This is a genomic window from Micromonospora sp. C95, from assembly GCF_018070465.1.
Lineage (GTDB): Bacteria > Actinomycetota > Actinomycetes > Mycobacteriales > Micromonosporaceae > Micromonospora.
Window position 1 is genome coordinate 230687 of record NZ_JAGPXT010000005.1, and the last position, 56817, is coordinate 287503.

The 56817-nt window shown below is 70.8% G+C and carries 51 protein-coding genes, 3 tRNA genes, 1 other RNA gene and 1 pseudogene (2 of these 56 only partly in view); 28 read left to right on the plus strand and 28 right to left on the minus strand.

The window, feature by feature from the left end; all coding sequences use genetic code 11:
• Positions 1-114, plus strand: the 3' portion of a protein-coding gene (locus KBX00_RS08880; RefSeq protein WP_210825145.1) for a transglycosylase domain-containing protein. The gene continues 2346 nt to the left of window position 1, outside the view; only the last 114 of its 2460 coding nucleotides appear in the window; the start codon falls outside the window, past its left edge; the stop codon is at positions 112-114.
• Positions 115-225: 111 nt separating this feature from the next.
• On the opposite strand, the gene KBX00_RS08885 is transcribed toward KBX00_RS08880, so the two are convergent.
• Entirely contained in the window at positions 226-681 is a 456-nt protein-coding gene (locus tag KBX00_RS08885) for a GatB/YqeY domain-containing protein (RefSeq protein ID WP_210825147.1), read from the minus strand.
• A gap of 25 nt (positions 682-706) precedes the next feature.
• Here KBX00_RS08885 and KBX00_RS08890 point away from each other — a divergent pair, with 25 nt between their 5' ends.
• Positions 707-1600: a metallophosphoesterase gene (locus KBX00_RS08890; RefSeq protein ID WP_210825148.1), complete on the plus strand. Its 894-nt coding sequence runs from the start codon at positions 707-709 to the stop codon at positions 1598-1600.
• A gap of 66 nt (positions 1601-1666) precedes the next feature.
• A tRNA-Pro gene (locus tag KBX00_RS08895) sits at positions 1667-1743 on the plus strand.
• Between the two features lie 150 nt (positions 1744-1893).
• Here the strand turns inward: KBX00_RS08895 and KBX00_RS08900 are convergent.
• Positions 1894-3312: a pentapeptide repeat-containing protein gene (locus KBX00_RS08900; protein WP_210825150.1), complete on the minus strand. Its 1419-nt coding sequence runs from the start codon at positions 3310-3312 to the stop codon at positions 1894-1896.
• A 315-nt stretch (positions 3313-3627) separates the two neighbouring features.
• On the opposite strand from KBX00_RS08900, the gene KBX00_RS08905 reads away from it, so the two are divergent.
• Positions 3628-7392, plus strand: coding sequence for a S8 family serine peptidase (locus KBX00_RS08905; RefSeq protein ID WP_307868298.1), 3765 nt, complete (start codon positions 3628-3630; stop codon positions 7390-7392).
• 180 nt (positions 7393-7572) lie between these two features.
• Positions 7573-7899, plus strand: coding sequence for a hypothetical protein (locus KBX00_RS08910; protein WP_210825152.1), 327 nt, complete (start codon positions 7573-7575; stop codon positions 7897-7899).
• A 56-nt stretch (positions 7900-7955) separates the two neighbouring features.
• Here the strand turns inward: KBX00_RS08910 and KBX00_RS08915 are convergent, their stop codons facing one another.
• Positions 7956-8420 (minus strand): hypothetical protein, encoded by a 465-nt coding sequence (locus KBX00_RS08915; RefSeq protein WP_210825154.1) that lies wholly within the window; start codon positions 8418-8420, stop codon positions 7956-7958.
• A 219-nt stretch (positions 8421-8639) separates the two neighbouring features.
• Entirely contained in the window at positions 8640-9419 is a 780-nt protein-coding gene (locus KBX00_RS08920) for a phosphodiesterase (protein WP_210825156.1), read from the minus strand.
• Between the two features lie 189 nt (positions 9420-9608).
• Here KBX00_RS08920 and KBX00_RS08925 point away from each other — a divergent pair, with 189 nt between their 5' ends.
• Positions 9609-11027, plus strand: coding sequence for a diguanylate cyclase (locus KBX00_RS08925; protein WP_210825158.1), 1419 nt, complete (start codon positions 9609-9611; stop codon positions 11025-11027).
• Between the two features lie 140 nt (positions 11028-11167).
• On the opposite strand, the gene KBX00_RS08930 is transcribed toward KBX00_RS08925, so the two are convergent.
• Both KBX00_RS08930 and KBX00_RS08935 read right to left on the minus strand, forming a co-directional pair.
• Positions 11168-12229 carry an aspartate-semialdehyde dehydrogenase gene (locus tag KBX00_RS08930; protein WP_210825160.1) on the minus strand — a complete coding sequence of 354 codons (1062 nt, stop codon included), beginning with the start codon at positions 12227-12229 and terminating at the stop codon, positions 11168-11170.
• A 5-nt stretch (positions 12230-12234) separates the two neighbouring features.
• Positions 12235-13500: an aspartate kinase gene (locus KBX00_RS08935; RefSeq protein ID WP_210825162.1), complete on the minus strand. Its 1266-nt coding sequence runs from the start codon at positions 13498-13500 to the stop codon at positions 12235-12237.
• A 251-nt stretch (positions 13501-13751) separates the two neighbouring features.
• Between KBX00_RS08935 and KBX00_RS08940 the strand changes: the two genes are divergently transcribed.
• The 3 genes from KBX00_RS08940 to leuA all read left to right on the plus strand — a co-directional run bounded on the left by KBX00_RS08940 (position 13752) and on the right by leuA (position 17196).
• Complete coding sequence (locus KBX00_RS08940) at positions 13752-14567, plus strand: hypothetical protein (RefSeq protein ID WP_307868303.1); 816 nt, start codon at positions 13752-13754, stop codon at positions 14565-14567.
• A gap of 85 nt (positions 14568-14652) precedes the next feature.
• A complete protein-coding gene (locus tag KBX00_RS08945) occupies positions 14653-15201 on the plus strand; it encodes a nitroreductase family protein (RefSeq protein ID WP_210825165.1) in 549 nt (182 codons plus the stop codon).
• Between the two features lie 237 nt (positions 15202-15438).
• The gene (gene leuA, locus KBX00_RS08950; RefSeq protein WP_210825167.1) at positions 15439-17196 is read left to right on the plus strand and encodes a 2-isopropylmalate synthase; all 1758 of its coding nucleotides are present in this window, start codon (positions 15439-15441) and stop codon (positions 17194-17196) included.
• A 40-nt stretch (positions 17197-17236) separates the two neighbouring features.
• On the opposite strand, the gene KBX00_RS08955 is transcribed toward leuA, so the two are convergent.
• The gene (locus KBX00_RS08955) at positions 17237-18712 is read right to left on the minus strand and encodes an MFS transporter (protein WP_210825169.1); all 1476 of its coding nucleotides are present in this window, start codon (positions 18710-18712) and stop codon (positions 17237-17239) included.
• Positions 18713-18820: 108 nt separating this feature from the next.
• On the opposite strand from KBX00_RS08955, the gene KBX00_RS08960 reads away from it, so the two are divergent.
• The gene (locus KBX00_RS08960; RefSeq protein ID WP_210825171.1) at positions 18821-19480 is read left to right on the plus strand and encodes an HNH endonuclease family protein; all 660 of its coding nucleotides are present in this window, start codon (positions 18821-18823) and stop codon (positions 19478-19480) included.
• Positions 19462-19908 carry a hypothetical protein gene (locus KBX00_RS08965; RefSeq protein ID WP_210825173.1) on the plus strand — a complete coding sequence of 149 codons (447 nt, stop codon included), beginning with the start codon at positions 19462-19464 and terminating at the stop codon, positions 19906-19908. Before KBX00_RS08960 ends, KBX00_RS08965 begins: the two co-directional genes overlap by 19 nt.
• Positions 19909-19991: 83 nt before the next feature.
• On the opposite strand, the gene KBX00_RS08970 is transcribed toward KBX00_RS08965, so the two are convergent.
• From KBX00_RS08970 to ffs, 9 genes are all read right to left on the minus strand, one after another.
• The gene (locus tag KBX00_RS08970; protein ID WP_210825175.1) at positions 19992-21110 is read right to left on the minus strand and encodes an ABC transporter ATP-binding protein; all 1119 of its coding nucleotides are present in this window, start codon (positions 21108-21110) and stop codon (positions 19992-19994) included.
• Positions 21107-22222, minus strand: a complete 1116-nt coding sequence (locus KBX00_RS08975) for an ABC transporter ATP-binding protein (protein ID WP_210825177.1) — start codon at positions 22220-22222, stop codon at positions 21107-21109. The genes KBX00_RS08970 and KBX00_RS08975 overlap by 4 nt, the downstream gene beginning before the upstream one ends.
• Before the next feature lie 63 nt (positions 22223-22285).
• Entirely contained in the window at positions 22286-23248 is a 963-nt protein-coding gene (locus KBX00_RS08980) for an ABC transporter permease (RefSeq protein ID WP_210825179.1), read from the minus strand.
• Complete coding sequence (locus tag KBX00_RS08985) at positions 23245-24249, minus strand: ABC transporter permease (RefSeq protein ID WP_210825181.1); 1005 nt, start codon at positions 24247-24249, stop codon at positions 23245-23247. The genes KBX00_RS08980 and KBX00_RS08985 overlap by 4 nt, the downstream gene beginning before the upstream one ends.
• Positions 24250-24326: 77 nt before the next feature.
• A complete protein-coding gene (locus KBX00_RS08990; protein ID WP_210825183.1) occupies positions 24327-25988 on the minus strand; it encodes an ABC transporter substrate-binding protein in 1662 nt (553 codons plus the stop codon).
• A gap of 268 nt (positions 25989-26256) precedes the next feature.
• A complete protein-coding gene (recR, locus tag KBX00_RS08995) occupies positions 26257-26850 on the minus strand; it encodes a recombination mediator RecR (protein ID WP_164450030.1) in 594 nt (197 codons plus the stop codon).
• 8 nt (positions 26851-26858) lie between these two features.
• A complete protein-coding gene (locus KBX00_RS09000) occupies positions 26859-27167 on the minus strand; it encodes a YbaB/EbfC family nucleoid-associated protein (RefSeq protein ID WP_301547631.1) in 309 nt (102 codons plus the stop codon).
• 180 nt (positions 27168-27347) lie between these two features.
• Positions 27348-30416, minus strand: a complete 3069-nt coding sequence (locus KBX00_RS09005) for a DNA polymerase III subunit gamma and tau (protein ID WP_210825187.1) — start codon at positions 30414-30416, stop codon at positions 27348-27350.
• A 237-nt stretch (positions 30417-30653) separates the two neighbouring features.
• Positions 30654-30743: signal recognition particle sRNA small type (ffs, locus tag KBX00_RS09010), an RNA gene on the minus strand.
• An 81-nt stretch (positions 30744-30824) separates the two neighbouring features.
• Here ffs and KBX00_RS09015 point away from each other — a divergent pair.
• The 4 genes from KBX00_RS09015 to KBX00_RS09030 all read left to right on the plus strand — a co-directional run bounded on the left by KBX00_RS09015 (position 30825) and on the right by KBX00_RS09030 (position 33928).
• Positions 30825-30909, plus strand: a tRNA-Ser gene (locus KBX00_RS09015).
• A gap of 233 nt (positions 30910-31142) precedes the next feature.
• Positions 31143-32276 carry a hypothetical protein gene (locus KBX00_RS09020; RefSeq protein WP_210825189.1) on the plus strand — a complete coding sequence of 378 codons (1134 nt, stop codon included), beginning with the start codon at positions 31143-31145 and terminating at the stop codon, positions 32274-32276.
• 219 nt (positions 32277-32495) lie between these two features.
• A complete protein-coding gene (locus KBX00_RS09025) occupies positions 32496-32861 on the plus strand; it encodes a PadR family transcriptional regulator (RefSeq protein ID WP_210825191.1) in 366 nt (121 codons plus the stop codon).
• Complete coding sequence (locus tag KBX00_RS09030; RefSeq protein WP_210825193.1) at positions 32858-33928, plus strand: hypothetical protein; 1071 nt, start codon at positions 32858-32860, stop codon at positions 33926-33928. Before KBX00_RS09025 ends, KBX00_RS09030 begins: the two co-directional genes overlap by 4 nt.
• 151 nt (positions 33929-34079) lie before the next feature.
• Here the strand turns inward: KBX00_RS09030 and KBX00_RS09035 are convergent, their stop codons facing one another.
• Both KBX00_RS09035 and KBX00_RS29175 read right to left on the minus strand, forming a co-directional pair.
• Complete coding sequence (locus KBX00_RS09035) at positions 34080-34322, minus strand: flavin reductase (protein WP_210825195.1); 243 nt, start codon at positions 34320-34322, stop codon at positions 34080-34082.
• On the minus strand, positions 34319-34609 hold the full coding sequence (locus KBX00_RS29175; protein WP_307868312.1) for a hypothetical protein: 291 nt from the start codon (positions 34607-34609) through the stop codon (positions 34319-34321). Before KBX00_RS29175 ends, KBX00_RS09035 begins: the two co-directional genes overlap by 4 nt.
• A 619-nt stretch (positions 34610-35228) precedes the next feature.
• Here KBX00_RS29175 and KBX00_RS09045 point away from each other — a divergent pair.
• The 4 genes from KBX00_RS09045 to KBX00_RS09060 are packed head-to-tail and all read left to right on the plus strand — an operon-like array spanning position 35229 to position 37364.
• The gene (locus tag KBX00_RS09045; RefSeq protein ID WP_210825197.1) at positions 35229-35996 is read left to right on the plus strand and encodes a helix-turn-helix transcriptional regulator; all 768 of its coding nucleotides are present in this window, start codon (positions 35229-35231) and stop codon (positions 35994-35996) included.
• Complete coding sequence (locus tag KBX00_RS09050) at positions 35987-36193, plus strand: DUF397 domain-containing protein (RefSeq protein WP_210825199.1); 207 nt, start codon at positions 35987-35989, stop codon at positions 36191-36193. Before KBX00_RS09045 ends, KBX00_RS09050 begins: the two co-directional genes overlap by 10 nt.
• A 43-nt stretch (positions 36194-36236) precedes the next feature.
• Complete coding sequence (locus KBX00_RS09055) at positions 36237-36794, plus strand: hypothetical protein (protein ID WP_210825201.1); 558 nt, start codon at positions 36237-36239, stop codon at positions 36792-36794.
• 39 nt (positions 36795-36833) lie between these two features.
• Positions 36834-37364, plus strand: a complete 531-nt coding sequence (locus KBX00_RS09060; protein WP_210825203.1) for a hypothetical protein — start codon at positions 36834-36836, stop codon at positions 37362-37364.
• Between the two features lie 10 nt (positions 37365-37374).
• On the opposite strand, the gene KBX00_RS09065 is transcribed toward KBX00_RS09060, so the two are convergent.
• The 4 genes from KBX00_RS09065 to KBX00_RS09080 form a co-directional block, all read right to left on the minus strand.
• Entirely contained in the window at positions 37375-39009 is a 1635-nt protein-coding gene (locus tag KBX00_RS09065; RefSeq protein WP_307868318.1) for an FG-GAP-like repeat-containing protein, read from the minus strand.
• A 78-nt stretch (positions 39010-39087) separates the two neighbouring features.
• Positions 39088-40722, minus strand: a complete 1635-nt coding sequence (locus KBX00_RS09070) for an FG-GAP-like repeat-containing protein (protein ID WP_307868320.1) — start codon at positions 40720-40722, stop codon at positions 39088-39090.
• Positions 40723-40773: 51 nt separating this feature from the next.
• Complete coding sequence (locus KBX00_RS09075; protein ID WP_210825209.1) at positions 40774-42417, minus strand: FG-GAP and VCBS repeat-containing protein; 1644 nt, start codon at positions 42415-42417, stop codon at positions 40774-40776.
• Positions 42418-42599: 182 nt separating this feature from the next.
• Positions 42600-42686 (minus strand) — tRNA-Ser (locus KBX00_RS09080).
• A 75-nt stretch (positions 42687-42761) separates the two neighbouring features.
• Between KBX00_RS09080 and deoD the strand changes: the two genes are divergently transcribed.
• From deoD to KBX00_RS09095, 3 genes are all read left to right on the plus strand, one after another.
• Complete coding sequence (deoD, locus tag KBX00_RS09085; protein ID WP_164450015.1) at positions 42762-43469, plus strand: purine-nucleoside phosphorylase; 708 nt, start codon at positions 42762-42764, stop codon at positions 43467-43469.
• A 122-nt stretch (positions 43470-43591) separates the two neighbouring features.
• Entirely contained in the window at positions 43592-44230 is a 639-nt protein-coding gene (locus tag KBX00_RS09090) for a TetR/AcrR family transcriptional regulator (protein WP_210825211.1), read from the plus strand.
• Entirely contained in the window at positions 44227-44679 is a 453-nt protein-coding gene (locus tag KBX00_RS09095; protein WP_210825213.1) for a thioesterase family protein, read from the plus strand. Before KBX00_RS09090 ends, KBX00_RS09095 begins: the two co-directional genes overlap by 4 nt.
• A 12-nt stretch (positions 44680-44691) precedes the next feature.
• Here the strand turns inward: KBX00_RS09095 and KBX00_RS09100 are convergent, their stop codons facing one another.
• From KBX00_RS09100 to KBX00_RS09115, 4 genes are all read right to left on the minus strand, one after another.
• Positions 44692-45204 carry a nucleoside deaminase gene (locus KBX00_RS09100; RefSeq protein ID WP_210825285.1) on the minus strand — a complete coding sequence of 171 codons (513 nt, stop codon included), beginning with the start codon at positions 45202-45204 and terminating at the stop codon, positions 44692-44694.
• Between the two features lie 145 nt (positions 45205-45349).
• The gene (locus KBX00_RS09105; RefSeq protein ID WP_210825215.1) at positions 45350-45880 is read right to left on the minus strand and encodes a tRNA adenosine deaminase-associated protein; all 531 of its coding nucleotides are present in this window, start codon (positions 45878-45880) and stop codon (positions 45350-45352) included.
• A gap of 131 nt (positions 45881-46011) precedes the next feature.
• Entirely contained in the window at positions 46012-46179 is a 168-nt protein-coding gene (locus KBX00_RS09110) for a hypothetical protein (RefSeq protein ID WP_170863604.1), read from the minus strand.
• Positions 46180-46267: 88 nt separating this feature from the next.
• Positions 46268-46648 carry a hypothetical protein gene (locus KBX00_RS09115; RefSeq protein ID WP_307868333.1) on the minus strand — a complete coding sequence of 127 codons (381 nt, stop codon included), beginning with the start codon at positions 46646-46648 and terminating at the stop codon, positions 46268-46270.
• Between the two features lie 146 nt (positions 46649-46794).
• Here KBX00_RS09115 and KBX00_RS09120 point away from each other — a divergent pair, with 146 nt between their 5' ends.
• The 3 genes from KBX00_RS09120 to KBX00_RS09130 all read left to right on the plus strand — a co-directional run bounded on the left by KBX00_RS09120 (position 46795) and on the right by KBX00_RS09130 (position 51661).
• The gene (locus KBX00_RS09120) at positions 46795-47436 is read left to right on the plus strand and encodes a M23 family metallopeptidase (RefSeq protein ID WP_374225272.1); all 642 of its coding nucleotides are present in this window, start codon (positions 46795-46797) and stop codon (positions 47434-47436) included.
• Between the two features lie 167 nt (positions 47437-47603).
• Positions 47604-50516, plus strand: coding sequence for a glycosyl hydrolase (locus tag KBX00_RS09125; RefSeq protein WP_210825219.1), 2913 nt, complete (start codon positions 47604-47606; stop codon positions 50514-50516).
• A gap of 74 nt (positions 50517-50590) precedes the next feature.
• Entirely contained in the window at positions 50591-51661 is a 1071-nt protein-coding gene (locus KBX00_RS09130) for a PHP domain-containing protein (protein WP_210825221.1), read from the plus strand.
• On the opposite strand, the pseudogene KBX00_RS09135 reads toward KBX00_RS09130, so the two are convergent.
• Positions 51550-52695, minus strand: a pseudogene (locus tag KBX00_RS09135) (DMT family transporter); the annotation flags it as partial. The gene KBX00_RS09130 and the pseudogene KBX00_RS09135 overlap by 112 nt on opposite strands.
• Before the next feature lie 183 nt (positions 52696-52878).
• Between KBX00_RS09135 and KBX00_RS09140 the strand changes: the two are divergent.
• Together KBX00_RS09140 and KBX00_RS09145 are read left to right on the plus strand one after the other, a co-directional pair.
• A complete protein-coding gene (locus KBX00_RS09140; protein WP_210825225.1) occupies positions 52879-53049 on the plus strand; it encodes a hypothetical protein in 171 nt (56 codons plus the stop codon).
• Between the two features lie 49 nt (positions 53050-53098).
• Positions 53099-54769, plus strand: coding sequence for a DUF885 domain-containing protein (locus tag KBX00_RS09145; protein ID WP_210825227.1), 1671 nt, complete (start codon positions 53099-53101; stop codon positions 54767-54769).
• A 55-nt stretch (positions 54770-54824) separates the two neighbouring features.
• Here KBX00_RS09145 and KBX00_RS09150 read toward each other — a convergent pair whose 3' ends face one another.
• A complete protein-coding gene (locus KBX00_RS09150; RefSeq protein ID WP_210825230.1) occupies positions 54825-56021 on the minus strand; it encodes a DUF3068 domain-containing protein in 1197 nt (398 codons plus the stop codon).
• Between the two features lie 109 nt (positions 56022-56130).
• On the opposite strand from KBX00_RS09150, the gene KBX00_RS09155 reads away from it, so the two are divergent.
• On the plus strand, positions 56131-56817 hold the 5' portion of the coding sequence (locus tag KBX00_RS09155; protein WP_210825232.1) for an acyltransferase. 513 nt of this gene lie beyond the right edge of the window; 687 of the gene's 1200 nt are visible here — the first part of the coding sequence; its start codon is at positions 56131-56133; the stop codon falls past the right edge of the window.

Genomic DNA, 56817 nt, shown 5'->3' on the forward strand with positions numbered 1-56817 from the left:
AGCGCCGGCAAACCCAAGAACAACAGCGGCGGCGGTAGCGACAGCCCGGGCAACGGCTCGCCCTCCGGTCCGCCCAGCAACCCCGGTCGTCCGCCGGACCGGCCCGGCGGCTGACCGGCCAGCAACGCCTGAACGGGCGGGCACCCCTCGCGGGGTGCCCGCCCGTTCATATGGTTTCCCGTGTGCCGCCGCCAGAGGGCGGGCCGGATTTCCGGCTGGGAGAACTCAGAGGCCCAGCTGTCGGCGTACCTCGGCGGCCACCCGGCCGCCCTCGGCCTGGCCGGCCACCGCAGCCTGGGCCGCCTTCATCGCCGGACCCATCTGGGCCTTGCCGGTGAAGCCGCCGGCCGCGAGCGCCCGCGTGACAAGTGCGGCCAGCTCGGCGTCGGAGAGCTGCTTCGGCAGGTAACGGTCCAACACCTCACCCTCGGCGCTCTCCCTGGCGGCCTGCTCGGCGCGGCCCGCGTCGCCGAAGGCGGTGGCGGCCTCCCGGCGCTTCTTGGCCTCCTTGGTCAGCACGGCCACCACCTCGTCGTCGCTGAGCTCCCGCTTGGTCTTGCCGGAGACCTCGGCGGTCCCCACGGCGGCCAGGGCCATCCGCAGGGTGGAGGTGGTCAGCTCGTCGCGGGCCTTCAGGGCGGCGCGCATGTCGGCGGTGAGGCGGTCCTTCAACGTGCTCATGGACGGTCAAACTACCCTGATCGGCATGCGAAAGCGCACACTATTCCGGCTCGCGACCGCTACCGTCGCGACGGGTGCCGCCGCCCTGGCGTACGCCTCCCTCGTCGAGCGCAACATGTTCACCCTCCGCCGCTTCGACGTGCCGGTGCTGCCGACCGGCACCGAGCCGCTGCGCGTGCTGCACCTGTCGGACCTGCACATGACCCCCAACCAGGTACGCAAGCAGCAGTGGGTCGCCTCGCTGGCCGCTGTGGACCCCGACCTGGTGGTGGTGACCGGGGACAACATGGCGCACCCGGGCGCGGTGCCGGGCGTGCTGCGGGCCCTGCAACCCCTGCTCGACTACCCGGGGGCGTTCGTGTTCGGCTCGAACGACTACACCGGGCCGGTCTGGAAGAACCCGTTCAACTACTTCCTGCCCGATCGGGAGTACACCGAAGGCGTCGAGCTGCCCTCCGAGGAACTGCGTGACGTGCTCGTCGGGGCCGGCTGGGTCGACCTGAACAACCGGCGGGCCACGGTCAAGGCCGGCGGCCGGGCGATCGACATGGCCGGCGTGGACGACCCCCACGTCGAGCGGGACGATTACGCCTCGGTCGCCGGGCCGACCTCCCCCACCGCCGACCTCTCCATCGCGCTCACCCACTCACCCGAGCCGGCCCTGCTCGACGAGATGGCCGCCGACGGCTTCGGGCTGCTGCTCGCCGGGCACACCCACGGCGGCCAGGTCTGTGTACCGGGCTTCGGCGCGCTGGTCACCAACTGCGGGTTGCCCCGGTCGATGGCGAAGGGCCTGCACCGCTGGCCCGGATCGGACTCCTGGCTGCACGTCTCCGCCGGGCTCGGCACCCACCCGACCGCCCCCGTCCGGTTCGCCTGCCCGCCGGAGGCCAGCCTGCTCACGCTGATCCCGCGCTGACCGTCCGCACCCGGGGTACCGAGTTTGAGCCCGGGGGCGGGTGGGCTACTATTTGTCGGCACGCCTCGGGGTGTGGCGCAGCTTGGTAGCGCGCTTCGTTCGGGACGAAGAGGTCGTCGGTTCGAATCCGGCCACCCCGACCAGAGGAAACGCCAGGTCAGGGCCAGTATTCCAGAACGGGATACTGGCCCTGATCTGCTTCTTCCTGGAGACGGTCGTGGAGTGTGGCCGCGCACATGTGCCGCCGGCCCGCCCTTCTCGGCGCTTGCCGCCGGCCGGGTGTCGACCCGGCGCTACGCGGCGTCACTCCCGGTGTCGACATCCCCGGCGGGCCGGCTGTGGTCATCGGGGGCGGGCGCACCGTCATCGACGCGAACGGCCGGACGCAATCCGCCCTTCGTATCCGTGCCGTAGCGGAGGACCCAACCGGGTGGGAGCTGGGCGGCAGGCGTAGCCCAGACCGCCAGGTCGAGGCCACGGTCGAACTGCGCCCTGCGCAGGTACGCGTCTGCGTGGAACTCGGCCCCACGCAGGTCCGCGTCCCCGTGGAACAGCGCGCCGGTCAGGACGGCGTCCCCGTGGAACAGCGCCTCGCGCAGGTCAGCGTTGCCGTGGAACTGCGCCTCGCGCAGGTCCGCGGTCGCGTCCTCGTGGAACCGCACCCCGGCCAGGTCTGCGTTCCCGTGAAACCGCACCCAGCGCAGGTACGCGTTCCTGTGGAACTGCGCCTCGCCCAGGTACGCGTTCGAGTGGAACTGCGCCCCGCTCAGGTACGCGTTCCAGTGGAACTGCGCCCTGTGCAGGTACGTGTCCCCGTGGAACTGCGCCTCGCCCAGATACACGTTCCGGTGAAACAGTGCCCCGTGCAGGTTGGCGTTTCCGTGGAACTGCGTCTCGCGCAGGTCCGCCTCCCCGTGGAACTGCGCGCCGTTCAGGTCCGCCTCACCATGGAACTGTGCAGCGTTCAGGTCCGCCTCACCGTGAAACCGCGTTCCGGCCAGGTCAAGCCGCTCGACGTGACAAGACGAAAGGCTGAAGTTGGTGAGGGTGGCGCCCACCAGGTCGAGGTTCATCCGCTCGCCCGCGGCGCCCCGCCAGTACGTGACCGGCTCGGCACCATCTGAACTGGCAGACATGCGCAAATGGGTGGCGATCAGCCGCTGGGCGGTCAACCGCACCTGTAGCTCCTCGCGCCGCTGCTGCTCCGTCTCCGGCACTTCGGCATCCGGCGTCGCGTCCTGTGGCGAAGCCTTCCCTTTTGCCCGCAGGACCTCCACCGGCGGCAGGTACGGCATCCGCAGATACGCGCAGAACACCTCCACTACCGTCTGACGCAGCTTCGGGTTGTCCTGCCCCAATCGCTCCAGGGCGTACATCCCGGCTAGCCGGACGGCAGCCTTGTCGCTGCCCAACTGCTCGGCGGCGGCCACGTACAACGCCGTGATCCGCTGCTCTCGCGCGTCCTCTTCCGCGAAGCGCTGGGAACGCTCGATGTACTGCTGGCTGCGCTCCGAGATCGACTGACGGCGCAACGCGACAAGGAGAGTCGCTCCCGCGCCAAGGCCGGCGGCCACCGTTAGTGCCGTCCGGATCGCCTCCAGGCGAAGCTTCGCGCCTGCCTCTGGGCTCATCCCGCCCTGGCGGCTCGCCCACGTCTCCAGCAGCCAGAGGGCGACCAGGCCGCCGCCGAGCACCACTCCCAGGACCAGCACTGCCGAGAGGCGCCAGGGAAGTCGACGCAGCTCGGTATCAGGCTGCTGGGGTCGAGGCTTCCGCCGCGCAACCAAGGATCGCACGCCGTCATTGTCCCGAACGCCGTCCAGCCGCCACCGCGCCACTTGGTCTCGGCTGGCCGAGGAGCGCGCGTTCCATCTCAACGCCGACCGCCCTCCGGCAGTCGAGGGCTGAGGCCGGCGCGGCCCGAGCCAGGCGTGGGTCGCACCAACCGTGCAACGGCACGGCACCCTTGCCGAAACAAAAGATCGACACGCTAGCAGCGCTTCCTGTTGACCAACCTGAGGAACGCTGTGCTGTTCACACATTTTTCCGGGCGCCGTCTGCTGGCGCTGCTCACCACTACCGTGGTGCTCGCCGCGCTGCCCGCCCCGGCCTCGGCCGCGCCCGCCGACCCGCCGTACTCCTCCGTGACGTCGGCCGGGCAGCCTGCTACCGCATCCACCACGTTCACCGTCACTCTGATCACGGGTGAGAAGGTCACCGCGACCCGGACCGCCGACGGGGGGCTTAGCCCCGAGGTGCGGGATGCCGCCGGGCGGTTGACCGGATACACCTCGCACAGCAAAGAAGGGGACACCTACGTCTACCCGCATGGGGCGCTGGCGTACGTGTCCGCCGGGCTGCTCGACGAGGAACTGTTCAACATCACCGAGTTGCTGGCGGACGGCTACGACGACGCGCACCGTGACCGGCTCCCGCTGATCGTCACCTACACCGACGGCGCGGCGGCTTCGCGACGGATGGCGACGCCCGAGGGTGCCCGCACCGTCCGGGCGCTGGACAGCATCCGGGGCGCCGCGCTGGACGTGGACCGCTCGGGCGAATTCTGGTCCTCGATCACCGCGGGCGAGGCAGCGGCCGTCCGTTCCACTGGCGAGGGTGTGGCCGCCCGTGGCACGGACGGGCAGCTTGCGCTCGGCGGCGGTATCGCCAAGGTGTGGCTGGACGGCAAGGTCGAGGCCGCGCTCGCCGACAGCACCGCGCAGATCGGCGCCCCAGAGGTGTGGGAGTCCGGGAACACCGGCGAGGGTGTCGACGTCGCCGTCCTGGACACCGGCATCGACGCCGACCACCCCGACTTTGCCGGGCAATTGGCCGCCACCGAGTCCTTCGTTCCCGGTGAGACGGTGAAGGACGTCTACGGACACGGCACGCATGTCGCCTCCACCATCGCCGGCACCGGAGCCGCCTCGGACGGCCGGGAGAAGGGTGTCGCCCCGGGCGTACGGCTGCACGTCGGCAAGGTCCTCGCCGACAACAACTTCGGTCAGGAGTCATGGATCATCAGCGGCATGGAGTGGGCGGTCCGTGACCAGCAGGCCAAGATCGTCAACATGAGCCTCGGCGGTGATCCCACCGACGGCACCGACCCGATGAGCGTGGCCGTCAACGAGCTCAGTGAAGAGACCGGCGCCCTGTTCGTGATCTCGGCCGGGAACAGCGGGCCGTGGTCCTACACGGTCGGCTCTCCGGGCGTCGCCGACGCCGCGCTGACCGTCGGCGCCGTGGACGGCGACGACCTGCTCGCCTACTTCTCCAGCCAGGGTCCGCGCCTCGGTGACCGGGCCATCAAGCCCGACCTCACCGCACCCGGCGTCGGCATCCTGGCCGCCCGCTCGCAGTACTCCCAGGGCGAGGGGTTGTATCGGTTCGGGGACGGAACTTCGATGGCCGCCCCGCACGTCGCGGGCGCTGCCGCGCTGCTGGCCGCCCAGCATCCCGACTTCACCGGGCAGCAGCTCAAGGAAGCCTTGGTCAGCACCGCCAAGTCGACCCCTGAGATCAGCCCGTTCCAGGGCGGCAACGGCCGGGTGGACATCGCCGCGACCACGGCCGCGACTCTGTTCGCCACCGTCGGCGCCGACTTCGGCTATCCGCAGTGGCCGACGGCGCCCGAAGGCACCGTAGGGCGAGACGTCCGCTTCACCAACATCGCCGACAGCGCCCTCACCCTCGACCTCGCCACGGCGCTCGACGGCGGTCCCGCGGATCTCGTCGTCCCGTCGGTCCGGCAGGTCACCGTTCCGGCGCACGGCAGTGCCACGGTGACCCTGACCACGAACTTCGACCAGGTGCCGGCCGACCGTCTGACCTCGGGCTTCCTGACCGCGACCGACGCCGCCGGGAAGGTCCGCGCCCGCACCTCGATCGCCGTCGGCAAGGAGGGGGCGCGCCACAAGCTGACCTTGCAGGCCAAGGACCGTAGCGGCCGGCCGATCCGCGGCGACCTGGTCGTCCTGGACAAGGACGGCACCGCGCTGCCGGCGTATCAGATCGACGAGAGCGGCACCCTGGATCTGCGGCTGCCCTCGGGCACGTATTCGGCATGGCTGACCACCGACGTGGAGGGCGTCAACGGGCCGTACTCGCGGGGATTCGCGCTGCTCCCGATACCCGAGATCACCCTCGACCGGGACCGCACGGTCGTCTTCGACGCCACCAGAGCCCGCCGCACCACCGTGACCGCTCCACAGCCCTCCACCCTGGACGGTTCCCGCTTCGAACTGTTCCGCGAACTCGGAGGTAACCCCTGGGTCTCCGCGTGGTACGCGGGCCCCGAGTACGACAGCGTCTGGATCCTGCCCAGCGATCGCAAGGTGACGACGGGTGCCTTCGCTGTCGGCGCCCGCTGGCGCATGACCCAGCCCGCGCTGACGGTCTCGGCCGGCCACCGCGCCTACGAAGACCTGAGGGTGCAGCGCGCCGAGACGCCCCTGCCGCGCGGAAAGCACCGCCTCGACACGGTGTTCGCCGGCGTCGGCGACAGCGCCGGGTACGCCTCGGTCAACGCCCGGGGCAAGGCCGTCGTCGTACGCCGCAGCGACACCGTGTCACTTGAGGAGCAGGCCGCCGCAGCCGCGTCCGCCGGAGCCCGCCTCCTGCTCGTGGTCAACGACGGCACCGGGCGGCTCGACCCGTGGCCCAGCTTCTGGTGGGACCCGCGTGACGCACCGCCGGTGACCGTCGCCACCCTCACCCGGGACGAGGGCGAGCAGTTGATCGCTCGCATCGGGGACGAACGGCGGGTGCGACTCGACGTCACCTCCCAGCCGGAGACCGAGTACATCTACGACCTGGTCCAGGACTACGCGGGCGCCGTGCCGACCGACCTCACCCACCGGGTCACCCGGCGCGACCTGGCCCGGGTCGACATGTCCTTCCGCAACTGGCGCCCGGCCCGGGCGCTCGAAACGCGCGCCGACCTGACCCCGTCGGGAACGTCGAGCACGCTCGACTTCGTCGAGGTTCCGGCGCGTGGCGAGCGCACCGACTGGGTCACCGCCGGGGAGCCGTGGACCACCGAGGTCACCATCCCCGGCGAACAGGGCCAGCGGACCGCCCCCACCGCCTACCGGGCCGGCAAGGTGCACGAGGAACGCTGGTTCGGCCCCGTGCAACGGCCCCGCCTGCTGGACCACACAAGTGTCTTCCGCGAGGACGGCGGCTTCTCCGCCTTCATCCCCGGCTGGGGCGACTCAGGCACCGCCCATCGGGGCGACACCTACGACAACTACGCCGCCGACAACGTCATCCGCTTCTACCAGGGCGATACGCTCCTCGGCGAGACCGACCGCTACCAGCGCATGCTGTCCGTCGGACTGTCGAACCCACAGCCGCTGCCGTACCGCCTGGTGTCGGAGAACAAGCGCGACGCCTGGGCCGGGCCGTATTCCACCGCCACCCGGACCGAATGGGGCTTCACCTCCGGCGCGGTCAGCCCGGGCAGCGTGTGGAACCCCTCGCTGCTCCAGCTCGACTACACCGTCGACACCGACGTCGACGGAAAGGCGAGACGCAACGCCCACCTCACCGTCACCGCACTGCATCTGCCCACGGCACCCGAGCCGGCCCCCATCCGCACGGTGACGCTCGACGTCTCCTACGACGACGGCGCCACCTGGCACGACGCCAAGCTCCACCGCCACGGCGACGCCTGGCGCGTCCGCCTCGACGCCCCGCGCAGCGCAGGGTTCGTCACCCTGCGCGCCACCGCCCGCGACGCGCAGGGCAACAGCATCGATCAGCGCATAACCCGGGCGTTCGGCTTGCGGTGATGCTCGGGGTGGGGCCCGTGGACGGGCCCCACCCCGAGTCCAACCGGCGCAACTGCCCGGGCGGCGACCATCCGTCAGGCGAAGCCGATCAGCACGCCGGCTGAAGCATCGAGTCCGGCGAGTGCCCGAGACCGTGACATGGTCAGGTTTGGCCGTTGGGCCGGGCGGGGATGCCCGATCATGCGCATCGAGCTAGACCAGCCGGACGCCCGCGAACTGTTCTGGGAAGGACTGCGGGACGTGGCCTACGCAGCCGCACGCCACCAGGATCAAGCTCTCTTCCAGGCAATTGTCAAGATCGGCAGGGCGGGTATGGCGCAGGGCATCGAGGTGGTGTCGTCCAACGGGCTGTTCCTGCAATGTCCGATCTGTGCTGCTCTGCCAGGTCAGCACTGCATCAACGTGCCGAGTCACCCACTCGGAGATCGCGCGTGTCATCCCGAGCGGGTCGAACTGGCCGCGAAGGCGCTGAGCGGAGAGGCCCCTCTTCCCCCTCCGCTGCGCTGACGGCTCTGATCGAGATGCTCGCCTGTTCGGACGGCAGGCGCTGGAGCTCACCCACCTCAGCCAACCCGGTGGCGGTGCTCCCTGCGTAGCCGCGCGGCCTGCACGGCGGCAACGCCGAGGAGAACCAACAGCACCGGGCCGCCGACGAGGACGACGAGACCAGCGCCGATGTTCGCACCGATCGCCCCGGCTGTCATGATCCGCCAGCCGACACCGAGCAACACGCCGGCCAGCATCAGCGGTACGAGCGCCAACCACCAGCGGGGCTCAAGCTTGCGGCTGACGGTGGCGCGGATCAGCAGGACCAGCGACACCACCATGAGCGCACCGGCCACGGCCACCAACACCCGATCGCCGACCGCGCCCAGACTGACCGGCTCCACCGCATAGTCGAGCGGCTCTCCCTCGGCGGCGAGTTGCCGCGCCGCCCCGCCGGTCAGGTCGCCGACAAGCCACGCGGTCACCACGGGTGTACTCAGCAGCAGCGCCACCACCAGCACCGCAACACGACGCCTCAACATGACAGCCCTCTGTCCCGCTGGGGGTGTCGAGTCGGACGGCCCGGACGACACCAGCAACCTGAGCGAACCACGATAGTGATTCGCGTCGTTCGTCGTCGCCCCGGGCCACCTCCTGGTCACACGGTGCTCCGGATCACGCTTTCGGCACACGCTGCGGACCATCCGGCAGCGATGTCGGCCCCACCCCTGCGGGTTTCGGCCCGTCGCCGGGGGGACCGGTCAGAAGCCGCAGGTCATCCCGGCGGTGTGGCTCACCTGGACGGTGTGCGTGACGCAGCCCGCCCGGTTCGCCAGGTGCAGCAGCAGCGCGGTCGGCTCGGCGACCCACCCGACCCGCTCGTCGTCGCTCATGGTCAGCGTCGTCTGCCGCCAGGTGCTCGGGGCGACCGACAACACCGTGCCCGCGAAGGTCGCGGTCACCGAGCGGTGCAGGTGGCCGGCGGCGACGCGTACCACGTGCGGGTGTCGGAGCAGCACCTCGGCGAACTCGGCACCGTCGGCGAGCCGGATCGAGTCGGCGACCGGGATGCCGACCTCGACCGGTGGATGGTGCAGGCAGACCACGGCCGGCACGTCGGGGCGCGCGGCCAGCGCGCCGTCCAGCCAGGTGAGCTGCTCGTCGCCGAGCCGCCCGCCGTCCGAGCCGGGGACCAGGGAGTCGAGCACCACCACTGTCGCCCCGGGATGATCGACCTGGTAGTGCGCGGAGAAGCCGCCGCCGAGCCAGGGCGTGCCGCCGAAGGCGTCGAGCAGCGACTCCCGGTCGTCGTGGTTGCCGGTGACCAGGTGCACCGGCAACGGAAACCGCCCGAGCACCTCGCGCAGCACGGCGTACTCGTCGGGACGGCCGTGATCGGCCAGATCGCCGGTGATGACCACGCAGTCGGGCCGGGGGTTCAGCGCCAGCACCCGGCCGAGCGCCCGGTGCAGGCCGGCGGCCGGCTCGGCACCGAGGACGCCGGTGGTCAGGTGCGGATCGCTGAGATGAGCGATGAGCATCGGGCCTCCCACTCGACCGGAGATCCCCACGCTATCGCCGCCACGCCCCGCGCGTGGCCCCACACGCCTTGTCCACATCCTGTGGATAGCACATGTGTACGACCACAGTCGGCTCGCAGCTCCGCGTGAGTACGCTTGATCCGCGACCCGGCGCCACCGGGATCGGATCCGACCTGGGACGACGTGCGAGTGGATCACCAGAAAGTCATCCGTGACGTCACGGTCCGCCTGCCCATGGCGTCGACCGTCGCCGAGGTCTGCGAGGCGACCGTCGAGACCCTCGCCCGGCACACCCCCGCCACGATCGCCGTCCTGCTGCACGTGCACGGCCGGCTGCGCTGCGTCGCCGCCACCGGATCCTGGCAGGTCTTCGCCACCGTCGCGCCGGACGCCGGAATCGTCGGCCGGGTCTACACCGCTGGACGCTCCGCCGTCGTTCCGGATGTCGCCGCCGACGCCGCGCACATCCCGGTACGCCCCGACGTCACCGCCGAGGTGTGCGTACCGGTGCTGAACCCGGCGGGCCGGACCATCGGCGTACTCGACCTGCAGTGGACCGGGGCGGCCGACCTCGCCTCGTGGCGGGTGGTCGCCGAACAGGTCGCCGCCCGCCTCGGCGCCCGGATCTCGACGCTCGGCGGACCGGCGGAGAGCCGCAGTGAGAAGCTGCTTCGGCACGTCTCCGCGATGACCGCCGCCACCACCGAGTGGGAGCTGATGACGGCCGCGATCGCCGCGGCCCGGGACGTGTCGACCCTCGCCGCTGCCGTGCTGCTGCTCGGTGGCCGGGGCGGCCCGCGACTCGGTGCTCCGACGGTCGCGCCGGGCGAGCTGGAGACCCGGATGCGCACCGAGCTGGCCGAGCTGGACGCGCCGGCGATCGGGCGCGTCATCGACCGGGCCCACCGCTACGGAGCCGGCTACACGCTCGGCGAGGCCGGCCATCCACCGACCGACGAGCATCAGCCGCTGGTCCGGGCGGGCGTCAGCACCCTGGTGGCGGTGCCGTTCGGGCCGCCGGAGCGCGGCGGGGTGCTGCTTGTCGCCGACGAGCGGCTACTGCGGCCGGACCCGACCACGGTCAACCTGTTGGAGCTGCTGGCCGGGCAGGCATGGGGCCTGCTCGACCGGCTACGCACCCTGGACCGGCTGCGGGAGCAGGCCAGCTCCGACCCGCTGACCGGGCTGCGGCACACCGGCCCGTTCGGGCAGCGGATCGCCACCGTGACCCCGGGCCGCACCGCACTGCTGGCGATCGACGTGGACGGCTTCAAGACCGTCAACGACACGTACGGCCACCAGGCGGGTGACCGGGTGCTGATCGGACTCGCCCGGGCCCTGGAGGACGCGCTGCGCCAGGGCGACGAGTTGTACCGGATCGGCGGGGACGAGTTCGTCGCGGTGATCGAGGTGAGTCGCCCCGAGGAGGCGGTACGCGTCGCCGAACGGCTCACCGAGGCGGCCCGCCGGGTAGGCCGCACGATCAGCGTCGGCGTGGCCCTCCCCCGCCCCGGCGAGCCACCCGAACTCGCCCTGCGCCGCGCCGACCAGGCCCTCTACGCAGTCAAACGACAAGGCCGCGACGGCGTCCACCTCTCCGCCGCCTAACCCCACCCCCGCCTCGCCTCATCCCGCCTCGCCTCGCCTCGCCTCGCCTCGCTGATCATGAAGTTATTGCCATGGAGAGCGCTCCCAGGCGACAACAACTTCATGATCAATGGACCCGGGCAGGGGGGCGGGTGGGGGTGTCAGGGGTGGGGTAGGTCTTTGGCGAGGAGTTCGGCGATCTGGGCGGTGTTGAGGGCGGCGCCTTTGCGGAGGTTGTCGCCGGTGACGAAGAAGTCCAGGGCGCGTGGGTCGTCGACGGCGCGGCGGATCCGGCCGACCCAGGAAGGGTCGGTACCCACCGCGTCGATCGGCATCGGGAACTCGCCGGCCGCAGGGTCGTCGACCACGATCACCCCGGGCGCGTTGCGCAGCACGCTCCGGGCGCCCTCGGCGTCGATCTCCGTGGCGAAAACGGCGTGCACCGCGACCGAGTGGCCGGTCACCACGGGAACCCGCACGCAGGTGGCGGAGACCTTGAGGTCACGCAGCCCGAGGATCTTGCGCGACTCGTTGCGCAGCTTCATCTCCTCGGACGACCAGCCACCGTCGGCCAGCGAGCCCGCCCAGGGGACCACGTTGAGCGCCAGCGGCGCGGGGAACGGGCCGAGTTCGTCGCCGACCGCCTGCCGCACGTCGCCGGTCCGCGAGCCGAGCAGCCGGTCACCGGCCACCTTCGCCAGCTGGTCGTGCAGCGCGTCCGCGCCGACCTGACCGGCGCCGGAGACCGCCTGGTACGAGGCGAGCACCAGCTCCCGCAGGCCGTACTCGCGGTGCAGCGGAGCGACCGCCACGATCATCGCGAGCGTCGTGCAGTTGGCGTTGGCGACGATCCCCCGGGGCCGGTTGCGCAACTGCTCCGGGTTGATCTCGGGCACCACCAGCGGCACGTCGGGATCCATCCGGAAGGCGCCCGAGTTGTCCACCACCACCGCCCCACGGCTGACCGCGATGGGTGCCCAGTGGGCGGCCACCTCGTCCGGCACGTCGAACATCGCCACGTCGACGCCGTCGAGCGCCTTCTCGGTGAGAGCCTGGACGGTCAGCTCCTCGCCCCGGCAGCGGACCTTGCGCCCGGCGGAGCGTTCGGAGGCCAACAGCCGGATCTCGCCCCAGACGTTGCGCCGCCCGGTGAGCAGCTCGCACATCACCGTGCCGACGGCACCCGTCGCCCCGACCACGGCCAGGGTGGGCAGCCTGGCCACCCGGGCTACCGCCCCGTCCCCGCGTACACCACGGCTTCGGTGTCGCCGCCGAGGTCGAAGGCCTCGTGGATGGCCCGGACCGCCGCGTCGAGGTCGGTGTCCCGGCAGACCACCGAGACGCGGATCTCCGAGGTGGAGATCATCTCTATGTTCACTCCGGCCTGGCCCAGCGCGGCGAAGAAGCCGGCGGCCACCCCGGGGTGCGACCGCATACCGGCGCCGATCAGGGAGACCTTGCCGACGTGGTCGTCGTAGAGCAGGCCCTTGAAGTTCAGAATCTCCTGGATCTTGCTCAGGGCGGCCATCGCGGTCGGACCGTCGGTCTTCGGCAGGGTGAAGGAGATGTCCGTACGACCCGTGCCCTCGGTGGAGACGTTCTGCACGATCATGTCGATGTTGATCTCAGCGCTTGCGACGGTGTCGAAGATCTGCGCGGCGGCGCCGGGCTCGTCGGGCACTCCGACGATAGTGATCTTGGCCTCGCTTCGGTCGTGGGCGACCCCGGTGATCAGTGCCTGCTCCACAGAGAGCTCCTCCATCGATCCGGTGACCATCGTGCCGGTGTTTGTCGAGTATGACGAACGGACGTGGATCGGCAGCCCGGCCCGCCGGGCGTACTCCACGCTACGCAGGTGCAACACCTTGGCGCCGCAGGCGGCCAGCTCAAGCATCTCCTCGTAGGTGATCTGCCTGATGTGCCGGGCGTTGGGCACGATCCGCGGATCGGCGGTGAACACCCCGTCCACGTCGGTGTAGATCTCGCAGACGTCCGCGCGCAGCGCTGCGGCCAGCGCCACGGCGGTGGTGTCGGACCCGCCTCGCCCGAGGGTGGTGACGTCTTTGGTGTCCTGCGAGACTCCTTGGAAGCCGGCGACGATGACCACCGATCCCTCGTCCAGTGCGCCCTTCAGGCGCCCCGGGGTGACGTCGATGATCCGCGCCCGGCCGTGCACCGACGTGGTGATCACGCCGGCCTGGGAACCGGTGAACGAACGGGCTTCGTACCCCAGGTTGTGGATCGCCATGGCGAGCAGCGCCATGGAGATCCGCTCGCCGGCGGTGAGGAGCATGTCCAGCTCCCGCCCGGGCGGCAACGGGCTCACCTGGTTGGCCAGGTCGAGCAGTTCGTCGGTGGTGTCGCCCATCGCGGAGACCACCACGACCACGTCGTCGCCGGCCTTGCGGGCAGCGACGATGCGCTCGGCCACCCGCTTGATCCGCTCGGCGTTGGCGACGGAGGACCCGCCGTACTTCTGCACCACGAGTGCCACGACGGTGCACTCCCTCCCGGTTGCCCTGAGCGTGCCGACGCCGCCGGCACCAAGCTGAGCGTGCCGACGCCGCCGGCACCGGGGCCGGCGGCGCGGGTCGGACGATCTCAGGGTATCGGGCGTCTCTGACCGCCAGGTCAGGTGATCCCACGATCCGGCCTGCCGGCCCGACGGCAGTGGCCTGCGACACGCTGGAAACGCCGGCCGTTGCGGGGCTGTGCCGAGCCCGGCCGAGCACCCAGAATGACCGGGTGCCCGCCGCCCATCATCCGCACCGCCACCTGATCGCCGCGCTCGCGCTCGCCGTGCCCGCACTCCTCGCCGCCTGCTCGCCCGACCCGCCCACCGACCCCGCACCGCCCCCGACCGTCCCACCCCGCCCGGCCGGCCCGGATGCGGCCCGGGACGAGTTGGCCGCCCTCGCGGCCGCCGCCCAGGACCGGCACCTGGTCGCCCGGTACACGTTGCGGGTGGACGGGACCGCTGACCGTCTGATCGTCTTCACCAGCGCCAACGACGGCAGCTGGCGGGTGGACGTGCCGGGCGGGGCGCTCGGCGGCACCGCCGACATCGCGCTGGCCGCCATCGCGGAGGGGTTGTTCCAGTGCGGGCTGCCCTCGGCCGCCCGACCGGAGCCGGCAAGTTGCGTACGCCTCGGTGAGCCCGACGACACGCTGCCGCGCCGGCTGGATCCCCGGGTGCAGCACCCGTTCACCGACTGGCTCGACGTGCTGACCGACCGGCGCGCCCCGTTGTCGGTGTCGCCGGCCATGGCACTTCCCGATGCGACTGGTAACTGCTATTCGGTGGAGACCACCGCGGCCTCGATCAATCCGCCGCTGGACGTCGGCATCTACTGTTTCGACGCCGACGGCACACCGACCGCGGTACGGGCGGCGTTCGGCACGCTGACGCTGGCCGGTCCACCCGAACCGGCCCCCGGCACGGTCCAACTGCCCGGTCCGGTGGTCGAGGGTGAACCGCTGGGCATGGCCGCGCCGGTGGCTCCGACCACACCCGCCGGCCCGGAGCCAACCGGTACCGACGGGCACGCGGGAACGCCCTGACGAGCCGACCCGTTACGGGTGTCCTTGCCCACATTTACCCCTATGGGTTGACGAGCCCAAATCGCCCATACGGGACACTCTGCCCATGACCGATCTCACTCCGCTGCTCGCCTTCCGCTGGAGTCCCCGCTCCTTCGACCCGGTCGCGGAGTTGACCTCGGCCGAGGTGATGACCCTGCTGGAGGCGGCGCGGTGGGCGCCGTCGGTCGGCAACCGGCAACCCTGGCGGTTCGCCGTCGGGCACCGCGAGGACGAGACCTTCAAGCGGATCCTCGTCAACCTGCCGCCGGGCGAACAGCGGTGGGCCGGGCGGGCCAGCCTCCTGCTGCTCGCCGCGCAGCACGCCACCGACAACCCGTTCGCGGGGTACGACCTGGGGCAGGCCGTGGCCCACCTGACCGTGCAGGCCACCGCGCTCGGGCTGCACGTCCGCCAGGTGACCGACCTCGACCGGCGCGGCCTGGTCGCCGACCTCGACCTGCCCGCCGACGCGGAACCGTACGTCGTGGCGGCGATCGGGCAACTCGGCGACCCGTTCAGCCTGCCGGCCGACCTGTTGGTCCACGAGACCTCGCTACGCCATCGCCGACCCCTTGCCGATCTGATGCTGACCTGCTCGGCCACCGCGCGTTGAGGATCGTGCCGCGAGCCTCGTCCCAAATCCCGGACGACCCTTCCCAGAGCTGACGTCCACCACGTAGTGTCACCCTGTCATGTGGCAGGCGCACCTTCTCCTTGGTCGCCGCGACGAGGCCTGACGGCCGGCACCTCGTCGCGGAGTTGAACCGCGCCGCCAGCATTTCCCGGATGTTCCTCGGCCTCGCCGCCGACCTCCACCGCTGATGTCACATGACCACGGGAGAATTCCGCCATGGCTCACCCAGCCGGCACCACCGACATCGATTCCGATCCGTTCGCCCGGCAGCGTCCGAGCCGGATGCCGTACGCCCGGTACCAGCCGTACCGGCAGCAGTTCCGGATCGACCTGCCGGACCGGACCTGGCCGACCCGGCACGTGGAGACCGCGCCACGCTGGTGTGCGGTCGACCTGCGGGACGGCAACCAGGCGCTGATCGACCCGATGTCGCCGGAGCGCAAACGCCGGATGTTCCAGCTCCTGGTGCAGATGGGCTACAAGGAGATCGAGGTCGGCTTCCCGTCGGCCAGCCAGACCGACTACGACTTCGTCCGACAGCTGATCGAGCAGGATCTGATCCCCGAGGACGTCACCATCCAGGTGCTGACCCAGTGCCGGGAGCACCTGATCGACCGCACCTTCTCCTCGCTGCGCGGGGCCCGCCGGGCGATCGTGCACTTCTACAACTCGACCTCCACGCTGCAACGCCGGGTGGTGTTCGGGCTGGACCGGGACGGCATCACCGACATCGCGACAAGCGGTGCCCGGCTCTGCCAGAAGTACGCCGAGATCCACACCCCGGACACCGAGATCTTCTACGAGTACTCGCCCGAGTCCTACACCGGCACGGAGCTGGAGTACGCGCTGGAGGTCTGCGCGAAGGTGATCGAGGTGATCGACCCCACCCCGGACCGCAAGCTGATCGTCAACCTGCCGGCCACCGTCGAGATGGCCACCCCGAACGTGTACGCCGACTCGATCGAGTGGATGCACCGGCACCTGCCGCGGCGCGACAGCCTGGTGCTCAGCCTGCACCCGCACAACGACCGGGGCACCGGGGTGGCCGCCGCCGAGCTGGGCCTGCTGGCCGGTGCCGACCGGATCGAGGGCTGCCTGTTCGGCAACGGCGAGCGCACCGGCAACGTCGACCTGGTGACCCTGGGGCTGAACCTGTTCTCCCAGGGCATCGACCCGATGATCGACTTCTCCGACATCGACGAGATCAAGCGGGCCGTCGAGTACTGCAACCAGCTGCCCGTGCACGAACGCCACCCGTACGCCGGCGACCTGGTCTACACCGCCTTCTCCGGCTCCCACCAGGACGCCATCAACAAGGGGTTCACCGCGCTGGAGGCCGACGCGGCGGCGGCCGGGGTGCCGGTCGACGAGTTCACCTGGGCGGTGCCGTACCTGCCGATCGACCCGAAGGATCTGGGCCGCAGCTACGAGGCGGTGATCCGGGTCAACTCGCAGTCCGGCAAGGGCGGCGTCGCGTACATCATGAAGACCGAGCATCAGCTCGACCTGCCCCGGCGGCTCCAGATCGAGTTCTCCGGCGTGGTGCAGCAGGTGACCGACCACGACGGCGGTGAGGTCGACCCGGCCACCATGTGGCAGATCTTCGCCGGGCAGTACCTGCTCGACCACCAGCGCGACCCCGCGGTGGCGCTGTCCGAGTACACGATCGGCACCGCCGACGGAAAGGTCGAGATCACCGCCCAGGTCCAGACCGGGGGGCAGGAGCGCTCGATCACCGCGATCGGCAACGGCCCGATCGACGCGTACGTAAACGCGCTGGGCACCGCCGGGGTGAGCGTACGGGTGCTCGACTACCACGAGCACGCGCTCTCCTCCGGCGGGGACGCGCAGGCCGCCGCGTACGTCGAGTGCGAGGTGCAGGGGCAAACGGTGTGGGGTGTCGGCATGGACGCCAACATCGTCACCGCCTCCATCAAGGCGGTCACCAGCGCCGTCAACCGCGCCCGGGCCTGAGCGACCGTCACGCAGGGCCCGCACCGGTGCGGGCCCTGCGTCATTTCGGCGGTGTGGAGACCGGCATCGAGTGACAGGGCTGGGCCGGCGGCGGGCGGCGGGCCGGCCGGTGGACCAGCACGGCGGCGATAAGGGCCCCGGCCAGCAGCAGACCGGCGCACCAGAGCAGCGCGCCACGGTACGCGGCGGTGAGTTCGGCAGGCTGTTCGTACCCGGTGCCGGTGAGCCCGACCAGCAGCGGCAGGGCCGCCACCGCGAGCAGCCCACCGACCCGCGAGGCGGCGTTGTTGAAGCCGCTGGCCACTCCCGCGAAGCGGTCGTCGACCGCGGCCAGCACCGAGGCGGTGAGCGGTGCCACGACCAGGGTCAGCCCGACTCCGAAGATCGCCACCCCTGGCAGCACCTGCCCCCAGTACGACGCCCCCGGTTCGATCTCGCGCAGCATGAGCAGCCCGACGGCGGCCAGCACCGGCCCGACGGTCAGCGGCAACCGGGGCCCGATCCTCGTCGACAACGCACCGGTCAGCGGCGAGCCGACCAGCAGCAGCAGCGTCATCGGCAGCAACGCGAGGCCGGTGAGCAGGGCCGAAAAGCCGATCACGTTCTGCAGGTACACGGCGATGAAGAAGGTGAACCCGCCGAGAGCGGCGTAGACCAGCACCGTGAAGAAATTCAGCACCGAGAACAACCGGCTGCCGAACAGGCCGGTGGGCAGCATCGCGGCCTCCCCCCGGCGTCGCTCCAGGAAGACGAACACCACCGCGGCCACCACCCCGGCCAGGGCCGCCACCACCACCGCCGGTGAGCCCAGACCCCGGTCGGGGGCGTCGACCAGGGCGTACGTGACACCGGCCAGGGCGAGTGCGCCGAGCAGGGCACCGGCCACGTCGAACTGGCGGGTTCCCCGCTTCCGGGAGGCGTTCTCGTCCCGGCTCTCCGGAACCCAGCGCAGCGTCGCCAGCACGACCAGCACCGCCAGCGGCACGTTCAGGAAGAAGATCCACCGCCAGGAGAGGGCGTCGATCAGCCAGCCACCGATGAACGGCCCGAGCGCGGTGGAGACGCCGGAGAGCCCCGACCACGCTCCGATCGTCTTCGCCCGGTCGTCGGGATGGAAGCTGGCCTGCAGCAACGCCAGCGAGCCCGGGGTGAGCAGGGCACCACCCGCGCCCTGGAGAAACCGCGCGGCGACCAGCCAGTCGGTACGCATCGCCAGCCCGCAGAGTATGGAGGCGGCGGTGAACCAGACCACGCCGATCAGGAACACCCGCCGGCGCCCGAACCGGTCGCCCAGCGCTCCACCGAGCAGTACGAACGCGGCCAGCGTCAACAGGTAGCCGTTGATGGTCCACTGGAGACCGGCCACCGACGCGCCGAGATCGGCACCGAGGTGCGGCAGCGCCACGTTGACCACGGTGCTGTCCAGGAAGACCATGCCGGAGGCCAGCACGGCGGCGGCCAGGGTGCCCCGACCGGCACTGCTGCGCAGGCGGAGAGCGGACGTGAGTTCGGGCATGGTTACCAATCTGCCGTGCACCATCCGCCAGACACCACGAAACGCCGAAACCCTGGCCGGGTACTGTGCGGGATCGCCGGAAGCCCGCAAGCTGGAAAGGTGTCGTCTGTGCGTACCAGATCAGGATCGCGCGCCCCGGGGGCGCTCGCGCTCGTCGCGGCGCTGACCCTCGGCGCGGCCGGCTGCGTCCCGCTTGAGGAGGAACCGGTCACCCCGCCGAGCGGCGGTGGCAACATCAACCAGATGCTCGCGGAGCTGACCGTCGCGGAGGCGGGCTCGATGCGCGGGTACAGCCGCAATCGCTTCCCGCACTGGCGCAAGACCGGCCAGAACTGCGACGTCCGCGACACCGTGCTGGAGCGCGACGGCAAATCCATCGAGCACTCCGGCTGCAACGTGGTCGGTGGGCGGTGGGAGAGCGTCTACGACGGCCGCACCTTCACCGATCCCTCCGACGTGGACGTCGACCACATGGTTCCGCTGGCCAACGCCTGGCGCTCCGGGGCCGACGAGTGGGACGACTCGAAGCGCGGCGACTTCGCCAACGACCTCGACCGACCGCAGCTCTTCGCGGTTTCCGCCTCCTCCAACCGGGCAAAGGGTGACCAGGACCCATCCCAGTGGAAGCCGTCAAACCGGTCATACTGGTGTCAATATGCCGGGGACTGGGTGGCGGTGAAGCACCACTGGCGGCTGACGGTGACAAACGCCGAGCAGGCCGAGCTGGCCGACATGTTGGAGGGCTGCACATGGGAGAGCAAGCCGTAACCGGCGCCGACGGGGCGCCGGCACCCGAGCGTACGCCGGACCCGGGCGGCGAGGACGCGGCGGCGGCCACCGGCAGCCCCGGCCCGGCCACGGCCGGCATGACCGCGGACGGTGCCGCCGCGGGTGAGGTGGAGGTGCCGGGCGCCGGGATGACCGCCGACGCCGGCGGTGCCACCGGCCCGCAGAGCCGCACCGCCGACATCGTGCCGGGACCGGGCGGCGTGATGACCGACGAGGTCGGCGTGGTGACCGGCGAGTTGACCCTGCGCACCGACTTCGCCGACGGGCGGGTCAGCCTGCGCGTGCAGTACAAGGACGCCGACGAGTGGTATGCGGTCACCGGCGGCAGCGCACCGCTGCCCGACGCCGCCGGCCTGGACGCGGTGCACGACATCGCCGTCGGCCTGCTGCACCGCCCCGAAGGCTGATCCAGCGGCTTCGTGAACCGCGCGGTGCAGGAAGGGGCCCTTCCTGTACCGCAGGCGTCAGGAGGGGCCCCTGCCTCGACGAGTTACACGAAGGACCCGGGCTCGGTGGGGGCGGAGACGACCGAAGGCTCCTCGCCCTCGCCCGGCGGTCGGGTGATCTCCACGCTTACCTTGTGCGGACGCAGCTCCCCGCTGGCGATCTGCTCGGCCCAGTGACAGGCGACCCGACTGCCGCCGATCTCCCGCAGTTGCGGTCGCTCGTCGGCGCAGCGGGTCGGCTGCGCCCACGGGCACCGGGTGTGGAAGCGGCAGCCCGACGGCGGGTTGGCCGGTGACGGCAGATCGCCGTGGATGAGGATCCGCTCCCGGCGGTCCTCGACGTCCGGATCGGGCACCGGCACCGCCGACATCAGCGCCCGGGTGTACGGGTGCAGTGGTTCGGTGTAGAGCCGGTCGCTCGGCGCCTCCTCGACCAACGCGCCCAGATACATCACCCCGACGGTGTCGGAGATGTGCCGGACCACCGCCAGGTCGTGCGCGATCACCAGGTAGGTCAGGCCGAGGTTGTCCTGGAGCTCGTCCAGGAGGTTCACCACCTGAGCCTGGATCGACACGTCGAGGGCGGAGACCGGCTCGTCGGCGACGATGAGTTCCGGCCCCAGCACCAGCGCCCGGGCGATGCCGATGCGTTGCCGCTGGCCGCCGGAGAACTCGTGCGGATAGCGGGAGAGCGCCCAGCGCGGCAGCCCGACCTGGTCCAGCGTCTCGGCGATGATCTTGCGACGGCCGTTCCGGTCACCACCGATGCCGTGCGCCTGTAGCCCCTCGGTGAGGATGGACTCGACGTTCTGCCGGGGATCGAGGCTGGACATCGGGTCCTGGAAGATCATCTGCATCCGGCGACGCATCGCGCGCAGCTTGTTCGGGGCCAGCGTGGTCAGCTCGACCCCGTCGAAGGCGACCTGGCCAGCGGTCGGCGGGGTGAGCTGGAGCAGCGCCCGCCCGAGCGTCGACTTTCCGCAGCCCGACTCGCCGACCAGACCGTACGTCCTGCCCCGCGCAATGCTCAGGTCCACGCCGTCGACCGCCTTGACGTGGCCCACCGTACGGTCGAACAGCACCCCTCGCTTGATCGGGAAGTGCACCTTCAGATCCCGTACCTCGACGAGGACGTCTCCGCTTCGCTCGCTGCGCTCGCTCATGGCGTCTCCTCCTCGCTGGGGGCGGCGGCCAGGCCCGGCACGGCCGGTGGTTCGTCCGGCACCGCCTGTGCCGGCACCGAACCCGGGGTCGCCGGTCCCGGTACCGCCGTCCGAACCTCGTCGCCGGGCGTCAGGCCCGGCAGCGGGGCCGGGTTGACGCACCGGTAGCTGCGACCGTCGTGGGTCAGCACCAGCTCCGGCGGCTCGCCGATGCAGGCGTCCACCCGGCGGTCACAGCGCGGGGCGAAGGCGCAGCCATCCGGCCAGGGCAGCAGGTCACGCACCGAACCCGGAATCGGGTTCAGCCGTTCGCCACGCCCTGCGTCCAGGCGCGGCACCGAACCGAGCAGCCCCACGGTGTACGGGTGCCGAGGCTGACGGAACAGCGGACGCCGCCGCGCGGTCTCCACCACCCGACCGCCGTAGAGCACGTTGATGGTGTCGCACATTCCGGCCACCACGCCCAGGTCGTGGGTGATCATCACCAGCGCGGTGCCGGAGTCCTGGACCAGGTCCTTCAGCAGTTCCAGGATCTGCGCCTGGATGGTGACGTCCAGGGCGGTCGTCGGCTCGTCGGCGATGAGCAGCCGGGGCTGGCAGGCCACCGCCATGGCGATCAGGGCGCGCTGGCGCATCCCACCGGAGAGCTGGTGGGGGTACTCCTTCAGCCGCCGTTTCGGATCGGGGATGCCGACCCGGTCCAGCAGCTGCGCCGCCTCCTTCGCCGCCGCTTCCCCCCTCATCCCACGGTGCCGGGTCAGCACCTCGGTGACCTGGAGACCGATCGGCACGACCGGGTTCAGCGACGACAACGGATCTTGGAAGATCATCGCGACGTCCCGGCCCCGGATGTCCCGCCTCGACCGGTCGTCGATCTGGAGCAGGTCGGTGCCGTCGAAGACGGCCTTGCCGGACACCTGGAGGCCGGGCTGCTTGGGCAGCAGGCCCATGATCGCCAGTGAGGTGACCGACTTGCCGCAACCGGACTCGCCGACCAGGCCGACCACCTCACCCGCGTTCACGGAGAAGGAGACGCCGTCCACGGCCCGTACGGTCCGCTGACCGCGCCGGGCGAAGGTCACCGAAAGATCTTCGACATCAAGCAGTGCCATGCCGCACCGCCCTTTCGTTCACAGCCACGGAGGTCACGTGCACGCTTCTCATGCTCGGCACGCCTACTTCCGCAGCTTCGGGTCGAGGGCCTCACGCATCGACTCACCGAGCAGGGTGAAACCCAGCGCGGTGATGATGATGGCGACCGCCGGGTAGATGGCCAGCTCGGGCCGGATGCCCAGGTACTGCTGCGCGTCGGCGAGCATGACGCCCCACTCGGGGGTTGCCGAGTCGGGGTTGCCGAGCCCGAGGAAGGACAGCGCTGCCGCCTCGATGATCGCGGTGGCCAGGGTCAGCGTCGCCTGGACGATGACCGGGGCGAGCGAGTTGGGCAGCACGTGGGCCACGGCGATCTTCGACTTGCGTACCCCGAGCGAGGTGGCGGCCAGGACGTAGTCGCTGTTGGATTGGGCGATCATCGAGCCGCGCAGCAGCCGGGCGAAGACCGGCACGGACACCATGCCGACCGCGATCATGACCGTGGTCAGGCTCGGTCCGAGCAGTGCGGCGATGCTGACCGCCAGCAGCAGGCTGGGCAGCGCCAGCAGCATGTCGATGAACCGCATCAGGGTGCTGTCGACCCATCGGCCCCAACGCCCGCCGAGGCCGGCGGCGGCACCCGCGACACCGCCGATCAGCACGCCGACGGCGAGACCGATCAGGGTCGCCACCACCCCCACCAGCAGGGTCTGCCGGGCCCCGACGATCATGCGGCTGAAGACGTCCCGACCCTGGTGGTCGTAACCGAACCAGTGCTCGCTGGAGGACCCGGGGATGACCCCCGGTTTGATGAGGCCCTCCCGGATGCCCATCGTGTCCGTCGGCCCGTACGGCACCAGGAACGGGCCGATCAGCGCGACCAGGACGAAGATGGTGAGGATGACCGCGCCGATGATGGCGGCCGGGTTGCGCCGCAGCCGACGGAAGGCGTCCTGCCAGAGGCTCACCCCCCGCTCCTCGTCGCGGGCGGCCAGTTCGGCGAGTCGGTCGATCTTCTCTCGCTTCTTGCCACCGATTGTCGTCATCGGACCCTCACCCTCGGGTCGATCAGGCTGTAGGAGAGGTCCACTATCAGGTTCACCAGCACGTACACCACCGCGATGATCATGATGAAGCCCATCAGGACCGGGTAGTCACGCTGGTTGATCGAGTCGGCGAGGAAGGCGCCGATCCCGCTGAAGGCGAAGACCGTCTCGGTCAGCACCGCGCCGGAGAGCAGGCCACCGGTGAGCAGACCGATCGAGGTCACCACCGGGAGCATGGCGTTGCGCAGCACGTGCCGGCGGCGGACGACGTTCTCGGTCAGGCCCTTGGCCTCGGCGGTACGCACGAAGTCCTCGTTGAGCACCTCCAGCACGCTAGCCCGGGTGATCCGGACGATGATCGCCAAGGGGATGCTGGCCAGGGCAAGCGCCGGCAGCACGAGATGCATGAGCGCGTCGGCGGCGGCGTCCCATTCCCGGGTCATCAGTCCGTCGAGGACGAAGAAGTTGGTGATCCGGGTGGCGCCGATGGTCGGGTCCTGCCGGCCGCTGGAGGGGAACCAGCCGAGGTTCTCCGAGAAGATCGCCTTGAGGATGTACGCGAGGAAGAAGACCGGGATGCAGATGCCGATCAGCGACCCGCCGACGGAGGCGTGATCGAGGAAGCGGCCACGACGACGGGCGGCCAGGTAGCCCAGCGGGATGCCGATGCCGACCGCGATCACCATCGCGGTGATGGTCAGCTCGACGGTGCCGGGGAATCGTTGCAGGAACTCCGTCGTCACCTCGCGCTTGGTCGAGATGGACGTGCCCAGGTCGAGGCGGATCATCCGACGGATGAAGCGGCCGTACTGGATCAGGATCGGCTCGTCGAGACCGAGATTGCGGCGGATCGCGGCACGCATCTCGGGCGTACCCCGCTCGCCGAGAATGGCGGTCTCGGGGCCTCCGGGCAGTCGCCGGAGCCAGATGAACAACAGGATGGAGAGCCCGAACAGCGTGGGTATCAACTGAAGCAGGCGTCTGACGATGAACCGGAACACGGCGGCCTCGGAAGGGGGCAAGGGATCACGGGCGGGCGCTGTGGGTCACAGCGCCCGCCCGTGGTCGGTGCGTCAGATCAGGACTTGAACTCCGCGGTGGCGAACCGCTCGTCGGTGAGCGGGCTCGCCTTGACCCCGGTCACGTCCTTGCCGAACACGATTGCCGGCGGCGAGTGCGAGATCGGCACACCGGGCAGGAAGTTCATGATGTCGGCGTTCAACTCCTTGTAGAGCGCCACCTTGGCCGCCTGGTCCGCAGTGGTGTCCGCCTCCCGGAACTTGTCGAACAGGGCCTTGTTGTTGAAGCCCCACTCGTCCTTCTGCCGGTCGAAGAACGTGCCGATGAAGTTGTAGCCGTCACCGTAGTCGCCGGTCCACCCGAGGAAGTGCAGGTCGTGCTCACTGCCGGAGGTGGTGGCGTTGAGGTAGTCCGGGCTCCACTTCAGCGGGATCGGCTCGATCTTGATGCCGGCCGCCTGGAGGTCCGCCGAGACCAGCTCGAACAGGTCCTTCGGGTTCGGCATGTAGGGCCGGGTGACCTCGGTCGGGTAGTGGAACCGCAGGGTCAGGTCCGACGCACCGGCCTCGGCCAGCAGCGACTTGGCCTTCTCGACGTCGTACTCGTACTTGGTGACGTCGCCGTTCCAGCCCTCGACCGTGTCGGGGAAGAAGTTCACCGCGACCTGGGCGCCCGGGGGCAGCTTCGAGTCGACAAGGGCCTGACGGTTGACGGCGTGGGCGAGCGCCTGCCGGACCTTCAGGTCCGCCAGCTTCGGGTTCCCCTTCTGGTTGATGGCCAGGTAGAGGATGTTGAAGGCCGGGCGGGTCAGGAGGTTGAAGCCCTCGTCCTTGAGCGGCTGGACGTCGGCCGGGCCGACCAGGTCGTAGCCCTGGATGTCGCCGGAGCGCAGCGCCTGCTTACGGGCGTTCTCGTCCGAGATGGTCTTGAAGATCAGGCTCTTGAGCTTGGCCTTGTCGCCCCAGTAGTCCTCGTTCCGCTCCAGGGTCAGCGTCTTGTTCGCGATGTCCCAGGTCTTGAACTTGAACGGACCGGTACCGGTCGGGTGCGCGGTCGCGTAGGCCGGGTACTTGATGTCGTCCGCGCTGCCCGAGACGTTGCTGGCGTCGTGCTCCTGGAGCGCCTTCGGGCTGTGCATGGAGAAGGACGGCAGCATCAGGGCGGCCGGGATCTTGCTGGAGACCCGGCTGAAGGTCAGCGCGACCGTGGTGGGGTCGGTGGCGGAGCAGGACTTGAAGAGGCTCTCGCCGAGGGTGTCGTCCTCGTTGGCGGCGAAGCCACCCATGACGTCCTGCCAGTACGCGGTCACGTCCGGGCTCTGCATCAGGCCCTTGGCGTTGTACCAGCGGTCGAAGTTGACGCAGACGGCCTCGGCGTTGAAGTCGGTGCCGTCGTGGAACTTCACGCCGGAGCGCAACTTGAACGTCCACGTGGTGCCCGCGGCGTCCGGCTCCCAGGACTCGGCGAGGCCGGGGCTGACCTTGGTGCCACCCTCCTCCGGGCGGACCAGCGTCTCGAACACCTGGCGGGCCACGCGCAGCGACTCACCGTCACTGGCGAAGCTGGGGTCGAGCACCTTCGGGTCTCCGGCGACGCCGAAGACCAGGGTGTCCTTGCTACTACCGCTGGAACCTTCGCGGTCGCTCTCGGCACAGCCTGCAACCGCGAGGGCCGCGGCCGCCACGGCCGCGATAGCGACCTTCGGCCTGGATGCACGCATGGTGCTTCACCTCGTCCTTGGGGGTACGGACAACGTGGTGACAGGGTCACCGATGGCCGTGACCTTAGCTCCCGTTCGGACCGGCGGGAAATGGCTGTCGAAGCGGTTGGTACCGGATCGTGTCTTAATCGCTGAGACAGCAGCGAAAGGCCAGCACAGACGGCCAGCAAAGAGACTTTTTGTCCGATTTGAGTGATGCGGATTTGTTACATCGACCGTCTGCCAGCCGGCCCACATGTTAGAAACCACAGTGGACGCGGGAGCGTCCTCAGACGGCGCGGCGGCCCTCGAACGCCCGGCCCAGGGTGATCTCGTCGGCGTACTCCAGGTCGCCGCCGACCGGCAGCCCGCTGGCCAGCCGGGTCACCGCGATCCCCATCGGCTTCACCATCAGCGCCAGGTAGGTGGCGGTCGCCTCGCCCTCGGTGTTCGGGTCGGTGGCCAGGATCAGCTCCCGGACCGCGCCGCCGCCGAGACGGGTCATCAGCTCGCGGATGCGCAGGTTGTCCGGCCCGATACCCTCCAGCGGATTGATCGCACCGCCGAGCACGTGGTACCGGCCGCGGAACTCACCGGTCCGCTCGATCGCCACCACGTCCTTCGGCTCCTCGACCACGCAGATCACCTCGTCGGTGCGGCGCGGGTCGCGGCAGATCCGGCACGTGTCGGACTCGGCGACGTTGTAGCAACTGGTGCAGAAGCGCACCAGCTCCTTGACCTTGCGCAGCGCGCCGGCCAGCCGGTTGACGTCGGCCGGGTCGGCGGACAGCACGTGAAAGGCGATCCGCTGGGCGCTCTTGGGGCCCACGCCCGGCAGCCGGCCCAGTTCGTCGATCAGATCCTGGATGGCCCCCTCGTACATCTGAGGGCTCAGAACCCGGGCAGGCCGAGGCCGCCCATCCCGCCCGCGACCGGGCCCATCTTCTGCTCGGTCAACTCGCGGGCCGCCTCGCTGGCGTTGTGCAGCGCGGCGACGACGAGGTCCTCCAGGGTCTCCACGTCGTCCGGGTTGACGGCCTTCGGGTCGATCTTGATGCCCTTGACCTCGCCGGAACCGGTGACGACGGCGGTGACCAAGCCGCCACCGGCGGTGCCGGTCACCTCGGCCTCGGCCAGCTCCGCCTGTGCCTTGGCGATCTGCTGCTGCATCTTCTGCGCCTGCTTCAGCATCTGCTGCATGTTCGGCTGTCCACCAGGCCGCACGATGACTCCCTCAACTCGCCCGTTCTACCGCCGCCCACCCTAACGCCCCCCACCGACCACCCCGTCGATCTTGCACTTCTGGTCGCCCTGATGTCCGTTTCGAAGGCATTTGTGGAGGCGAAAAGTGCAAGATCGCGGCGAACGGGGGGGTGGGGGTCAGTCGTTGATCTTCTCGACGGTGCCGAAGGTCTCGCGGAGCAGGCGTACGGCCTGTTCCTCGCTCGACTCGCGGGCGGTCTTCTCGTCGACGATCTCGTCGAGTGGCTCGTCACCCGGGTCGAAGCCCTCGTAGGCGGGAGTGGCGGGCGGTTGAGCGCCGGGACGTCCCGCGCCACCGCGCAACGGGCCGTCGAAATCCGGGTCGTACGGCGGTTCGCCGGCAAACTCCACGTCCGCGGTCTGCCGGACCCTCTTGTCGGTACGCGCACCCCGCCCGGCCGCCGCCGCCCGAGCCGCCGCGATCGCGCTGCTCACCGGGGCACCACCGGAGCTGCCATTGCCGTTGGGCGTACCCGCCTGGCGCGGCGCGGCACTCGGCCCAGGGCCGCCCGACCCACCGTTCGCCCCGGCCCCACCCGACCCGGCGGTTGTCGCCGCTCCAGCCGATCCGACGGTTGTCGCCGCTCCAGCTGATCCGAGGGTCGCCCGCGCGGCACCCGGCACTCCGCTCGCGCCGGTTCGGTCCGAGCCGACGGACGTCCGCGCCCCGTCCAACCCACCGGCCGTTCCGGTGGCGGGCGTCCCCGCGCCGTCCGAACCGGCGACCGGTGAGCCGCCACTCGCGCCACGACTCGACGGGGTGCCCGGCGCAACGTCCGCCGAGGTGTGCGAGGCAGCCGCCCGAGGGTCGCCCGACGAGTCCGCCGCCGCGTCGACCGACCCGCCGCCGGGACGGGCCGCCTCCGGCCAGTCGTCGGCAGCGGACGCGGCACTACCACCTGGGCGGGCCGGCTCGGGCCAGTCGTCGTCGCTGTCCTCAGCCGTGGTGGCAGCCGGGTCACCCGACCGGTGAGCGCTGGCGGCGCCGCCGGAACGGCCTCGATCGGCCCGCGCTGCGGGCACCTGCGGACTGGCGGCGACCGGAGCGGGGGCCGGGCCGGGAGCGGACGGGCTGCGGTGCGGACCAGGCGACGACCCGCCCCGTTCGCCGGCCACCTCGCAGCGGATCTGCCAGCGTCCGCCCAACTCCTCGTAGAGCGCGTCGGTGAGCACCTGCGCGTGGTCGGACATCATCCGGGCCAGCACCGCCGACTTCACGGTCAGCACGAGAGTGTCCCCGTCGAGGTCACGGACGACCGCGTCGCGCATCAGCGCGGCGATCCGCTTGTTGCTCCGGTTGACCTTGCCGACCACCTCCGGCCAGACCCGGCGTACCGCGACCGCGTCCAGTACGCCAGGAGCCGTCGCACCCGGGCGAGGGGGTTCCGGGGTCGCTGGATCAGGCATGATCGCCGACGCCGGCACAGCCCGCCGGGACATGGCGGCACCGTTTGTCGCATCGCCCTGGGAGGCACCCGGCCGTCCCGAACCGTCGTCACCGGGTCCGCCGGCCGGGCCGGCGCCGGCCCCGTTCGTGCTGGCCCCGTTCCCGGCGGGGCGGTAACCCGCGTCGGCCCGACCATCCGCTGCGGTACCGCCCGCCCCCGGGCCGGCGGCCGAGGTCACTGCGGCACGACCGGCGTTCTCGGCACCGCCGTCAGAACCAGCCGGGATCGCGCCGCCATGACCGGCGTGCCGAGTCGTGCCGTCAGGACCGGCCGACGACACCCCGTCACGACCGGCAGCCCGGGTCGCGCCGTCCCGACCAGCCGCCGACCCGTCGCCACGAGCGGAGTACGGACGGCCGCTACCGCGCTCGGCCGACGAGGATGCGCTGTCGCCGCCGATCGCTGAGGTGGCAGTCTCGCGGCCGGCTGGCGAGGTGGCGGTAGCCGGCGCGGCAGCGCCGGTCCCGGCCCGATTCGCGGCGGCAGCCGCGGGCGCGGCGGGAGGCTGGGTGCGTACCGCCGGGGGGTTGGTGGCCGACACGGAGCCGGCGGTGGCCGGCGGCGCGTCGGTGCCGGCGAGGGTGAGCCGGCGCTCCATGCGTTCGAGGCGTTGGAGCAGGCCGCCGGTGGAGTCGTCGACGCCGGGCAGCAGCATCCGGGCGCAGATCAGTTCGAGCAGCAGCCGGGGAGCGGTGGTACCGCGCATCTCCACCAGGCCGTCGTGCACGATGTCGGCGCAGCGGGACAGCGTGCCCGGTCCGAGTTGCTGGGCCTGGGCGGCCATCCGCTCGATCTGGTCGTCCGGCCCGTCGATGAGGCCCTTGGTCACCGCGTCGGGCACCTGCTGGAGCACGATCAGGTCGCGGAGCCGTTCCAGCAGGTCGGCGGCGAACCGGCGAGGGTCGTGCCCGGCCTCGGCGACCCGGTCGACGGTGGCGTACGCGGCAGCACCGTCCCCGGCGGCGAGGGCGTCGCACATCTCGTCGATAAGCGCCGCGTCGGTCACCCCGAGCAGCGCGGCGGCCCGGGCGTAGCTCACCCCGTCGGGCCCGGCACCGGCGATGAGCTGGTCGAGTACGGAGAGGCTGTCCCGGGCGCTGCCGCCACCGGCGCGCACCACGAGCGGGAACACCGCCGGCTCGACCTGCACCCCCTCGGCCTGGGTCAGCTGCTCAAGATAGGGCCGGAGCACCTTCGGCGGGATCAGCCGGAACGGGTAGTGGTGGGTCCGCGACTTGATGGTGCCGAGGACCTTCTCCGGCTCGGTGGTGGCGAAGATGAACTTGACGTACTCCGGCGGCTCCTCGACCAGCTTGAGCAGGGCGTTGAAGCCGGCCGACGAGACCATGTGCGCCTCGTCGATGACATAGATCTTGAAGCGGCTGTTGGCCGGCGCGAAGAACGCCTTCTCCCGCAGCTCACGGGCGTCATCCACGCCACCGTGACTGGCCGCGTCGATCTCGATGACGTCGATCGAGCCGGCTCCGTCGCCGGCCAGCGAGCGACAGGAGTCACAGGTGCCGCAGGGCTCCGGGGTGGGCCCGTGCTCGCAGTTGAGCGAGCGGGCCAGGATGCGGGCGCTTGAGGTCTTGCCGCAGCCGCGTGGGCCGGAGAAGAGGTACGCGTGGTTGAGCCGCCCGCTGCGCAGCGCCTGCGACAACGGCTCGGTGACGTGCTCCTGCCCGATGACCTCGGCGAAGGTACGCGGCCGGTACTTGCGGTAGAGCGCCAGTGCCACGGCGTCCCGCCTCCTCTCGACCGAGCCATTCTGCGCCGACCCGTCCCGCCTGACCACCCACCCCGCCGGGCCATCCGGATGCGCGCATCCCGTCGCCGGGGGTCTGCGCACCCGGACGCGGTCCGCCCAGTTCGCGCCAGCGGATGATCCACTCCGGTTGCGGCGTCTTGCGGTCTCCACTGGCCGGGAAACCCCAAGATGCCGCAATTGGAGAACGCCGGAGGGCGCCGGAGACAGAAAGGCCTCCCGTGCACCCGGCAGAGCTCGCTTATCCTTGCTGCCTTCCGGCCCTGGGGAGGTTCACGAGATACCGCCGCACGGGAGGTACGCCCAGCCTACCCGACCGACCGTGGATCTTCAGGGGGTGGTGGGGTGGGCAGCCCGGCGCGGACCTGTATCCTGGCTCGCGGAGGATTCGCCTAGAGGCCTAGGGCGCACGCTTGGAAAGCGTGTTGGGTTAACACCCTCACGAGTTCGAATCTCGTATCCTCCGCTCACCTGAGCAGGTAGATGTACGGCCCCGACCGACTCCAGGTCGGGGCCTTTCTCGTGGTCGGGCACCCGGGCGAGCACCGCCAGGAATCCTGGCTGACGCCCACCCGCCACGCACCCACCGCCGCGAACTCCGCCGCCAGGCCCCCTGTCGACTTCTTGATCATGGCTGATCGGTGTGGCACGATGCGGCCACCGCGTCGCAGACGCGGTCCTGAGCCATGGGGGACTTTCTTGACGCCCTTCCGTCACGTCGGGTTGATCCTGACAGGAGCCGTCGCGGGTGGCCTGCTGCTGGCACCGCCGGCCCATGCCGAACCGAGCTACCACGACACCAAGATCCTGAGCACCACCATCAACAACGGCAGACCGATCGTCATGGGCACCAGCGGACTGGTCGAGGTGCCGGTGCGGACGGAGATCTACGACGACTCCGGTGGAGTCGTACGGATCAGCGCGAGGCTGCGCACCATCGGCGGCGGCTACTTCTTCGTCTTCCTTGAGGGCACGCCCGGCTACGAGATGAACTGCGTGACAGCCACCGCCACCACGCAGATCTGCACCGGAACCGCGATGGTTCGTCAGTACCACATGGACAACGCGTCGGCGGGCCGTCCCGTCCACCTGTCGATTCACGGCTACGCGCTCGACGGTGGGCGTTACGACAACCTGATAAGTGCGGCGGCGGACAGTGTTCCACTGCTGAAGCAGACCTGGCTGGCGACGGCGAATGCGACGCCGGAGCCGGTCCGCAAGAACGGCACCCTGACCGTCTCAGGGCAGCTCACCCAGCCCAACTGGAACCACCTCACGGCCGACGGCAGCACCTACGTGGTGGTCGGCTATCCGAGCCAGCCGGTCCGGCTCCAGTTCAAGAAGGCCGGCGCCACCTCGTACAGCACCGTCAAGACCGTCACCGCCGGTTCCGACGGCAAGCTGAAGACGACAGTCAAGGCCACCACCTCGGGGACGTGGCGGTGGTCGTTCGCCGGCAGCACCACCTCCGTCGGCTCAACCTCGGGCGCGGACAGCGTGACCCTCTACAAGGTCGCCAAGCTGACGGTGAACGCCGCTCCGGAGCCGGTGGTCAAGGGCCGCAAGCTCACCGTCACCGGCCGGCTGACCCGAGCCACCACCGACGCCGCCAGCACCTTCGTCGGGTACGCGAAACAGCCGGTCAAGCTCCAGTTCCGCAAGTCCGGCAGCAGCACGTACACCACTGTCAAGACCGTCTACACCGACGCCAAGGGCTACCTGAAGACGACCACCACCGCCAAGGCCGCCGGCTACTGGCGCTTCTCGTACGCGGGAAACGCCACAGTCGCGTCCGTCTCGGCCGCAGGTGATCACGTGGCCCTCAAGAAGTAGCACGTCGCGGTATTCCCTGCCCATTGGGGGAATCCCGTGGTCGTCACGCCCTCCGGCACCGGTGCCGGAGGGCGTCTTCTTGGTCTCGCCAGCCTGGACCGCCCCGTCCCCGGCTCGCCGCACCGCCGCGAGACCGCACCGCAGCCAGGCCGCACCGAACCGCTTCGGCTCACTCATGATCGGTTGACGGTATATATCGTCAGCCGTAGTATCACCCCCATGCAGGAACCCACCTTTCTGATCCTCACCGCGCTGGCGGCGCAGCCGTTGCACGGTTACGGGGTGATCCGGGCGGTCGACGAGCTGTCGGCGGGCGAGGTCAAGCTGCGGCCGGGCACCCTCTACGGTGCGCTGGACCGGCTGGCCGAGCAGGGCCTGGTCGCCGTCGACCGGGAGGAGGCCGTCGAGGGCCGCCTGCGCCGCTACTACCGGCTCAGCGACGCCGGAGCCGCCGCGTTGCAGGCGCAGGTCGAGCGGCTGCGCCGGCACGCCACCGCAGCGGAGATGCAGTTGGGCAAGCGCCTCGGTGGCGCGCTGAGCTTCGGCCTGGTGAGCGCCCCGACCGTAGGCGAGGTGACCGGATGACCGCGGCCTGGCCGAACGCCGACGACCGCCTGGAGCGGGGGTACCGCAGGCTGCTGCTCGCCTATCCGCGCAGACACCGGCGCCGGCACGGCACCGAGGTGGTGACCACGCTGCTGGAGATGGCGGAGCCAGGCCAGCGCCGCCCCCGGGCCGGCGAGGCCCTCCACCTGATCGCCAGCGGCCTGCGGCTGCGGTTCCGGCTGCCCGCCGGCCGGCCGTTCATGGCGATCGCGGCGCTGCTCGCCGCCCTGGTCATGGGCGGTTTCGGTGCCGCCGCCGGCTCCTGGCTCGGCGCCCAGACCTTCGCGGACCTGCCCGACGACGAGAGCGCGGCACGCCTGACGCAGTTGGCCGGCGGACTCGGCGAGTCGAGCCAGTACCGCGTGGAGACGAACTGGCACGCCGACCGGAGCAACGTGACCGACGCCGTCGCGGCCAGCTGGAACGGCGAGCAGGTCCGGCAGCGGTTCACCGATGCGGGTTGGTCCGTCTCCGAGTCCACTCCGCTCTCCGCGCGCCGGGTCACCGCCAACTCGGACGGCACCACCACCGAGACCCCGTTGCGTGGCGCCCGGTTCGACGCCGAGTCCGCCGGCCTGCTCATCCAGGTCCGCGCGTATACCGCCGACGACGGCGGCCAGGTCTCGATCGACGCCACGCCAACCCGTACCGCCGCCTTCCTGCCCCTGGTCGCCATCGGCCTGGCCGGCGGGCTGGTCGTCGGCTGGCTCGTCGCGGCGGCCGTCGCGTACCACATGGTGGCAGCGCCGCCCGGACGGCGGATGACCGCCGGTGGGCTCGGCAGGACCTCGCTGCTGGCGCTGGCGCTACCGACGCTCGCGCTGTACGGCAACGCCGTGCGGATGGTCCGCGCCGGCGGCGGCGTTGACGACGGCGGCCTGCTCACCGTGCACAGCGCCTTCACCCCGGGCGAGTACTACTACCCCTTCGGACCCTCCTGGCTGGTCCTCGGGCTGACCATCGCCGGTCTCGCGGTCGCCGTCGCGACGCTGCTCGTCGCTCGGCCCAGCAAGCAACCACCGCAGCAGGTCGCCGTGGCGAACTGAGCACGGTGACCCCGACCGACACGGGGACGGAGGCCGCCGGCAACGCCGCGCGGCCTCCGGTCGGTGCGCCACCACCGTCTGCGGCGCGCCCCGCCCGCCACTTCCGCTGGGGACGGCGGTCCAGCACCCGCGACGGTACGCGGACAGCCTCCTAACCTCGCACACGCGCCCAGGACACGAAGCGGTCGAACAACCCGACCGCCGACGAGGTGTCACCAAGCTGCGCGCTGGCCTGCGCGTACAGCGTCGCGAGGTGCACCAGCAACGCGGCCCGATCGTCCCGGTACTGGCGCAGGAGCCGGAGCTTCGCCGCGCCGCACGGCCACCCGGCACCGCAGTCCCGGCAGCGCCAGGTCGGGCGGGACGGTACGTGTTCCGGGCGACGACGGCTCATCGACGGACCACCCCAGCCGAGCGACCTGACCAGGCACGAGACGCCGAAGGACCGCCCGCCATCGCTGGCACGTCGGGCCGATCAGCGGCGCGGATCAGGCCGGCCGGCATCAGGAACAGCTCGCGGCGCTCGACCGCGTCGCCCCGGGCATCGATCTCGTAGCACTCGATCCAGGTCCAGCCGTCATAGGTGCTCCGGTCGGTGCGGTGTCGGATGACCCGGACCGTGATCGGGCGGACGAACTGCGGGGACGCCGCGCGGGTCAGCAGCAGCAGTTCCCCCGGCACTATCGAACCGACGCGCTCTCCCGGCTCGGGGCCTCGGCGCCGATGCGGCCCGACGGCATCCCGCCCGTCCTCGGCGGCACCTCGCCGGCCAGCGACGTCACCTCGCCGGCCACCGAACTCGCCTCGCCGGTTAGCGTCTCCACTTCGCTGGACGGCCGGCGGCTGGTTCACGGTGCGCTCCGGCACAGGTCACCTCCTTCCGTTATCGGCAGGGAACGCCCGCGCCGCCGCTGGTTCGTCGGCTGAGTCGTCTGTGCTCTCAGCTCGACAGGCCGCGCAGGGGCATCTACCTGGTTCCTCGCCGGCCCTCAACGGCGGCGATGAGCGAGCCCGCCCACCAGCGCCAACCCTGCTCGGCGGCACCGCCCGGCCGCTATCCGACGGCACCGACCGGCCCGACGCCACCGACCCGCCCCGACGCCACCGTCGATTAGTGGATGGGGGCCGCCGTGGTTGCTCGCCCGACGGCGGCCCCCCGATGTCACGACCGCCGGGTCAAGGGGGATGAACCTCCACCGGCCGCGCCATCGACACCCCCAACTTGCCGCACGTAACGAGACAACTACATGGCGTGTGGGTATGGTCGGCGGATATTCGAGACGTCCGATGGGAGGCGGCCATGAACGACGCGCTGCGGGTGGCGCTGCGGGACACCGGGCACACGATCGAGTCGCTCGCGGAACGCGTCGGCGTCGACCCGAAGACGGTCAGTCGGTGGTTGCTCGAAGATCGGATCCCGCATGCCCGGCACCGCCTCACGGCGGCAGATGCGCTCCAGAAGAATGTCTCGGACATTTGGCCGGACATTTCGCGACGTCGGGCGCTGGTCTGGTTCCGCCCCTGGCAGGAGATCGAGCGCGAGGCGACCACGCTGCGCTGGTTCGAGCCAAACGTCCTACCCGGCCTGCTCCAGACCGAGGCGTACGCCCGCGCGGTGCTCGCCGGCGGCGGCCTGATCCCGCGCAGCGAGGTGGCACGGTTGGTCGACCACCGGATGTCCCGCCAGTTGATCCTGCACCGCGAGGAACCGCCCCTGCTCACCGCCGTGCTTGACGAGGCGGTGCTGCGCCGGCCGGTCGGTGGCCCGGCCGTCATGCGCGAGCAACTGCTGGCACTCGCCGAGGCGTCGACCCAGCCGCACATCCGGATACATGTGGTGCCGTCCACAGTGGGCGAATACGCTGGGCTGAACGGCCCGTTCATCATCGCCACCGCGCCCGATCACCGCATCGCCGGCTACCTGGACAACCAGTTGCAGGGGCAGGTGGTCAGCGAGCAGGCCGAGATCGCGGCGATACTTGCCGCGTGGGAGAACGTGCGCGGCGAGACACTCTCGCACTGGCAGTCGGTCGACCTGATCAGGGAGGTGGCGGAGTCATGGCAGTGAACGACACCCCGGCGCTGGCCGGCGCCCGGTGGCACAAGAGCAGCCGCAGCAGCGGCAACGGTGGCGCCTGTGTCGAGGTCGCCGGCAACCTGCCCGACGTGGTGGGCGTACGCGACTCGAAGGACCGGACCGGCCCGGCACTGCTGTTCAGCCCGGCCGCCTGGCGCGCCTTCGTCGCCACCGTCGACAAGACCTGACCACCGTCGTACACATGTTCTATCCACAGGTTGTGGACGTCGGGTGAGTTACCAGCTCAGCGCGGTAGTCGCGGACGCCGAGCTGCTGCGCGAGGAGACCCGCGAGCTGGATCATGCCGTGCTCGGCGAGCTGCGGCAGGACTTCGCGTTGCTGCCGGTCACGCCACAGCTCGTGCTGGAGCTGACCGGCACCCCGCCGGACTATCTCACCGACGAGCCCGGCCCGGCACAGCCGTTCGAGCTGGTCCTCTCCCCCGCGTTGACCGAGGTCCTGGCCCGCTGGTCGGTGCGCGGCCCGGTGGCGTACGTCGAGGCGGAGTTCGCCGGTGGGGCCGGGCACCAGGCCGCGGCGGTCTGGCTGGCCGGTGCCCTCGCCTGGGGGCCGCGCTTCGACGCGGCGTTCGACGGTCCGCGGCCGGAGTGGCCGATCAACGCGGCGCTTGTCGAGCTGGGCGTGGAGCCGGGCCGGTGGCTAGACCCCTTCGCTGAGCTGGGGTTACACGTCGAGCGGAGCACCGAGGGATGGCTCGCGCACGGGCGGCGTGGGCTCAGCGCCGACTACTGGGACGAATTGGCCGACGAATGGGAAGCAAGGCAATAACCTCAGCGCCCCCGTCACGTTGGGGACTGGGGGATTCTGATGAAATTGCGACAATTCGGCTTCATCGCCGCACTGCTTCTGGCTGCCTCGGCATCGGGTAGCGGAGTCATGCCACCGGACACCATCGCCGTCCGCGAGCCCGTCGCGTCGGTGAGCGTCGTCGATCTCGACGGAGTGGCCGATGTGGACTTCGGTGACTCGGAGAGCGAGCTGACCCGGCGCGGCATCCTGCGTACCGACGTCGACGCCTGCGGGCCGACGCTGGCCGGGTACGACGAGTTCAGCCCGATCTTCATCGAGGAGCGGCTGGTGCTGCTCTGGGCCGGCGCCCCGGTCCGCACCCCGGAGGGCATCGCGGCCGGCTCACCCGTCGCCGAGGTCCGGGCGAGCTATCCGACGGTACGCGAACTGCGCGCTCCACAGGGGACGTACCGCTTCGACGGCATGCTCGCCGGTGACGGCGACCGCGCGTACCTGTTCCTGCACGACGGCCAGACGGTACGAAAGATCATCGCCGGATACGCCGACTGGGCACACCGCCTCTTCGTCGAGGGTCACGCCCCCTGCTGACAAGATCAGGTCAGTAGTAGAGGCCGCCGGTCTGCGGGGTGGCCAGCCGGCGGCCGTACCACTTGGGCCAGACGAAGTCGGTACGCATGCTCAGGCCGCTCCACGAGGCGGACTGCGGCACGAGACCGCCGGAGCCGCCGTGGAACAGGGCGACCGAGCCGGACCCGAAGCCGGCCGAGTCACCGGACACCTCCTCGCCGGGCGAGGTAACCACCGCGTCCAGCGGACCGCTGCCGTTCAGGTTGAGGATCGCCACCGCGCCACCGAACCGGTCGGCCCGCTCCGCACCGCCCGGCACGACCGCGTGGTCCTGGTCGAAGCCCTGTGCGCCGGTGCCGGTCAGCCCGGAGGCCGAACCCTTCAACAGTGCGACAGTGCCCGCCTCGGCCTTCGTGCCGATCGCCTCACCGGGCGCACCCACAAGCACGTCCGCCCGGCCGTCACCGGTCACGTCACCCACCGCGAGCGTCGCGCCGAACAGGTCGCCGGCCTCCGCCGAGCCCGGCACCCCCGCCGTACGCTGCGAGAAAAGCTTCACCGAACTGCCGGACAGCCCGGTCGAGTTGCCGGGGAAGACGGCGACCATGCCCTCGTTGCCGGTCGGGCTCTGCGCGAACGGCGCTCCGGCAATCACCTCGCCCGACCCGTCGCCGTTGACATCGCCGATCGCGAGAGCCATGCCCAGGTCCCACACGTAGCTGTCGCTGCGGCCGGTCGCCGCGCGTAGCGCCGCCCCGGTGACCGAGGTGGCCCCGCTGAGCTTCACGCCGCTCGCCGAGCCCCACATCAGGGTGAGCATGCCGCTGCCCGTCGGCGAGCTGCTCTGGTTCTCCTGCGGTGCCCCGATGACCAGGTCGGCGTAGCGGTTGCTGTTGACCTTCCCGATCGCGAGGGTCCACCCGAAGTGGTCACCGCGTTCGGCCGAGCCGGGCACCGCCGACTGGTTCTGGTGCAGCTGCTGCGCACCGGTCCCGCTGAGGCCACCGACACCGCCGTACAGCACGGTTACCGCGCCAGCCTCCTTGGTGGTGCCGATCGACTCGCCGTACGCCCCGATCGCCAGGTCGTCCCGGCCGTCGCCGTTGAGGTCACCGGCGGCCAGCGCCGAACCGAACCAGTCCCCCTGCTCCGAGTCACCAGGCACGCCCGACGAACTCTGGCTGAAGTGCTTCGCCGAGCCGATCGCCAGGCCGGTGCTGCTGCCCGAAACCACCCACACTCCGCCGGCGTGCACCTTCGCGGTGGGGTCGTACTCGGCCAGGTCACCCATTGCCAGGTCGTCGTAGCCGTCCCCGTTGAAGTCACCGGCGGCGAGAACATCACCGAAGCGCACCTCGCCGCCGGCCGACGAGATCAGGCTCGTGTAGTAGTCGACGTGCGGTGCCGACGAGTAACGCACCACGACCAGGCCAGCCGGCGACTCGGGCATCGTGTGCTCGAACGGGTCGGCGGAGACCGCGATGTCGTCGACGCCGTCACCGTCGAAGTCGGACCGGGTCTGCCCGCTTCCCGTGACCGGGGAGACCGTCTTCGCCACCCGGTGCACCTGAAGGGTGACCCCCTCCCGGGTCACGGACCAGACGTCGGCCGCCGCCCCGGCGGGCGCACCCACCGCCAGGCTGGCCGCCACCGCCACTGCCGACACTCCGGCAACTCTGCGCCGCATGGAAAGACCCCGTTCTCCTGTACGTGCTGCTCGTCTGTGATCTGGGGGCGGGTGCGCTCAGTAGAGATAGCCGCCGCTCTGCGGGCCGGCGATCCGCATTCCGTACCGTCGCGGCCAGAGCCGATCGGTACGCAGCGACAGGCCGCTCCACGAACCGGCCTGGGCGACCAACCCGGTCGATGAACCGTGGAACCGCGAGATGGTGCCCGACGGGTATCCGGCCACGTCGCCCGCAACCTCCTCCCCACTCGACGCGACGACCGCGTCAAGCGGGCCGGTGCCGTTGAGGTTGAGGATCGCCACCGAGCTACCGAACAGGTCGCCGCGCTCCGCGCCGCCGGGGACGACCGAATGATCCTGGTCGAAGCCCTGCGCCCCGGTGCCGGTCAGCCCGGACGCGGAGCCCTTCAGCAGTGCGACGGTGCCCGCCCCGGCCTTCGTGCCGATCGCCTCGCCCGGCGCACCCACCAGCACGTCCGCCCGGCCGTCGCCGGTCACGTCACCGACCGCGAGCGTCCCGCCGAAGCTGTCCTCCTGCTCCGGTGATCCCGGCACTCCCGCCGTACGCTGGCTGATGATCTTCGCGGCGTCGCGGGACAGGCCACCGCTGCGGCCGGTGAAGACGGCGATGAGGCCCGCGTTGATGGCCGGCGTCTGAGCGCCGGGCGCACCTGCGACCACCTCGCCGAGTCCGTCGCCGTCGACATCGCCGATCCCCAGAGTCTCGCCGAGATACCAGGCGACGGTGTTTTCGTCGCCCGTCTTCGGGTAGACCGCCGCCCCGGTGACGGAGGTGGCCCCGCTGAGCTTCACTCCGCTGGCCGAACCCCACATCAGGGTCACCATGCCGGTGCCGTCCCAGGACTGGCCGTCGTTCTCCTGTGGCGCACCGATGACCAGGTCGGCGTACCTGTTGTTGTTGACCCTCCCGATGGCGACGGTCCGGCCGAAGTGGTCCCGGCGTTCGGCGGAACCCGGCACCGCCGACTGGTTCTGGTGGAGCTGCTGGGCACCGACGGTGGTCAGGCCACCAACGCCGCCGTAGAGGACGGTGACCGCGCCCGCGTCCTCGACGCTGCCGATCGCCTCCCGGAACGCGCCGACCGCCAGGTCGTCGCGGCCGTCACCGTTGATGTCACCGGCCGCGAGCGCCGACCCGAACGAGTCGAGCTCCTCGGCGCCACCCGGGACCCCAGCGGAACTCTGGTTGACGTGCTGCACCGAGTCGACCACCAGGCCGGTGCGGCTGCCCGGGATGACCCAGACCCCGCCGGCCCGGGTCTTGTTGCCGGGGTCCACCTCGTCCATGTCGCCGATCGCCAGGTCGTCGTAGCCGTCGCCGTTGAAGTCGCCAGCCACCAACGCCAGACCGAAACAGTGACAGCCACCGTCGGGCGGCAGCACCCCGGCGAAGTAGTCGACCTGCGGCGCGGACGAGTAGCGCACCACGACCACGCCGGTCGGATAGTGCGGCAGGTTGTAGTCGCCCGGGTCACCCGTGACGGCGATGTCGTCGACACCGTCACCGTCGAAGTCCGAACGGGTGGCACCCGTCCCCGTCACCGCGGTGGTGGTCTTCGCCACCCGGTGGTACTGAAGGGTGACGCCTTCCCGTTCGAGGGTCCGGAACTCGTCCGCCGCCTGCGCTGGGGCGCTCACCGCCAGGCTGGCCGCCACTGCCAGCGCCGACACTCCGGCAACTCTCCGCCGCATCCTCAACCTCACCATCTTGGGCCGCACCGGCTACCGATGCACCAGGTCCCGGCCGTACCACTCAACGAATATGCGGTCGGTGTTCAGCGACCTCCCGCTCCACGACGTCGACTGCGGGACGAGCCCGCCGGACGCTCCGTGGAACCGCGACAATGTCCCGGAGGCATCCCCTACCGGGTCACCGGCCACCTCCTCGTCGGGCGACCCCACCACGGCGTCCAGCGGGCCGGTGCCGTTGAGGTTCAGGATCGCCAGCGAGGCGCCGAACCGGTCGTCGCGTTCCGCCGCACCCGGCACGACCGAGTGGTTCTGGTCGAAACCCTGGGCGCCGCTGGCGGTCAGGCCCGACTTGCTTCCCTTGAGGAGCGCAATCGTGCCCGCCTCGGCCTTCGTACCGATCGCCTCGCCCGGCGCACCGATCAGCACGTCGGCCCGGCCGTCGCCGGTCACGTCACCCACCGCGAGCGCTTCGCCGAACCGGTCCTCGTCCTCCATCGTGCCCGGCACGCCCGGCGTCGCCTGCGTGAACACCTTCACGGCGCTGCTGGAGAGGCCACCGGTGCTGCGGCCGGTGAAGACCGCGACCAGACCGGCGTTGATGTTCGGCTCCGGGCCCTGGGCGCTCGGCGCTCCGACGACAACCTCGCCCAGACCGTCTCCGTTGACATCGCCGACCGCGAGCGACCTGCCCAGATACCAGGCGACGGTGAACCGATGGCCGGTCGCGTGGTGGATCGCGGCGCCGGTGACCGAGGTGGCGCCGCTGAGCTTCACCCCGCTTGCCGATCCCCACATCAGGGTGACCATCCCGCTGCCGGCCGCACTCGAACCGTCGTTCTCGTTGGGCGCGCCGATGACCAGGTCGGCGTACTTGTTGTTGTTGACCTTCCCGATCGCCAGAGACCGCCCGAAGAGGTCCCGACGTTCCGCCGTGCCGGGCACCGCGGACTGGTTCTGATGCAGTTGCTGGGCGCCGCTGGCGGTCAGTCCGTCGACCCCGCCGTAGAGGACGGTGACCGCACCCGCCTCCACCACACTGCCGATCGACTCGCCGGGGGCACCGACGGCCAGGTCGTCCCGCCCGTCACCGTTGAGGTCGCCCGTGGCCAGGGACAGGCCGAACCTGTCGTGGGCCTCCGAAGCGCCGGGCACACCCGGTGACCCCTGGGCGAATCGCCGGGTCGAGTCGACCACCAGGCCGGTACTGCTGCCCGGGATGATCCAGACGGCCCCGCCGGGGGCCTTGTTGCTCAGGTCGACCTCGAGTTCGGCGCCGATCGCCAGATCGTCGAACCCGTCACCGTTGAAGTCACCGGCCGCCAGATCGTTGCCGAAGCCGGAAGCAAGGTAGATCGTCATCGTGCCGATCAGGTAGTCGATGTGCGGCGCGGACGAGTAACGCACCACGACCGCACCGGACGCGTGGTGGGGTAAAAAGCTGTTGGTGCCGGCCTCGAAAGTTGCCGCGATGTCGTCGACCCCGTCCCCGTCGAAGTCGGACCGGGTCGCGCCCGTCCCCTTCATCGGGGTGACCGCCTTCGCCACCCGCTGGTACTGCACCACGACACCGTCCCGGGTGATGGTCCGGAACTCGCTCGCCGCCTGCGCCGGGACACTCACCGCCAGCCCGGCCAACACCGTCACAACACTCAGCCCGGCAAGCTTCCGCCGCATCGAAAATCCTCACATCCCCGTAGTCGCTCCCACATCCTAGGGATACGTAGATCAAAAACCATGTCCGGTCGGCCAGACACGACAACCCGGACGGGCGGAAACCGGCAGGCGCGTGAGTCGGAGAAAGCGGAACGCCCGGCGCGGTCCTCACGGACCGACCGGGCGTTCTCGCTGTCTGAGAGCGGTGGCGGAGGGATTTGAACCCTCGGAGGGCGTAAACCCTCACACGCTTTCGAGGCGTGCTCCTTAGGCCGCTCGGACACGCCACCGCCGACGAGGGTACAGGACCACAGGTTCCGACGCCGAACCGGTCCCGGCCGGGCCGGCCTGGCAGGATCGACGCCATGAGTACGCACATCGGCGCGAAGCCGGGCGAGATCGCCGAGCGGGTCCTGATGCCGGGTGACCCCCTGCGGGCCAAGTGGATCGCGGAGACCTACCTTGAGGGCGCGAACTGCTACTCGACGGTCCGGGGCATGCTGGGCTTCACCGGTCGCTGGAACGGCGTCGAGGTTTCCGTGCAGGGCTCCGGCATGGGCATGCCCTCGGCTTCGATCTACGCCCACGAGCTGGTCAACGAGTACGGCGTGAAGTCGCTGATCCGGGTCGGCTCGTGCGGCGCGCTCACCGAGGATCTCCAGCTGCGCGACGTGATCGCGGCGATCGGGTCGTCCACCGACTCGAACATGAACCGGATGCGTTTCGACGGGCTCATCGACTACGCCCCGGTGGCCGACTTCGGGTTGCTGCGTACCTCGGTGGAGGTGGCCGAGCGGCGCGGCATCGCCATGCGGGTCGGGCCGATCCTGGCGGCGGACGCCTTCTACACCGACCGGCCGGACCTCTACGACAGCCTCGCGGAGTACGGCGTGCTGGCGGTGGAGATGGAGTCCGCGGCGCTGTACACGATCGCGGCCCGGTTCAAGGCCCGCGCCCTGACCCTGCTGACGGTGAGCGATCACATCAAGACCGGTGAGAAGACCACCTCCCAGGAGCGGGAGCAGACCTTCAGCCAGATGGTCGAGATCGCCCTGGACACCATCACCGCCTGAACCGAGCAAGCTGGCGTCCCGCCACCCCCCGTGCGGTGGCGGGACGCTTTCGTGTCGACCGGTGACAGCCGTCACCGCAGAAATGTATACGACCGGTCGGTCTTTTTTAGTAGCCTCGCCGCATGACCGTCGACGGCCGGCTCGCCCGGGGGCAGCGCACCCGCACCGCAGTGCTGGACGCCGCCGTCAGCCTGGCCTCCGCAAACGGCCTCGACGGGCTCTCCCTCGGGCATCTCGCCGAATCACTCGGGGTCAGCAAGTCCGGCCTCTTCGCGCACTGGCGCTCCAAGGAGGAGTTGCAGCTCGCCACCATCGACCGGGCCGTCGCCCAGTGGCAGGAGCAGATCATCGGCCCAGCGCTGCGTGCCCCCCGGGGCGTACGCCGGATCCACGCCCTGCACGAGGCCCGGATCGACTTCTACGCCGGTCGGGTGCTGCCCGGCGGCTGCTTCTTCGCCACCACGGAATTCGAGTTCAACGCCCGGCCCGGTGCGGTCCGCGACCGCCTCGCCGACGTCTTCGCCGCCTGGACGAGATTCCTGGAACGGCTCGTCACCGAGGCGGTCGAGCTGGGCGAGCTGCCCGCCGGCACGGATGTCGCGCTGCTGGCGTACGAGATCGACGCGCACGGAATCGCCGCCGCCATGCGCTCCCGCCTGCTCGACCCGGAGGTCACCTACCGGCACGCCCGCCTGGGCGTGCTGGGTCGTCTGCGGGCGCTCTGCCCCGATCCCGCTCTGCTACCGGAAGGCACGTCATGAGTCACGCAGTCGCCGAACAGCCCGCCGTCGAGTACGGCCACGTCGAGCCCGCCATGGTCCACTTCGACGATCTCGACGCCCTCGGCATCCTGCACAACGCCCGGTACGCGTTGCTGCTGGAACGGGCGCTCACCGCGTACTGGTCCGACCGTGGCGTCGCCTACCAGGCCGGACGGGCCAGCACGCCCGACGTGTTCCACGCGGTACGCGAGTTCAGCATCAGCTACCTCGCTCCGGTCACCGGCACCGGCCCGGTCGCCGTGCACTTCTGGCTGGAGCACCTCGGCACCAGCAGCGCCCGGTACGCCTTCCGTTTCCACTCGCTCGACGGCACCACGACGTACGCGGAGGGACACCGCGCGATCGTCCGCCTCGACCCGGCGACCCTGCGGCCGGCCCCGTGGACCGACACCGCCCGGGCGGTCGCCACCACGCTGCTCCGCTCCTGAATTCCTGAGGACTCAGCGGAAGAAGGCGCGCAGGACGGCGGCGTTCTCGGCTTCCAGGATGCCGCCGTACACCTCGGGTCGGTGGTTGAGCCGGCGGTCACGCAGGACGTCCCAGAGCGAACCGGCAGCGCCGGTCTTGGGTTCCCAGGCACCGAAGACCACTGTCGAGACCCGGGCCAGCACCAGCGCTCCGGCGCACATCGTGCAGGGTTCGAGGGTCACCACGAGGGTGCAGCCGTCCAGCCGCCAGCGGCCCAGCCGCTCGGCCGCCCGGCGTAGCGCGAGCACCTCGGCGTGCGCGGTCGGGTCGCCGGTCAACTCGCGTTCGTTGCGTCCGATCGCCAGCTCACTGCCGTCCGGCCCGTAGAGCACCGCACCCACCGGCACGTCGCCGGACTGCCCGGGGTCTGCCGAGACGGCATCACCACCCCCCAGGGCCGCCGACCCGCCCGGGACCGCCGAACCGCCACCGCCTTCCGGGGACGCAACCTCCCCGGTCACCGCGACTTCGAGGGCGCGGCGCATCCAGAGTTCGTGGCGCTGTCGCCGGTCGGTGCCGGTCGGGTCGGCCAGGCCCTCGTCCGCTCCCGGCCCGCGCCGGTCGACCGACCCGGGAGTGGGTTGCCCCCGCCGGACCGTCTCCAGCGCCGGATCGGTGACGTCGGAGGGCTCAGACCTCACGCAGTTCCTCGACGTCGTCGACGCAGCCCAGCACCTGGCAGATCTCGGCGGTCACGTCGGCCGGCATCATCCCCTCGTGGGCGCAGAGGGCGAGCAGCCGTTGCGCGGGGATGCCCAGGTCGGTCAGGAGATCGGCCTCGCCGACCGGGTCCGCCTCCGGATCGACGGCAGGCTGCTCGCTGTCCTCGTCACCGCTGGCGGCGGCCGGACGCACCTCTTCGGTCTCGTCGAGCCCGGTCACCGACGTCTTCAGGTCACCGACCAGCAGGGCACCCAGCCGGGATTCCTCCGCATAGGCCGAGTCGGAGCCGAAGACCCGCAGGTCCTCACCCTCGTCGAGGCGCAGGATGACCAGGTAGGTGTCGTCCGCCTCGACGAACAGCAGTGACAGGTCCGCGTCCGGGGCGATGTCGCGGAGCCGCTCGGCGACCTCATCGACGTCGGCGGCACCCCGCAGACTGAGTTCGGCGGCGGTCCAGCCGCCCTTCTCGCGCACGACGGCCGCAGCGAAGTACGACACGGTTTCCCCCAAGTTGCCTCGGCACAGCACTCGCCGATCCGTTACGCGTGCACGTTAACCGGTCGGGTCGGCAGGCGACCGGTCAACGCCCCGAAGGGCCGGTCATTCCTGGGGAAGGATCTTCGAGCCGCTCAGCCAGCGAGACGCCGGCGGGTGGCGATCAGCTGGCGGAGCTGCGCGGTGCGGGCGCGCTGTGGCCGTTCGCGTTCGCGTACCGCGCGCGCGTCCGCCAACTGCGCCAGGAGCTGGAGGCGGCGGCGGCTGCGATCGGGATCCAGCCGCGGAGTGGTCCAGGCCATATCGGGAGAGTGCCGAGTCGTGGCCATCGAAGTCAAGACGGGTTTCGGTGTCCGCGTGACGACGCAGCGCAGTCGCCGTCGCCGGGGCTCACCAGAGCGGCCAGTCGCCGCTGCTCATCCAGCGGGTGACCACCGCGGCAGTGGCGATGCTCCACCCTCCGGCGGTGACGATCGCGATGCCCGCCGCCACTCCCCGGTCGCCGTACCCGACCAGCGCCAGGGCCGCGAGCCAGGCCAGCGCGCCGGCGAACAGGGTCCACCAGACGTACCCGACGAGGCCGCCACCGAGCAGGCCGAAGAGGACCAGCCAGGCGAGGGTGCCGAACGCACCCGCCGCGACACCGGCACCGCCGACCGGGTTCGGCTCGCGGTAGGTGGGGTGTGGTGGCCGCCGGGTGGGAAAGAGGCCCGACGGGTTGTACGGCAACACCGGTACCCACTCCTCCGCACGCACGGACGTTGTGCCCACCACCGTACCGAGTCTGTCAGGATGGCCGGATGGTTCCGCTGACGATCGGACGCGGGCGCGCGTACGCCCTGTTGCTGCTCGCGCCGGTGCTCGCGGCGGGCGGCTGCGGTGCGCCCGGCGCACCGACGGACGCCGGCCCGACCGCCATGGTCAGCCCGACCGCCGTGGTCAGCCCGACCGCCGTGACCAGTCCGACCGGCGCGGCCGGCCCGACCAGTGCGGCGCCCGACCGGCCGGACCAGCCGGCGGCGACACCGCGCGAGGGCCTGCCGCACGTCTTTCCGGTACGCGCCGGGAAGGTGGCGTACCACCCGACCCACTCGGCGTATCCGGGGACGGACATCTTCGCCGACTGCGGCGAGCCGGTCGTCGCGGTCACCGACGGCACGATCGGTGAGGTCAGCCGGCGCGACCGGTACAAGAAGAGCGGCCCGCAGGGGCCGTACAACGGCGGCCTGTCCGTGTCGGTCATCGGTGCCGACGGGGTGCGTTACTACGGCTCGCACCTGACCGAGATCGCCGAGGGCATCGACGCGGGGGTGCGGGTCCGCGCCGGCCAGCGGCTCGGCACCGTGGGCCGGACGGGCAACGCCAACAACGTCTGCCATCTGCACTTCGGCATCTCCCCGCCGTGCCTGGGCGAGGACGGCTGGTGGATCCGCCGGGGTGTGGTCTGGCCCGCGCCGTACCTCGACTCGTGGCGCAAGGGCGGCAACCGGGAGCCGGCGGCCGAGGTGACCGCGTGGCATCGCAAGCACGGCTGCCCGAGTAAGCCGCCGACGCGCTGATCCAGCGTCATCCGCGTTTCATCAGTCCGAAACATTGACGCAGGTCTCGCTGGTGAACTACCGTCCGGCGTAACCAGAGAGAGCGCTCTCTCGGGTCACTAACGTTCACAATACCGACGAAGCGTGCGCCGACCGGCGCGGCCGGGCCGGCACGCGTTGGAGGAAAGATGAGACCTCCCGTCCCACGCCGCCCCCACCATCGGATCCTGGCCGCCACCGCCGCCGCGACCCTCGTCCTCGGCGGACTGGCCGTCATCGCCGGCTCCGCCGCGCAGGCCGCGCCGGTCGGTGCCGGCAGCTACACCACCACGCCGGTCGGCCCGCTCCCCGGCGGCTGCGGCAACATCGCCAGCAACCCCCGGCAGTACGTCACCGCCGCCGCGCCATCAGGGGCGGTACCCACGAACGACTGGTGGTCCTCGCTGCTGTGGAAGCGGCTGAACTGCACCTTCAGCGAGCCGTTGCACGCGCATCCGGTGTCCTACCAACCCGTCACCGACGGACTCGGCTTCTCCGCCACCTCGACCCCAGCCATCTCCGGCACCGCCACCGGGGTGGGCGAGTTCAAGTACCCGTACGTCGAGGACATCCGGGTCGGCGTGGCCGGGCTGGCCGCCCCCAACGCGCTTGTGGACGGCTGGACGGACTGGACGGTCACCCCGTACTGGAGCGACGGGGCCCGGACGATGCGCGCCACCATCGGCCACGGACTGCCGCTTGCGTACTTCCGCACCAGCGGCGGTGACGCGGTGATCAACGCGACCGGCGGCAGCCCCACGGTCTGGTCCAACAACGGAAGCAGCATCGGCTTCACCGTGCGCGGCCACGACTACGTGGCGTACGCGCCGGCCGGCGCGACCTGGACCGTGAGCGGCAGCCGGATCAGCTCCAACCTCGCCGGGCGCGGCTACTTCAGCGTAGCGCTGCTCCCGGCCACCGGTGGCGGCACCGCCCGCACCCAACTCGCCAACACCTACGGTCAGTACGCGCACGCCCACGTCACCGGCACCCGGGTCAGCTACAGCTACAACGCGGCGACCAGCCGGATGGAGACCCGCTACGCCTTCACCACCACGCCCCGCGAGGGCACCGAGACGCGGACCGTGGTCAGCCTCTACCCGCACCAGTGGCGGGCGTTGACCGGGGCCACCCCGATCACGCCGACCTACCCGTCCGCCCGGGGGCGGATGAAGGTGGTCACCGGCGTCGGTGAGTTCCGCACCTCGATGCGGTTCAACGGCGTACTGCCCGAGCTGCCCGCCGTCGCCACCGGAACCGGCGCCGACCTGACCACGTTGCGGCAGCACCTGGCGGCGGTCCGGGCCAACCCGATGGACCAGCGTGGCAACGACACCTACTGGACCGGCAAGGGACTCGGCCGGGCGGCCCGCATCGCCGAGATCGCCGACCTGGTCGGCGACACCGAGACCCGTACCTCGGCGCTGAACGCCATCCGCACCACCCTCAACGACTGGCTCACCGCCTCGTCCGGCGAGACCCAGCGGCTGTTCTACTACGACCAGCGGTGGGGAACGCTCATCGGCTACCCGGCGTCGTACGGCTCCGACCAGGAACTCAACGACCACCACTTCCACTACGGCTACTACATCGCCGCCGCCGCCACGCTCGCCAAGTTCGACCCGGCCTGGGCGCGGGACGACCAGTACGGCGGCATGATCGACCTGCTCATCCGGGACGCGAACAACTACGACCGGTCGGACACCCGCTTCCCGTACCTGCGCGACTTCGACATCTACGCCGGGCACGACTGGGCCTCCGGGCACGGCGCGTTTGCCAGCGGCAACAACCAGGAGTCGTCGTCGGAGGGGATGAACTTCGCCAACGCCCTCATCCAGTGGGGGCAGGCCACCGGCGACACCGCGGTACGCGACGCCGGCATCTACCTCTACACCACCCAGGCCGCGGCGATCCACGAGTACTGGTTCGACGTCACCGGCGAGAACTTCCCCACCGAGTTCGGGCACTCCAACGTGGGCATGGTCTGGGGTGACGGCGGCGCGTACGCCACCTGGTTCAGCGCCGAGCCCGAGATGATCCAGGGCATCAACCTGCTGCCGATCACCGGTGGGCACCTCTACCTGGGCCAGCACCCGAACTACAACTCGGTGAAGTACGCCGAACTGGTCCGCAACAACGGCGGCGAGCCGACCGTGTGGCAGGACATCCACTGGCAGTTCCTCGCCCTCGGTGACGCCGACGCGGCACTTGCCAAGCTGCGGGCCAATCCGGGCTACACCCCGGAGGAGGGCGAGAGTCGGGCGCACACCTTCCACTGGGTCCGTAACCTGGCGGCTCTCGGCCGGGTCGACACCGGGATCACCGCCGACCACCCGCTGGCCGCCGTGTTCAACCGCAACGGCGCCCGGACGTACGTGGCCAGCAACATCTCCGGCTCACCGCTTACCGTGCGGTTCTCCGACGGCACGCAACTGACCGTGGCGGCCGGGCGCACCACCACAAGTGGGGCGCACACCTGGAGCGGGGGCAGCGCCGGCGGGGGTACGCCCCCGAGCCCGACGCCCACGCCGACACCCACGCCGACACCCACGCCGACGCCGACTCCCACGCCGACGCCAACCGATCCGCCGTCCAGCTCACCGGTGCGCTACCTGCTGTCCGGCGGCGGTCTGGGTGCCTCCGGCGCCGCCGGCAGCACCACCGTGACAAGCGCCGGTGGCGCGAACCACGACGGCACGCCGCGCAACCCGGTGGTCTTCACCGCGACCGGGCTCAACCTCGACCACAACGGTGGACAGACCGCGTTCGACCTCTTCCTGGACGCCGGCACCGCAGTCGGCAACGGGGTGCAGGCCCGTGTCTCGTACGACCTGACCGGTAACGGCAGTTGGGAACGGGTGGAGACGTACCGCTACTTCGCCACCGACCCGGTGCCGGGCTGGGAGCACTACACCCAGGCCGCCGGGCTGCACTCCAGCAGCGGTTCCCTCGGCAACCTGCGGAGCGGCACCGTCCGGGTGGAGGTGTGGTCCGCCATCGGCAACAACTCCACCACCCTCGGTGTCGGCGACCGCTCCCTGGTGCGGCTGCCGTACGCCTGATCCCGCACCCCTGCACCGCCCCGCGCCGCCGGTCGTACCCGCGACCGGCGGCGCGGCCGCGTAGGTTGCACTGCATGACCGAGCGAGACCCCATTGCCGACCTGCGCCGGATCGCCTTTCTGCTGGAGCGGGCGAACGAGGCCACCTATCGGGTCCGCGCCTTCCGTTCGGCGGCCAAGGCGCTGGCCACGCTGCCGGTGGCGGAGGTGGCCGAGCGGGCCCGGGCCGGCAAGCTCACCGAGTTGGCCGGGGTCGGCGACGTCACCGCCCGCTGCGTGGCCGAGTCGCTGGCCGGGGAGGAGCCGGTCTACCTGCGCCGGCTGGTGGCCACCGAGGGCACCGACCTGGACGCCGAGGCCACCGCCCTGCGTACCGCCCTGCGCGGCGACTGCCACACCCACTCGGACTGGTCCGACGGTGGGTCGCCGATCGAGGAGATGGCGCTGGCCGCCGTGGAGCTGGGCCACGAGTATCTGGTGCTGACCGACCACTCGCCCCGGCTGAAGGTGGCCCGGGGACTGACCGCGGACCGGCTCCGCCGCCAGCTCGACCACGTGGCCCGGCTCAACGAGGCGCTGCCGGAGGGCTTCCGCATCCTCACCGGCATCGAGGTCGACATCCTCGCCGACGGTTCGCTCGACCAGGACGAGGAGTTGCTGGCCCGGTTGGACGTGGTGGTCGGGTCCGTGCACAGCGGCCTGAACGACGACCGGGCGAAGATGACCCGCCGGATGCTGACCGCCGTCGCCAACCCGCACCTGGACATCCTCGGCCACTGCACGGGCCGGATGGTCTCGTCCCGACCGGCCGGGGTGAGGGTGACCGGACCGGGCGACCGGGGGCACCGCGCCCGGACCCGGGCGGAGAGCGACTTCGACGCCGACGCCGTCTTCGCCGCCTGCGTGGCACACGACACCGCCGTGGAGATCAATTCGCGCCCGGAGCGGCAGGATCCGCCGAAGCGGCTGATCCGGCGGGCGCTGGAGGCCGGTTGCCGGTTCGCCATCAACACCGACGCGCACGCTCCGGGCCAGTTGGACTGGCAGCGCTTCGGCTGCGAGCGGGCCGCCCGATGCGGTGTCCCCGCCGATCGGGTGGTCAACACGTGGACGGCCGACGAACTGGTGGCCTGGACAGCCGCCTGACCGCCCGGCCCGCCCGCGTTCGGTCAGCGGGTGGCGGGCTCGACGAGGGGTGCCGTCGGGGCACCCACCCCCGGCGCGACCCGGCGGCGCCGACGGCCGAGCAGGCCCTGCGACACGGCGACGCCGAGCAGCACGATCAGCGCACCGACCGGCTGGTGCCAGGTCAGTCGCTCACCGAGCACGACGGCGCCGATGAGCACCGCGAACACCGGAATCAGGTACGTCACGGTGGAGGCGGTCGTCGCGCCCACGATCCGGATGTTCCGCAGGTGGATCACGAAGGCGAGCCCGGTGCCGAGCGCGCCCAGCGCCAGCACGGCCGCGAGCACCCGCGGTGACAGCGCGGTCGGCAGCGGCAGCGCACCGGCCACCACCGGTGCCACGACCGCGAGCTGGACCGCCGCGACGATCAACTGCGCCGCCGACAGGGACAGCCCCGACAGGGTGCTGCCGGCGATGAACTTCTTCTGGTACGGGATGGCCAGGCCGTAGCAGGCGGCAGCCCCGAAGCACATGAGCTGGCCGACGAAGTGCGCGCCGCCGACGCCCTGCCAGACGCCGAGCACCACCATCACACCGGTGAAGCCGAGCGCCAGCCCGACGGCACCGCGTGCGGTCAGCCGCTCGGTGCGGAACACCAGCACCGCCAGGGGCAGCACGACAAGCGGAGTGGTCGCGTTCCAGATCCCGGCGAGCATCGACTCGACCCGCTGCTCGCCGTAGCCGAACAGGGTGAACGGCAACGCCACCCCGAAGGCGGCGATCACCGTGAGGTGACCCCAGACCCGCGGATCGCGGGGCAGTCGGTCACGCAGCACGGCGAGCACCACCAGCAGGGTCAGCGCGCCGGAGCCGACCCGGTAGAGGGTGAGGTGCAGCGGGTGCAGCTCGGCCACCCCGACCTTGATGAAGAGGAAGCTGGAACCCCAGATCGCGGCGAGGGCGATGAAGCCGGGCAGCCAGCTCCGCAACGCCGGTCGGTCAGGGGTGAAGTCGCCTGTCACCCCTGACACTCTGCCGCCGGGGTCCGACATTGTCCTGCGGTTTTCGGCCGTCGTGTCGCGCGCCACAGAAACCACACACATTTGTAGAGCGTTGACCGACCGAGGAGGTGAACACCGTGGCGATGCCGATCCGTTTCGACCCGCTCGTCGACCTCGACGGCATGTGGACGACCCAACTCGCCGACCGCTACCTCCCGTTGCCTGAGCTACCCGATGCGCGGTACGAGTGCATCGATCCAGCCGGACATCACCGTGCTGCACGCGCTGCCGAAGACGGACGAGGAGGATCGCTACGACACGCTCGCCAAGGCGGTGAGCGGTGACCGGCTCCGCGCCGACGAGCCGTTCCCGATCGACTTCGACCCGGCCGACCTGCTGCCCTGACCGGTTCGGCGGCACCACCTCGACTCCCGCCTCGCGTAGGGTGCGCAGCGTGGGAAGAATCGACGATCTCGCGGATCGCTACGTCGCCGAGTGGGCGACGTTGAGCCCGACCGGCGCCACCTACGTCGGCATCGCCGGCCATGACGACAAGTTCGACGACCTGTCACCGGACGGGTACGCCGCGCGCGCCGAGTTGGTCCGACGCACCCTGGCCGAACTCGACACCATCGAGCCGGAGACGGAGGCCGAGCGCACCGCGCGAGAGGCGATGCAGGAACGCCTCGGTCTCGAACTGGACCTGTACGACGCCGGCAAGACCACCAGCGAGGTAAGCGTCATCACCAGCGGGCTGCACGAGATCCGGATGGTCTTCGACCTGATGCCCACGGACGGTGAGCAGGCCCGGGCCAACCTGGCCGCCCGGCTGAACCTCTTCCCGCACGCGTTGGAGGAGTACAAGACCACGTTGCGCGAGGCGGCGGCCGCCGGACGGGTCAGCGCGCGTACCCAGCTGATCGAGGTGGCCAAGCAGTGCGACGGCTGGGTCGACCCGGACGGTGACAACGTCTTCCACGGGCTTGTCGAACGGCTTGGCGAGGAGGGCGGCCTCGGCTCCGAGCTGCGTCGCGGTGCGGCGGCGGCCACCGCGGCGACCGCCGAGTTCGGGCAGTTCCTGCGCACCGAGCTGGCCCCGCACGGGCGGGAGAAGCAGGCCGCCGGCCGCGAGCGCTACGAGCTGGCCTCCCAGTACTTCCTCGGTGCCCGCATCGACCTCGACGAGACGTACGCCTGGGGGTTCACCGAGCTGGCCCGGCTGGAGGCCGACATGCGGACGGTGGCCGCCCAGATCGCCGGTCCGGGCGCCACCATCGACGAGGCCGTGGCGGCGTTGGACGCCGACCCGGCGCGCACCATCCGGGGCCGGGACGCGTTCCGCGACTGGATGCAGGAGCTGGCCGACCAGGCGATAAGCGACCTCAACGGCACGCACTTCGACATCCCCGAGCAGGTCCGGCGGATCGAGTGCATGATCGCGCCGACAAGCGACGGCTCGATCTACTACACCGGCCCGAGCGAGGACTTCTCGCGCCCGGGTCGGATGTGGTGGGCGGTGCCGCAGGGGCTGACGGATTTCTCCACCTGGCGGGAGGTGACCACCGTCTACCACGAGGGGGTCCCCGGCCATCACCTCCAGATCGGCCAGACGGCCGTCCGGGCCGAAGTGCTGAACCGCTGGCAGCGGCTGCTCTGCTGGGTCTCCGGGCACGGCGAGGGCTGGGCGTTGTACGCCGAGCGGCTGATGGAGGAACTGGGCTACCTGGACGACCCGGGCAACCGGCTCGGCATGCTGGACGGCCAGGCGCTACGGGCGGCCCGGGTGATCGTGGACATCGGCATGCACCTGGAGCTGGAGATTCCCAAGGACAATCCGTTCGACTTCCACCCGGGTGAGCGCTGGACCCCGGAGCTCGGCTGGGAGTTCCTGCGGGCGCACTGCCGGGTGCCGGACGAGATACTGCGCTTCGAACTCAACCGCTACCTGGGCTGGCCGGGGCAGGCACCGTCGTACAAGGTGGGCGAGCGAATCTGGCTTCAGGCGCGGGAGGACGCGAAGGCCCGCAAGGGCGCCGACTTCGACCTGCGGGAGTTCCACCGGCAGGCTCTCGACCTCGGCGGGCTCGGTCTCGACCCGCTGCGCCGGGCCCTGGCCCGACTCTGACGGGTGACGAATGCCAAGGGGGCCACCAGAGCCCGCTTGGCATTCGTCACCGACATCAGTTCTTCTGCGCCTCGCCCTGCGTCGACCGCTGGGTCGGCACCGTAGTCTCCTCGGATTTCCAGTTGGTCGAAGCCGGCGGGATCTCGTCGGTTAGCGGACCACCCTCCCGCTCGTCCTCCCGCACCGGCGGCTCGTCGACCCGGGTCGGCGCCGGGTCCGCGGCCGGCACCGGCGTCGCCGGGTTGTCCGCCGCGACCGCCGTGCGGCTGCGCCGCAGCAGCAGGCCGACGACGATCAGCACCAGACCCAGGGCAGCCAGCCCGAGCGGCAGGGTACGGCTGACCAGCAGCAGCCGGTCACGGGTGCTCCCAGCTGAGGCCAGGCTGTTCTCGATGGTCTCGTCGGTGTAGAGGAAGTCGCCGTCCAGCAGCGTCGTCGTAGCCCCCTGGTCCGGAACCAGGGTCTTCTTCTGCTGCTCGCGGACCTTGACGAAGTTGCCGCTGACCGGCTCCACCCAGATGGTCCTGGTGTTGCTGTAGGTGACCTTGCCGCTGGTCGCCTCCGGCGCGAAGGTGCCGACCAGGGCGTTCACCGAGTCGGCCGCCATGTTCAGCTCGGTCTCCTCGATCACCTGCACGAACCGGTAGGTGTCGGTGCCGTTGACCTGTTCGGTGCCGTCGAACGTGATGGGCAGCGCCTGCCGCAGGTCACGGTCGAAGTACTCGTAGTCCTTCCGTTCCGTGTGGAAGGGGAACTTGTAGGTCTGCCCAGCCATCTGGACGCTGTCGTTGGTGCTGGTCTCGCCGTCGGTGTCCAGATACTGCTTGTCCCACTGCACCGCCTCGGCGGTCACCCGGTCCAGTGCGAACTCCACGGCGTACTGGCTGATCACCTCACTGGTCTGCACCCACCGCACCGTGCCGAAGACATCCCAGACGACCGCCTCACCCGCGAGGTCACCGGTCATCTCGTTGTCGGTCGTCTCGGCCTGCGGCACCACCTCGGTGGTGGCCTCCAGGGTGCCGGTCTGCACCGTCGGTGGCATGCCCTCCTTCAGCTGCAGGAACCGGGCGTTCTCCGCCACCGCCACGCTCGCCCTCAGGCAGCCCTCCGGCTTGCCGTCGGCATCGCAGAGCGCCAGGTCGTAGGGCAACTTGGTGACGGTCGGTGCCACGTAAAACGCCGTGCCGGCGGCGACGACGAGGGACAGAACGCCGATGCCGAACAGCGCGGCGCCCAGGCGAGCCTTCACTGATCCTCCCAACAAACACGGTCAGCCGGTACCCGGCACGTGATCCGGTCCATAAACTGAGCGCACGTTACTCCCCAGTCACATCGCTACGCGACCCTCTGGACGGTTTATGTCTGCCCCGATCCCCGATCAGGTTCTCCGGCGGCTGCCCGCACTCGACGCGGTACGGGTCATCGGCGCCCTGGCGGTCGTGGGACATCACGTCGGCTTCGCCACCGGTCGCAACACCGGCGACGCCGCACTCGGTCCGTGGCTGTCCCGGCTCGACGTGGGCGTCGCCGTCTTCTTCGTCCTCTCGGGTTTCCTGCTCTTCCGCCCCTACGCGCACGCCCTGGCCACCGCACAGCCACGCCCGTCGACCCGGCGCTACCTGTGGCGGCGAGCCGCCCGGGTCCTGCCTGCCTACTGGGTGGCCGTGGTGGTCTGCCTGCTGGTCCTGCCGCAGAACCAGGCAGCCGGCACGGACGACTGGTTGCGGCACGCCACGCTGACCCAGATCTATCAGCACGGTCAGCTGAAGCACGGCCTCGGTCAGACCTGGAGTCTCGCCACCGAGGTCGCGTTCTACCTGGCGCTACCCGCCCTGGCGATGGTGCTGTTGGGCCGGCGTTGGCACCCTGGGCGCCGAGTGCTCGGGATCGTGGTCGCGGCCGTCGGCGTCACCGTCGGTTGGGTGATCCTGATGGCGACGGGGACGCTCAGCCTCGGCCTGCACACCATGTGGTTGCCCTCGTACGCGGGCTGGTTCGGTGCCGGCATGGCGTTGGCCACGGTGCACGTGGCCCTGCGTACCGGC

What these genes read in the sequence shown, in the direction of transcription:
- KBX00_RS09125 (WP_210825219.1), top strand. Translation starts at nt 47,604, where the DNA reads ATGAGACCTCCCGTCCCACGCCGCCCCCACCATCGGATCCTGGCCGCC.
- KBX00_RS09050 (WP_210825199.1), top strand. Translation starts at nt 35,987, where the DNA reads ATGGCAGTGAACGACACCCCGGCGCTGGCCGGCGCCCGGTGGCACAAG.
- KBX00_RS09090 (WP_210825211.1), top strand. Translation starts at nt 43,592, where the DNA reads ATGACCGTCGACGGCCGGCTCGCCCGGGGGCAGCGCACCCGCACCGCA.
- KBX00_RS08945 (WP_210825165.1), top strand. Translation starts at nt 14,653, where the DNA reads ATGACCGATCTCACTCCGCTGCTCGCCTTCCGCTGGAGTCCCCGCTCC.
- KBX00_RS08885 (WP_210825147.1), bottom strand. Translation starts at nt 681, where the DNA reads ATGAGCACGTTGAAGGACCGCCTCACCGCCGACATGCGCGCCGCCCTG.
- KBX00_RS08890 (WP_210825148.1), top strand. Translation starts at nt 707, where the DNA reads ATGCGAAAGCGCACACTATTCCGGCTCGCGACCGCTACCGTCGCGACG.
- KBX00_RS09000 (WP_301547631.1), bottom strand. Translation starts at nt 27,167, where the DNA reads ATGCAGCAGATGCTGAAGCAGGCGCAGAAGATGCAGCAGCAGATCGCC.
- KBX00_RS09095 (WP_210825213.1), top strand. Translation starts at nt 44,227, where the DNA reads ATGAGTCACGCAGTCGCCGAACAGCCCGCCGTCGAGTACGGCCACGTC.
- KBX00_RS09045 (WP_210825197.1), top strand. Translation starts at nt 35,229, where the DNA reads ATGAACGACGCGCTGCGGGTGGCGCTGCGGGACACCGGGCACACGATC.
- KBX00_RS09130 (WP_210825221.1), top strand. Translation starts at nt 50,591, where the DNA reads ATGACCGAGCGAGACCCCATTGCCGACCTGCGCCGGATCGCCTTTCTG.
- KBX00_RS08965 (WP_210825173.1), top strand. Translation starts at nt 19,462, where the DNA reads ATGGGAGAGCAAGCCGTAACCGGCGCCGACGGGGCGCCGGCACCCGAG.
- KBX00_RS08990 (WP_210825183.1), bottom strand. Translation starts at nt 25,988, where the DNA reads ATGCGTGCATCCAGGCCGAAGGTCGCTATCGCGGCCGTGGCGGCCGCG.
- recR (WP_164450030.1), bottom strand. Translation starts at nt 26,850, where the DNA reads ATGTACGAGGGGGCCATCCAGGATCTGATCGACGAACTGGGCCGGCTG.
- KBX00_RS09030 (WP_210825193.1), top strand. Translation starts at nt 32,858, where the DNA reads ATGACCGCGGCCTGGCCGAACGCCGACGACCGCCTGGAGCGGGGGTAC.
- leuA (WP_210825167.1), top strand. Translation starts at nt 15,439, where the DNA reads ATGGCTCACCCAGCCGGCACCACCGACATCGATTCCGATCCGTTCGCC.
- KBX00_RS09060 (WP_210825203.1), top strand. Translation starts at nt 36,834, where the DNA reads ATGAAATTGCGACAATTCGGCTTCATCGCCGCACTGCTTCTGGCTGCC.
- KBX00_RS09120 (WP_374225272.1), top strand. Translation starts at nt 46,795, where the DNA reads ATGGTCAGCCCGACCGCCGTGGTCAGCCCGACCGCCGTGACCAGTCCG.
- KBX00_RS09140 (WP_210825225.1), top strand. Translation starts at nt 52,879, where the DNA reads ATGCGCGGTACGAGTGCATCGATCCAGCCGGACATCACCGTGCTGCAC.
- KBX00_RS08920 (WP_210825156.1), bottom strand. Translation starts at nt 9,419, where the DNA reads ATGCTCATCGCTCATCTCAGCGATCCGCACCTGACCACCGGCGTCCTC.
- KBX00_RS08915 (WP_210825154.1), bottom strand. Translation starts at nt 8,420, where the DNA reads ATGTTGAGGCGTCGTGTTGCGGTGCTGGTGGTGGCGCTGCTGCTGAGT.
- KBX00_RS09035 (WP_210825195.1), bottom strand. Translation starts at nt 34,322, where the DNA reads ATGAGCCGTCGTCGCCCGGAACACGTACCGTCCCGCCCGACCTGGCGC.
- KBX00_RS09110 (WP_170863604.1), bottom strand. Translation starts at nt 46,179, where the DNA reads ATGGCCTGGACCACTCCGCGGCTGGATCCCGATCGCAGCCGCCGCCGC.
- KBX00_RS09100 (WP_210825285.1), bottom strand. Translation starts at nt 45,204, where the DNA reads ATGCGCCGCGCCCTCGAAGTCGCGGTGACCGGGGAGGTTGCGTCCCCG.
- KBX00_RS08910 (WP_210825152.1), top strand. Translation starts at nt 7,573, where the DNA reads ATGCGCATCGAGCTAGACCAGCCGGACGCCCGCGAACTGTTCTGGGAA.
- KBX00_RS09025 (WP_210825191.1), top strand. Translation starts at nt 32,496, where the DNA reads ATGCAGGAACCCACCTTTCTGATCCTCACCGCGCTGGCGGCGCAGCCG.
- KBX00_RS08975 (WP_210825177.1), bottom strand. Translation starts at nt 22,222, where the DNA reads ATGGCACTGCTTGATGTCGAAGATCTTTCGGTGACCTTCGCCCGGCGC.
- KBX00_RS09075 (WP_210825209.1), bottom strand. Translation starts at nt 42,417, where the DNA reads ATGCGGCGGAAGCTTGCCGGGCTGAGTGTTGTGACGGTGTTGGCCGGG.
- KBX00_RS08980 (WP_210825179.1), bottom strand. Translation starts at nt 23,248, where the DNA reads ATGACGACAATCGGTGGCAAGAAGCGAGAGAAGATCGACCGACTCGCC.
- KBX00_RS08955 (WP_210825169.1), bottom strand. Translation starts at nt 18,712, where the DNA reads ATGCCCGAACTCACGTCCGCTCTCCGCCTGCGCAGCAGTGCCGGTCGG.
- deoD (WP_164450015.1), top strand. Translation starts at nt 42,762, where the DNA reads ATGAGTACGCACATCGGCGCGAAGCCGGGCGAGATCGCCGAGCGGGTC.
- KBX00_RS08970 (WP_210825175.1), bottom strand. Translation starts at nt 21,110, where the DNA reads ATGAGCGAGCGCAGCGAGCGAAGCGGAGACGTCCTCGTCGAGGTACGG.